Annotated in this window: 44 protein-coding genes and 3 pseudogenes (1 of these 47 only partly in view); 14 read left to right on the top strand and 33 right to left on the bottom strand. The window is 62.1% G+C overall.

What is annotated here, in order from left to right:
• Positions 1-102 precede the first annotated feature (102 nt).
• Positions 103-210, top strand: a pseudogene (locus LB536_RS23470) (IS481 family transposase); the annotation flags it as partial.
• A gap of 306 nt (positions 211-516) precedes the next feature.
• Here the strand turns inward: LB536_RS23470 and LB536_RS23465 are convergent.
• From LB536_RS23465 to iolE, 13 genes are all read right to left on the bottom strand, one after another.
• A complete protein-coding gene (locus tag LB536_RS23465; RefSeq protein WP_411966574.1) occupies positions 517-1,830 on the bottom strand; it encodes an ABC transporter substrate-binding protein in 1,314 nt (437 codons plus the stop codon).
• Between the two features lie 101 nt (positions 1,831-1,931).
• Positions 1,932-2,777 carry a carbohydrate ABC transporter permease gene (locus tag LB536_RS23460; RefSeq protein WP_224596759.1) on the bottom strand — a complete coding sequence of 282 codons (846 nt, stop codon included), beginning with the start codon at positions 2,775-2,777 and terminating at the stop codon, positions 1,932-1,934.
• Entirely contained in the window at positions 2,774-3,691 is a 918-nt protein-coding gene (locus LB536_RS23455) for a carbohydrate ABC transporter permease (RefSeq protein ID WP_224596770.1), read from the bottom strand. Before LB536_RS23455 ends, LB536_RS23460 begins: the two co-directional genes overlap by 4 nt.
• A gap of 19 nt (positions 3,692-3,710) precedes the next feature.
• The gene (locus LB536_RS23450; RefSeq protein ID WP_224596758.1) at positions 3,711-4,802 is read right to left on the bottom strand and encodes an ABC transporter ATP-binding protein; all 1,092 of its coding nucleotides are present in this window, start codon (positions 4,800-4,802) and stop codon (positions 3,711-3,713) included.
• Positions 4,803-4,850: 48 nt separating this feature from the next.
• Entirely contained in the window at positions 4,851-6,362 is a 1,512-nt protein-coding gene (locus tag LB536_RS23445; RefSeq protein WP_224596757.1) for an alpha-N-arabinofuranosidase, read from the bottom strand.
• A gap of 183 nt (positions 6,363-6,545) precedes the next feature.
• Positions 6,546-7,472: an ArsR/SmtB family transcription factor gene (locus tag LB536_RS23440; protein WP_140764438.1), complete on the bottom strand. Its 927-nt coding sequence runs from the start codon at positions 7,470-7,472 to the stop codon at positions 6,546-6,548.
• A gap of 252 nt (positions 7,473-7,724) precedes the next feature.
• The gene (locus tag LB536_RS23435) at positions 7,725-8,663 is read right to left on the bottom strand and encodes a sugar phosphate isomerase/epimerase family protein (protein WP_140764435.1); all 939 of its coding nucleotides are present in this window, start codon (positions 8,661-8,663) and stop codon (positions 7,725-7,727) included.
• 25 nt (positions 8,664-8,688) lie between these two features.
• Positions 8,689-9,681: an inositol 2-dehydrogenase gene (gene iolG, locus LB536_RS23430; protein ID WP_224596756.1), complete on the bottom strand. Its 993-nt coding sequence runs from the start codon at positions 9,679-9,681 to the stop codon at positions 8,689-8,691.
• 94 nt (positions 9,682-9,775) lie between these two features.
• A complete protein-coding gene (locus tag LB536_RS23425) occupies positions 9,776-10,594 on the bottom strand; it encodes a carbohydrate ABC transporter permease (RefSeq protein ID WP_224596755.1) in 819 nt (272 codons plus the stop codon).
• On the bottom strand, positions 10,591-11,499 hold the full coding sequence (locus tag LB536_RS23420; RefSeq protein WP_224596754.1) for a carbohydrate ABC transporter permease: 909 nt from the start codon (positions 11,497-11,499) through the stop codon (positions 10,591-10,593). Before LB536_RS23420 ends, LB536_RS23425 begins: the two co-directional genes overlap by 4 nt.
• Positions 11,499-12,758 (bottom strand): extracellular solute-binding protein, encoded by a 1,260-nt coding sequence (locus LB536_RS23415; protein ID WP_224596751.1) that lies wholly within the window; start codon positions 12,756-12,758, stop codon positions 11,499-11,501. Before LB536_RS23415 ends, LB536_RS23420 begins: the two co-directional genes overlap by 1 nt.
• A 61-nt stretch (positions 12,759-12,819) precedes the next feature.
• Positions 12,820-13,911, bottom strand: coding sequence for an ABC transporter ATP-binding protein (locus LB536_RS23410; protein ID WP_140812979.1), 1,092 nt, complete (start codon positions 13,909-13,911; stop codon positions 12,820-12,822).
• A gap of 28 nt (positions 13,912-13,939) precedes the next feature.
• Complete coding sequence (iolE, locus tag LB536_RS23405) at positions 13,940-14,848, bottom strand: myo-inosose-2 dehydratase (protein ID WP_140812978.1); 909 nt, start codon at positions 14,846-14,848, stop codon at positions 13,940-13,942.
• A gap of 274 nt (positions 14,849-15,122) precedes the next feature.
• Between iolE and LB536_RS23400 the strand changes: the two genes are divergently transcribed.
• From LB536_RS23400 to LB536_RS23385, 4 genes are all read left to right on the top strand, one after another.
• Positions 15,123-16,565 (top strand): PLP-dependent aminotransferase family protein, encoded by a 1,443-nt coding sequence (locus tag LB536_RS23400; protein ID WP_224596749.1) that lies wholly within the window; start codon positions 15,123-15,125, stop codon positions 16,563-16,565.
• Positions 16,562-17,263 (top strand): C45 family autoproteolytic acyltransferase/hydolase, encoded by a 702-nt coding sequence (locus LB536_RS23395; RefSeq protein ID WP_224596747.1) that lies wholly within the window; start codon positions 16,562-16,564, stop codon positions 17,261-17,263. The genes LB536_RS23400 and LB536_RS23395 overlap by 4 nt, the downstream gene beginning before the upstream one ends.
• A gap of 228 nt (positions 17,264-17,491) precedes the next feature.
• Positions 17,492-17,857: a hypothetical protein gene (locus LB536_RS23390; RefSeq protein WP_224596743.1), complete on the top strand. Its 366-nt coding sequence runs from the start codon at positions 17,492-17,494 to the stop codon at positions 17,855-17,857.
• A 48-nt stretch (positions 17,858-17,905) separates the two neighbouring features.
• Positions 17,906-18,352, top strand: a complete 447-nt coding sequence (locus LB536_RS23385) for a MurR/RpiR family transcriptional regulator (protein WP_224596740.1) — start codon at positions 17,906-17,908, stop codon at positions 18,350-18,352.
• 326 nt (positions 18,353-18,678) lie between these two features.
• Here LB536_RS23385 and LB536_RS23380 read toward each other — a convergent pair whose 3' ends face one another.
• Both LB536_RS23380 and LB536_RS23375 read right to left on the bottom strand, forming a co-directional pair.
• Entirely contained in the window at positions 18,679-19,938 is a 1,260-nt protein-coding gene (locus LB536_RS23380; protein ID WP_224596737.1) for an NAD(P)/FAD-dependent oxidoreductase, read from the bottom strand.
• A gap of 3 nt (positions 19,939-19,941) precedes the next feature.
• Positions 19,942-21,330: a PLP-dependent aminotransferase family protein gene (locus LB536_RS23375; protein ID WP_140812974.1), complete on the bottom strand. Its 1,389-nt coding sequence runs from the start codon at positions 21,328-21,330 to the stop codon at positions 19,942-19,944.
• A 298-nt stretch (positions 21,331-21,628) separates the two neighbouring features.
• Between LB536_RS23375 and LB536_RS23370 the strand changes: the two genes are divergently transcribed.
• The 6 genes and pseudogenes from LB536_RS23370 to LB536_RS23345 form a co-directional block, all read left to right on the top strand.
• The gene (locus LB536_RS23370; protein ID WP_411966573.1) at positions 21,629-22,813 is read left to right on the top strand and encodes an ABC transporter ATP-binding protein; all 1,185 of its coding nucleotides are present in this window, start codon (positions 21,629-21,631) and stop codon (positions 22,811-22,813) included.
• Positions 22,810-23,862 carry an ABC transporter substrate-binding protein gene (locus LB536_RS23365; RefSeq protein WP_224596733.1) on the top strand — a complete coding sequence of 351 codons (1,053 nt, stop codon included), beginning with the start codon at positions 22,810-22,812 and terminating at the stop codon, positions 23,860-23,862. The genes LB536_RS23370 and LB536_RS23365 overlap by 4 nt, the downstream gene beginning before the upstream one ends.
• A gap of 9 nt (positions 23,863-23,871) precedes the next feature.
• Positions 23,872-25,152, top strand: coding sequence for an ABC transporter permease (locus LB536_RS23360; protein ID WP_224596731.1), 1,281 nt, complete (start codon positions 23,872-23,874; stop codon positions 25,150-25,152).
• A gap of 2 nt (positions 25,153-25,154) precedes the next feature.
• The gene (locus LB536_RS23355) at positions 25,155-25,976 is read left to right on the top strand and encodes an ABC transporter permease (protein ID WP_224596729.1); all 822 of its coding nucleotides are present in this window, start codon (positions 25,155-25,157) and stop codon (positions 25,974-25,976) included.
• Positions 25,977-26,346: 370 nt separating this feature from the next.
• Positions 26,347-26,757, top strand: a complete 411-nt coding sequence (locus LB536_RS23350; protein ID WP_224596765.1) for a bifunctional hydroxymethylpyrimidine kinase/phosphomethylpyrimidine kinase — start codon at positions 26,347-26,349, stop codon at positions 26,755-26,757.
• A 276-nt stretch (positions 26,758-27,033) separates the two neighbouring features.
• Positions 27,034-27,183 (top strand): annotated as a pseudogene (locus LB536_RS23345) (transposase); the annotation flags it as partial.
• 109 nt (positions 27,184-27,292) lie between these two features.
• Here the strand turns inward: LB536_RS23345 and LB536_RS23340 are convergent.
• The 10 genes from LB536_RS23340 to LB536_RS23295 all read right to left on the bottom strand — a co-directional run bounded on the left by LB536_RS23340 (position 27,293) and on the right by LB536_RS23295 (position 36,641).
• Entirely contained in the window at positions 27,293-28,048 is a 756-nt protein-coding gene (locus LB536_RS23340) for an SDR family NAD(P)-dependent oxidoreductase (protein WP_140812970.1), read from the bottom strand.
• Between the two features lie 28 nt (positions 28,049-28,076).
• The gene (locus LB536_RS23335; RefSeq protein WP_140812969.1) at positions 28,077-28,844 is read right to left on the bottom strand and encodes an SDR family NAD(P)-dependent oxidoreductase; all 768 of its coding nucleotides are present in this window, start codon (positions 28,842-28,844) and stop codon (positions 28,077-28,079) included.
• 11 nt (positions 28,845-28,855) lie between these two features.
• Positions 28,856-29,908 carry a proline racemase family protein gene (locus LB536_RS23330; RefSeq protein ID WP_224596727.1) on the bottom strand — a complete coding sequence of 351 codons (1,053 nt, stop codon included), beginning with the start codon at positions 29,906-29,908 and terminating at the stop codon, positions 28,856-28,858.
• The gene (locus tag LB536_RS23325; protein ID WP_224596725.1) at positions 29,905-31,380 is read right to left on the bottom strand and encodes an aldehyde dehydrogenase family protein; all 1,476 of its coding nucleotides are present in this window, start codon (positions 31,378-31,380) and stop codon (positions 29,905-29,907) included. The genes LB536_RS23330 and LB536_RS23325 overlap by 4 nt, the downstream gene beginning before the upstream one ends.
• 48 nt (positions 31,381-31,428) lie before the next feature.
• Positions 31,429-32,682: an NAD(P)/FAD-dependent oxidoreductase gene (locus tag LB536_RS23320; protein ID WP_224596722.1), complete on the bottom strand. Its 1,254-nt coding sequence runs from the start codon at positions 32,680-32,682 to the stop codon at positions 31,429-31,431.
• 4 nt (positions 32,683-32,686) lie between these two features.
• Positions 32,687-33,562 carry a dihydrodipicolinate synthase family protein gene (locus LB536_RS23315; RefSeq protein WP_140764382.1) on the bottom strand — a complete coding sequence of 292 codons (876 nt, stop codon included), beginning with the start codon at positions 33,560-33,562 and terminating at the stop codon, positions 32,687-32,689.
• 37 nt (positions 33,563-33,599) lie between these two features.
• Positions 33,600-34,265, bottom strand: coding sequence for an amino acid ABC transporter permease (locus LB536_RS23310; protein WP_224596719.1), 666 nt, complete (start codon positions 34,263-34,265; stop codon positions 33,600-33,602).
• A 10-nt stretch (positions 34,266-34,275) separates the two neighbouring features.
• Positions 34,276-34,944 carry an amino acid ABC transporter permease gene (locus tag LB536_RS23305; protein ID WP_224596716.1) on the bottom strand — a complete coding sequence of 223 codons (669 nt, stop codon included), beginning with the start codon at positions 34,942-34,944 and terminating at the stop codon, positions 34,276-34,278.
• Positions 34,945-34,953: 9 nt separating this feature from the next.
• On the bottom strand, positions 34,954-35,733 hold the full coding sequence (locus tag LB536_RS23300) for an amino acid ABC transporter ATP-binding protein (RefSeq protein WP_224596763.1): 780 nt from the start codon (positions 35,731-35,733) through the stop codon (positions 34,954-34,956).
• A gap of 74 nt (positions 35,734-35,807) precedes the next feature.
• Positions 35,808-36,641 (bottom strand): substrate-binding periplasmic protein, encoded by an 834-nt coding sequence (locus LB536_RS23295; protein WP_140764373.1) that lies wholly within the window; start codon positions 36,639-36,641, stop codon positions 35,808-35,810.
• A gap of 202 nt (positions 36,642-36,843) precedes the next feature.
• Between LB536_RS23295 and LB536_RS23290 the strand changes: the two genes are divergently transcribed.
• Positions 36,844-37,563 (top strand): GntR family transcriptional regulator, encoded by a 720-nt coding sequence (locus LB536_RS23290; RefSeq protein ID WP_181183058.1) that lies wholly within the window; start codon positions 36,844-36,846, stop codon positions 37,561-37,563.
• Positions 37,564-37,623: 60 nt separating this feature from the next.
• Here LB536_RS23290 and LB536_RS31360 read toward each other — a convergent pair.
• Together LB536_RS31360 and LB536_RS23280 are read right to left on the bottom strand one after the other, a co-directional pair.
• Positions 37,624-37,704: pseudogene (locus LB536_RS31360) on the bottom strand (VOC family protein); the annotation flags it as partial.
• A gap of 291 nt (positions 37,705-37,995) precedes the next feature.
• On the bottom strand, positions 37,996-38,436 hold the full coding sequence (locus tag LB536_RS23280) for an Lrp/AsnC family transcriptional regulator (RefSeq protein ID WP_140765945.1): 441 nt from the start codon (positions 38,434-38,436) through the stop codon (positions 37,996-37,998).
• A gap of 132 nt (positions 38,437-38,568) precedes the next feature.
• Here LB536_RS23280 and rocF point away from each other — a divergent pair, with 132 nt between their 5' ends.
• Both rocF and LB536_RS23270 read left to right on the top strand, forming a co-directional pair.
• Positions 38,569-39,501 (top strand): arginase, encoded by a 933-nt coding sequence (rocF, locus tag LB536_RS23275; protein WP_224596714.1) that lies wholly within the window; start codon positions 38,569-38,571, stop codon positions 39,499-39,501.
• A 2-nt stretch (positions 39,502-39,503) separates the two neighbouring features.
• Complete coding sequence (locus LB536_RS23270) at positions 39,504-40,562, top strand: ornithine cyclodeaminase (RefSeq protein ID WP_224596709.1); 1,059 nt, start codon at positions 39,504-39,506, stop codon at positions 40,560-40,562.
• 241 nt (positions 40,563-40,803) lie between these two features.
• Here LB536_RS23270 and LB536_RS23265 read toward each other — a convergent pair whose 3' ends face one another.
• From LB536_RS23265 to LB536_RS23240, 6 genes are all read right to left on the bottom strand, one after another.
• A complete protein-coding gene (locus LB536_RS23265) occupies positions 40,804-41,136 on the bottom strand; it encodes a hypothetical protein (protein WP_140758965.1) in 333 nt (110 codons plus the stop codon).
• A 106-nt stretch (positions 41,137-41,242) separates the two neighbouring features.
• Positions 41,243-42,358, bottom strand: a complete 1,116-nt coding sequence (locus LB536_RS23260; protein ID WP_224596706.1) for a substrate-binding domain-containing protein — start codon at positions 42,356-42,358, stop codon at positions 41,243-41,245.
• A gap of 71 nt (positions 42,359-42,429) precedes the next feature.
• The gene (locus LB536_RS23255; protein ID WP_224596704.1) at positions 42,430-43,365 is read right to left on the bottom strand and encodes an SMP-30/gluconolactonase/LRE family protein; all 936 of its coding nucleotides are present in this window, start codon (positions 43,363-43,365) and stop codon (positions 42,430-42,432) included.
• Between the two features lie 49 nt (positions 43,366-43,414).
• Complete coding sequence (locus LB536_RS23250) at positions 43,415-44,470, bottom strand: ABC transporter permease (RefSeq protein ID WP_140758962.1); 1,056 nt, start codon at positions 44,468-44,470, stop codon at positions 43,415-43,417.
• Between the two features lie 20 nt (positions 44,471-44,490).
• Positions 44,491-45,987, bottom strand: a complete 1,497-nt coding sequence (locus tag LB536_RS23245; RefSeq protein ID WP_140758961.1) for a sugar ABC transporter ATP-binding protein — start codon at positions 45,985-45,987, stop codon at positions 44,491-44,493.
• 80 nt (positions 45,988-46,067) lie between these two features.
• Positions 46,068-46,523 carry the 3' portion of an NAD(P)-dependent oxidoreductase gene (locus tag LB536_RS23240; RefSeq protein ID WP_224596700.1) on the bottom strand. 429 nt of this gene lie beyond the right edge of the window, so only the last 456 of its 885 coding nucleotides appear in the window; the start codon falls outside the window, past its right edge; the stop codon is at positions 46,068-46,070.

The raw sequence follows: 46,523 nt of genomic DNA, 5'->3' as shown, positions 1-46,523 counted from the left end.
ATCGCCACCCCGCAGATGTCCTCACTGTCAGAAGCTGACCGCACACGCCCTCAAACCTAAACTGCCAAAGTAGTGCTTATCTCCCGAATCAAAGGAGGCAGCCTGGCTCAGGTTCTCCATGGGAGCGGCACGACGACAGAGGCGGTCCGTCGAGCGATACAACATAGTCAAGAGAGCTTGAGGGCGCTGGCCAAGCGCTACGCATACAACTTCGCCCGGAGGCTCAAAACCCTCAAGGGCCTCACGCCTATGAATTCATCTGCAGGGCGTGGACTACATGACCCGAACGTTTCGGATTCAATCCGCTCCAGCAAATGCCGGGACTGAACATCCAGGGTACTCCGCGTCATTTCCATTCGGATCCGACAGGCTCAACGTCATCCGTGGTTGCGTCAAAGCGCGATATCCCATGTACCTTACAGGGTCGACGGTCTCACTTCGTCATCTGACAGAAAAAGCCCCCGCGACTGTTTCCAGCCGCGGGGGCGTCGGGACAACTCCCCGGGAAACCTGTGGTCAGATGTTGGCAAGCAATTCGTTGACGCGGCTTTCCATGTCCGCAAGCGCGGCGTCGACGTCTTTCTGGCCGGTGATTGCAGCGCTCATCTCTTCGCCGACAATGTCCTGGATCGCAAACTGACGCTGCACCGCTGACGGCAACGGCCTGCCGAGATCGGAGATGGCGGCAATCGTGTTGCGATGCGGCAGTGCCTTGAAGGCGTCCGAGGTGATGATGGCCTTGTATGCTGGCAGGTGCCCGGTGCGCGACCATTCGAAGTCGTTGTCGGCGAAGAACTTCAGGAACTTGCCGATGGCCGCGGTCTGTTCAGGCGTGCGGTCCTTCTGCGAGACTGCCCAGGTGTGGCCATCGGCATATTGCGCATGGGCGCCGCCAAACAGCTGCGGGTACGGGTAGACCGCGTAGCCGCCCTTGTTGAGCGCCGTGCCCTTGGTTTCGGACTGGGCATTGTTGTCGCCGACGACCCACGTGCCGTTGAGCTGAACGCCACCGTCACCGGCAAGGAAGGCGTTGATAGCGCCGCCGTAGTCGAGGTCCTTGGTAGTGTAGCCCTTGTCGAAGATCGCCTTGTACATCTCTACGACCTTCTTGGCTTCCGGCGTATTGAGCTTCACATGCTTCGGATCGGCAAAAAAGTCGGAATCCTGCTGGAAGAGATAGGTGTAGAGATTGCGCGTGTAGAGTGCCGTCTCATTGGCCAGGTTTTGAACGAAGTAGGGCTTGCCGGTTTTCTGTTTGAACTGTTCGGCCTGGGCGAGCAGTTCCTCAGGCGATGTCGGAAGCATCGGAGTGCCGTCGGCATTGACGAGACCAGCCTGTTTGAAGAGATCCATATTGATGTGATAGAGCATCGTCCAGCTGTCGATCGGCAAGCCGTAGATCTTGCCGTCTTTGGTGGCGCCGTTGCGCGCTGCGTCCGTGAAGGCTTCAGGTGTGACGCCGATGGACTTCAAGAGATCGTCGAGCGGCATCAACAGGCCCTTGGACTGATAGTCCGACAGCGCGGATTCGTGGATCGTGACGATGTCTGGAGCATCGCCCGAAGCGAATTGTGCGGTCAGCTGGTCATAGCCCGGCCATTCCACGGTGGTGACGTTGATGTGCACGTCGGGATTGTCGGCGTTGAACTTGTTGATCAGCGACGTGATGATGCCGCATTCGCCAACAGCCTTGCCGACATCGGTGTTTGTGCCGAAATTGGCATCGCAGGCACCGAAGAAGCGCTGCACGGTCAGTTCCGTCGCTGCAAGGCTCGGGCTGGCGAGCAGCATTACGCCCGCGGAGACCGCGGCAAACAGTATTTTCTGCATTTTCATATCAGTTCCTCCTACTGAGTTTCCGCCTCTCCACCCTGGATTGGCTTCATGCTTTCCGTCGCCGCAGCGCACTCCCCTGCCGTCGGGCAATTTCGTTATCGGACCGCGGCGCCTGAGACGGCCGTAACGATGTATTTCTGGAAAAAGAGGTAGACGATGAGGATCGGCGCGCCAGCGAACACCGCCTGCGCCATCAGGAAGCCGATACCTTCAGACTGGGCGAAATTGGTCTGTGTCGAAGCCATGCCGACGGTCAGCGTGTACATGTCCTTCTTGGTTGCCGAGATCAGCGGCCACAAATAGTCGTTCCATGCGCCAAGGAAGGTGAAGATGCCGAGGGTTGCCTGTGCAGGCACCGTGAGTGGCAAAAGCACCTTCCAGAAAATCCTGAACCGGCTGGCATTGTCCAACATGGCGGCTTCGTCCAGCTCCTTCGGGATGGCCTTGAAATATTGGGTCATCAGGAAGACGCCGAACGAAGCCGACAGGCCGGGGAGAATGAGCCCGTGATAGGTGTTGTGGAACTTCAGTATGCTGAAGATCTGATGGCGGGCGACAAGCACGGCCTGTTCCGGAACCGCCAGACCGAAGAGCACGATCACGAACAGGATGTTTCGGCCGGGGAAGTTCAGCCGTGCAAAACCATAGCCGGCGAGCGATGACAAAACCAGCGTGCCGAGTGTCAATCCGCCCGAGACGATGATGCTGTTGCCCACCCAGAGGAATACCGACGAGGTACCAATGGTGTTGAGGTAGTTCTTGAGGGTGTAGGGCGCGTGAAACACCGAATTCGGATCGGCCATCAGCTCGGCATTTTCCTTGAGCGACAGGCCGATGACCCACAGAACCGGGGCGATCATGACGATCGAAAGCAGGATGACGAGGGCCAACAACACGCGGTCGCCAAATGCCCGTCCCTTGATGGAGGCTGGAGCACTCATGCCTGGTGTGCCTTGTTGCGTGTGATGAGGTACTGGGCCATGGCTGCGATCAGGATGAGGATGAACAGGATTTCCGATGCCGCGGCACCCATGCCCAGGTCCCAGCGGCGGAATGCGGTGTCATAGATGTAGAGCACGATCGGCTTGGTCAGGTTGTTGGGACCGCCGCGCGTCATCAGCCAGGCCTGGCCGAACAGCTGGAATTGCAGCACTATCTGGATGATGATCACCAGGACGAAAGTGCGTTTGATCGACGGCAGCGTGATCGAGCGTAAGGTCTGCCAGCGATTGGCATTGTCGAGGGCCGCCGCTTCGTAGATATCCTGCGGTATCTGCTGCAAAGCCGAGAGAAAGAGCATCATCGGCAGACCGATGCACCACCAGACGGTGGCAACGGCGATACCGATCATCGCAAGGCTTGGATCGGAAATGAAAGCTGGGGCGGTGGCACCAAACCATCCGTAGATCGTCGACAGCAGGCCGACATTCGGAATGAACACGATGCGCCAGATCAGTGTGACGATGGTGACCGACAGCACCGAGGAGGAAAAGAACAGGGTCCGCAGCACAGCGGCAGTGCGCGTGCGGCGGTTGAGGCAAAGCGCGAGGAAAAGGCCGATCAGCGCCAGCGTCGGCACCGTCAGGAGCACGAAGTAGAAGGTGTTCCAGACCGATTGCAGGAACACCTTGTCGTGAAACAGCCTGATATAGTTGCCAAGACCGACAAAATTTCCGGACGAGAAAGTGTCGGCCTTGTGGAAGCTCAGCCACATCCCCCAGAGGAGCGGGAAGATGAGCAGCGTCGTGAAGAAGAACAGGAATGGCGCGACGAAAATGAAATTTCGCCATTGCGGCGCGTAGATATCGACGCTCGGGGCCCTGACGCTGGCAGCCGGCGTTGCGGTCCGCGGCATCGTCCACCCATCGGCCACGTCAGGCCTCCCTCGTGTGCCAGGCGCGCCCTGTCTCATTGAACAGATGCGATTTCTGGCCATCGAAGGCTAGCCCGACCTTGTGGCCGACAGCGACACGACTGTTGCCGACATCGGAGCCGACGATCTGCTGGCCATCGCCCAGCCGTGCGTAGATCAAGGTGCGTTCGCCGAGCCGCTCGAGCACATCGACCACCCCGTCGGTATTGCCCTGCCCTGCAGGAACGATGCGGACATCTTCCGAACGGATGCCGAAGCTGTGCTTGCGATCGGTCAACTGGCTGGACGCGATCTCGGTCTGAACCGACGTCCCGTCCGCCAACCTGACTGAGGCGTTCGCACCCGATCTGTCGAGCGTCGCCTCGACAAAATTCATCGCCGGCGCGCCGACGAAGCCTGCAACGAATTTGGTCGCGGGGCGCTCGTAGATCTCCATGGGAGAGCCGATTTGCTCGATCCTGCGATTGTTCATGACGACGATGCGGTCGGCGAGCGTCATCGCCTCGACCTGGTCGTGGGTGACGAAGATCATTGTCGATTGCAAGCGCTGGTGAAGCTGGGCAAGTTCGATGCGTGTGCGGGTCCGCAAAGCCGCATCGAGATTGGAGAGCGGCTCGTCGAACAGGAACGCCTTCGGCTCCTTTACGATCGCACGGCCGATGGCGACGCGCTGGCGCTGGCCGCCCGAGAGCTGACCCGGTTTGCGCTCGAGCAAGTGCGCCATTTCGAGGATGCGGGTGGCTTCGTTGATCCGCGCGTCAATGACTTCGCGCGACATGCCGATATTCTCAAGCCCGAAGGCCATGTTGTCGCGCACGCTCATATGCGGATAAAGCGCATAGGACTGGAACACCATGGCAATACCGCGCTTGCCCGGCGGCAGATGATCGATACGCTCGTTGTTGATGGCGATCTCGCCGCCATCAACAGTTTCGAGGCCTGCGATCATTCGCAGAAGCGTCGATTTCCCGCATCCGGACGGCCCGAGAAACACGATGAATTCGCGTGCCTTGATGGAGAGCGACAGATCCTCCAGCACCGTCATGGCACCGAAATGCTTGCTCACATTCCTGATTTCGATCTCGGCCGTCACGTCGACGCTCCTCCTCAGCGCATGCACTTTTCGATGGTTCGCCCGAGGTCAGAGTTTCAGGCGGATCATCTGGTAGGAATAGGCCGGCAGCGATAGGCTCAGACTGCCGCCAGCCACTGAGGCGCCCTCCCCCTTCCTGGGGCCGACGTTGCCGGGATTCCCGGCCGAATTGACGGCTTTCAAATCCACGTGCGTTATCACCTGGTGATCAACGATGTCTGCCGCGCCGAAACCGGTGATGTCGATCACGGTTTCGATCGCCTCGCTCGAATGCCGGTTGACGGCGAAGAAGGTGACATGGCCGGTTTTGGTGTCATGCACGCCGGCCACGTCGACGCAGGAAACCTCGCCCGCGACGGTGGACTTGTAGGTCGGGCTGTCCAGCTTGAGATCCAGCGCATTGCCACGTCCGTAGATCGAGGCATAGAGATAGGGATAGAATATCGTCTGGCGCCATGCTGGGCCATCCGGAACGGTCATGATCGGCGCGATCACGTTCACCAGCTGCGCCAGGCAGGCGATCTTGACCACATTGGAACGACGGATGAAGGTGTTGAGGATCAGGCCGACCTGCAGCACGTCCTCGAAATTGTAGATGTCTTCGAGTAATGGTGGAGCGAAGGGCCAACCGTCATTGCCGCTGAGGATCTTCTTGTCTTGCTCTTTGGAATGGTACCAGACGTTCCATTCGTCGAACGAGATGTAGACCTGCTTGCTGGAGCGCTTCTTGGCCTTGATATAGTCGATGACACCGGCGACCGAGACGATGTAGGCGTCGAGCTTCTCGCTCATCGCGAGATAATTCGGTGCGTCATTGGCTTCGTTGTCGAAATACATGTGCAGCGAGATGTAGTCGACCTCGTTGTAGGTATGGTCGAGGACGGTGGCCTCCCATTCGGGATAGGTTGGCATCTTGGCATTCGAAGAGCCGCAGACCACCAGTTCGAGCGACTTGGAAAAAGCGCGCATGGCCTTGGCGGTCTCATGGGCTAGACGGCCATACTCATCGGCGGTCTTGTGGCCGATCTGCCAGGGGCCGTCCATTTCGTTGCCGAGGCACCACAGCTTGACGTCGAAGGGCTCCTTGCGGCCGTTGGCGATACGCTTGTCGCTCCACTCACTTCCGCCTGGATGATTGGTGTATTCAAGAAAATTGCGGGCTTCATCGAGGCCACGCGAGCCGAGATTGACGGCAAGCATCATCTCGGTGTTGGCGGACGCGCACCAGTTCGCAAATTCATGCAGGCCGACTTCGTTGCTTTCCGACGTGTGCCAGGCGAGGTCGAGGCGCACCGGGCGTTCTTCCTTGGGGCCGACACCGTCCTCCCAATTGTAAGCGGACACGAAATTGCCGCCGGGATAGCGGACGATCGGAACGTTGAGTTCCCTGACAAGATCGATGACGTCTTGACGCATGCCATTGGTATCTGCCGTTGGATGGCCGGGCTCATAGATGCCGGTGTAGACCGCCCGCCCCAGATGCTCGATAAAGGATCCGTAGAGCCTCGGATCGATTTCCGAGACAACATAGTGCGGATGCGCCGTAATGGCTGCCTTCATGCATTCCTCCCTCAATATCACAAATGATGATTTACATCACCTTATCCGATATCAAAGGGAAGCAGGACCCATTCGTCAAGCGAAAAACCACCAAAAGTCTGACAATTGACTGACAATCTCGGTCGTAAATGGAATCAATATATTGAAATCACTGCGCTATTTTTGAGACCCGATTTGATGATATCAACCGGTTTTGATCCTGAGCAGGATGTCCTGATCGTAATTTCCAAATCCCTTGCCGAAAATATTGATGCCGCCGGGACGCTTGGCATCGTCCTTGACGCCAATACGGACCCGGATTGAATGATGACCCTTGAGGTCGAGGACGGCAAGGCTGGTTTCTGAAATCCTGACACCGTCGACATAGGTGCCGTCGGTGGAAATTCGCCAGTTCTTCAGCTTGCCATATTGCGAGCCCTTGAGCTTCCACCAAGAGGGCGTGAAGACGCCGCGCTTGTCGCCGAAATCGCCAGGTGACGTCCACGTTCCGACATCTACGCCATTGATCGTCAGCGTAATGTCGGAGGGCCAGTCGGCGCTGGTGCCAGGCACTTCCGAGGACAGTTCCGTCACCAGTTCGAGTTCGGTAATCTCGGCATTGGCGAGCTTGGCATTGTTGGGAAACTGGTATTCGACAAAGCCGCGCGTGAACCACAACAGACCAGCCTTCATACGGTCTGGGTCGAGGAAAGTGTTGGGCACATCGAGGAGACCAATAATCCCATCCGCCGAGCAGAGACCGCAGGGCGCGGTGACCTCGAATCCAGTGTATAGCCCAATCGGCATCGACACTTCGATCGCGTCGTTCTTGAGCGAACGATACTCGCTCTTGAAGACCACTAGCACTTCCTCAGCGGTCGGATAGCAGATCTTTTGGCTGCCCTTCTTCGCCTTCTGGTTCTCGGTGCGGATCAGGCCAGCATCCTCGAGCACCTGTATATTGGTCGAGACCGTCGACTGCGGCAGCGACAGCAGGGCGGCGATGTCATTGACATTCATCGGCCCTTTCTCATGCAGCAGTTTCAGCATCGAGATGCGCGCCGAAGAGGCCAGCCCCTTGAGGACGGCCATGCCTTCCTCAGGTTCGATCACCAGAAAATTGCGACTCATCGATTGGCCAGTCTAAATGAAATCCATATCCGAAATTGTCGTGTATATCTTGGAATCTGATTTAATCAATGCGCTGACCGACTCCAAGTCACTTTAATTGATCGCAACCGCGCAGTGTTGGGCGCGCGGGCCACGCCGGAGGATCAGGTTCGGCACGGGCACTTCGGACGCCGTCAAAGCTCGGCTCGTCGGAGATCGCAAGTTCATCGTCGGGCGATGCTCTCTCAGCCCGAACCTCGGCAAGTCCCCGCTTTATTTAAGGTTGATTGCGACGTTGCGCAGGAGCGCAACGGATTTTCGCATACCTTCCATCGGGGTCAGCATCACGTCCTCGTGCTCGATGGACAAGACATCGTCGTAGCCAACCTGCTTGAGCGCGGTACAGAACTGCCGCCACCAGGTCTCACCGTGACCGTATCCGAGCGTGATGTAATTCCAGGCTCGTTCGGCATAGAGGTTCGGTGGGCGCGAATCGAGCGTGCCGTCGATGGCCGCGGTGATTGGCTCAATCCGGGTATCCTTGGCGTGGACATAGTAGATGGCCGAGCCGAGCGTGCGAATGGCGGCAATCGGGTCCGCCCCCATCCACAGCGGATGACTAGGGTCATAGTTGGCGCCAACCGTTTCTCCGACAGCGTCCCGGAGCTTGAACAATGTCTGGACATTGTACACGGCCTGATGGCCATGCAGTTCCAGGCATAGTTTATGAATGCCGAGGTTGTTTGAAAACGCCACGAGGTCGCGCCAGTAGGGAATTATCCGCTCTTCCCACTGATAGCGCTGGATCTTGAGGCATTCCGGCGGCCAATCGGTGATGATCCAGTTCGGGTTTGCATCACCTGGTCCGCCCGGCAGGCCCGACATCATGACTACACGATCGATCTCCATCAGGCCGGCCAGCCGAATGGTATCCTGTGTCACGTTATGGTGGACCTTCCCCTCCGGCCCCGGGTGCAGTGGATTGCCCGAGCAATTGAGCGCTGCGATGGTCAGTCCGTGACCCCGGATCTTGGCAACGAATTCCCTGCGCGTGGCGGCGCTTGCCAGCATGGCCTGCAGGTCGATATGGGGCGCCGACGACCAATTGCCGCAGGCGAACTCCAATGTCTGAAGTCCAAGCTCGGCCGAGGCGCGCAGCATCTCGTCGAATGAGAGGTCGCCGAGGCTGTCCGTAATCATCCCGATCTTCATCTGGAAGCTCCTCGTTTCGATTGCACTAAAATCTAACGGTCTCGAACCTGCCCGACTTGGCGGAGGCAAGCGCCGCCTCGCACAGGATCATCGCTTTGCGGGCGTCGCTTGCTGTGACGTCGGGCCGTCGCCCTGTTTCGACGCAGATAATGAAATGATCGATCTCGGCGGCGTAGGACTCGGCATAGCGCTCAACGAAGAAGTAATAGGGCTTGTCGCGCGATATCGCCTTTGCGCCTGATATTTCGACCGATGTCGGCATCCTGTTGCCGGCCCGCAGCATCCCATCCGCGCCATGCACCTCGATGCGCTGGTCGTAGCCGTAGGAGGCCCTGACGCTGTTGTTGATATGACATTGCCGGCCGGACGCCGTGCGCAGCACGAACATCGCGGTATCGTAGTCCCCCAGCTTGGCATATTGCGGCGCGACAAGTGACGACCCGGTCGCGAAGAGCTCCACCGGCTCCTCGCCCAATAGGTTTCGTGCCATGTCGAAGTCGTGGATGGTCATCTCCCGGAAGACGCCCCCTCCTCCGGCCAGCGCTTCCTCGGTTTCCGGTTCCGGATCCCGGCTGGTGATGATGACCTGTTCAACGGCGCCGATCTCACCTCGCCCAAGGCGCGTCTTCAGCGCCCGAAAACTCGGGTCGAACCGACGGTTGAATCCGATCTGAAAGGGCACACCTGCCTTCTCGACAGCCGCCAGACATTGATCCGTGCGCTTGAGATCAAGATCGATCGGCTTTTCACAGAAGATCGCCTTGCCTCTGGCGGCCGCGGCCATGGCCAGGTCCGCATGCGTTCTCGTTGCCGAAGCAATGAACACCATGCGGATCGATCGATCATTCATCACGGTCTGGGTGTCGGCGATCTCGGCCCCTGTCAGGGCAGAGACCTTCGAGGCCGCCTCGGTGTTCGGATCGACGATGTAGCGCAGGCGCACGCGGGGATGGCGCGCCAGATTGCCTGCGTGCACCTGGCCGATGAGGCCCGCTCCAAATAGACAGACATCGATCATGCGTTTGATTTCCCTGAAAGGCCGCGCGGTGCCGGGCTGCCATGTGCGTGGCCGAGGCGACTTGATTGAGGTGGGTGGCTGCCGGGCCGCGTCGTCATTTCACGGCTCCCATGGTCAGCCCGCGAACCAGATGGCGCTGCACCAGCAGCGCGAAGAAGACGATCGGCAACGCGCCGATGACGCCGGCCGCCGACATCGAGGCCCAGTCGGTGTCGATGCGGCCGATCAGCGTGGCGGTGCCGCGCGGCATCGTCATCGCCCGGGGCGTGGCCGTCAGCGCCAGCGCGAACAGGAATTCGTTGAAGGTGACCAGCACGGCAAAGATGGCGGTCGCCGCGAGGCCGGGTGCCGCCAGCGGCAGTGTGATGCGCCGGAACGCACCGAAACGGGAATCGCCATCGACCATGGCGGCTTCCTCCAGATCCACGGGGATCTCCCGAAAGAAGCTCTCCATCATCCAGACGCAGAAGGTGATGTTGAAGGCGGTGTAGGTGGCGATCAGACCCAGCCAGCTGTCGAGCAGGCCGAGCTTGAGCATCAGCAGGTAGACCGGAATAAGGATGACGACCGGCGGCACGATGCGCAGCGTCAGCAGGAACAATCCGACCTTGCGCTCCATCGCGAAAGGCAGACGAAAGCGCGCGATCGCATAGGCGCCCATCGCGCCGGCCACCAGGGCGATCGCAACGGAGAAGAACGTCACCACCAGCGAGTTGGTCAGATAGGCGCCAAACTGCTTCTCCGTGAACAGCCTGATGTAATTGTCCAGTGTCGGGACATGCGGATAGAGCGTGCCCTCCTGGGTGATCTCGCGATTGGACTTCAGCGATGTCGAGACGAGCCAGTAGATAGGCAAGAGCACGATGGCCAGCACCGCGCTCATCACCCCGATCCGGGCCGGACGACTGTTCATGACGCGTCGACCCTGCGCAAAAGCCGCACAGCGCTGAAGGCCAGCGCAAGCACGACGAGACCGATGGTGACGAAAAGTGCTGCCGCATAGCCCGTCTGTTGGAACTTGAAGGCAGTGTCGTAGCCATAGATCGAGACCAGCCGCGTCGCCTCGCCCGGTCCGCCCCGGGTGAGCACGAACACCTGGTCGAACGTGCCGAAGGCGTCGATCGTTCGAAGCACGATGGCGATCGCCAGCACGGGCCGCATCATCGGAAAGGTCAGGTCGGCAAACACCCGCCAGTTGCCGGCGCCGTCGACGCGGGCGGCCTCGAAGGGTTCGTGCGGCAGCGACTGCAGGCCGGCCAGCAGGATCAGGAACATCAGCGGCGTCCATTCCCAGACATCGAGAACGACAAGGCCGAAGAAGGCCTTGACGGGGCTGCCGAGGATCTGCACCTGGCCGCCGCCCATCCACTCGGAAATCGCCGTCAGCATACCGGCGTCGCTGGCATAGATCAGCCGGAAGACGATGGCGACGACGACGGGCGTTATCACCATCGGGATGATCAGGATCGTCCTGAGCAAGCGGATGCCGCGAAACTCCCGCAGGCAGAACAATGCCAGCGCAAAGCCCAGGATTGCCTCGAAGGTGACCGACAGGGCGACGAATTCGACCGTCACCCGGAGCGAGTTCAGAAACTGCGGATCGCTCCACAGCTTGATGTAGTTCTGCATGCCGACATCGGCGACGACCGAGCCGTAGCGATAGACCTTGGTGCTGGCGCGCAGACCGTCCCACAAGGGATAGACGAGCACGCCAAGCACGACCAGCAGGCCTGGCGCCAGCATGAGATAAGGGAGGGCGAGGTCGAGTCCCGCCCCCTGCAGACGGTATTTGCGGCTCTGCGTCCCGCCATTTGCCATCAGTAGTAGCCGACCGAAGACAGGTAGTCCTTGACCTGCTTGGCTGCATTGTCCAACGCGGCGCCGCCGCCCGAGCCGGCCTGCAGCGCCTTGTTGAGTTCGATGCCGAGTAGTTCCTCGACCTTGGCCCAGTCGGGCGTGCGCGGCCGCGGCAGCGCGCCGGCGTCGAGCTGCTGCAGAGCGACCGGGATCAGCCGGTTGCCGGGCTTGGCGATGCCAAAGGCGCTGCGCTTGACCGGAATGGAACCTGCTTCCGAGAGCTTGGCCTGGATGTCGGCGCTGACATACCACTTCAGGAATTCGACCGAATTGGCCTTGTTGGGCGCCGATTTTGGAATGCCGGCGATGAAGATGCCCATCTGGGCGATCGCCGCGGTCTGCTTCGGCACGACGCCGAAATCGAGCTTGCCCGCCACTTTGGTCTGTGTCGGATCGTCGGCCTTCAGCGCATTGCCGGAATACTGGATGATCGCGCCGGCCTCGCCGCCCAGGATCGCCGCACCTTCCTGATCGGAGTCGAATTCGACGACGCCGCTCGGCGCGTTCTGCTTCATCGTGCCGACGAAGAATTCGGCGGAGGCCTTGCCTTCGGCGGAATTGAAAACCGGATTCCATTTGTCGTCGAAGAAGGAGCCGCCAAACGACAGGAAGACCGGATACCAGCTGGTCACGATCGGATTTCCGGAAACGCCGCGGAACACGACCGGATATTTGATCTTGCCGGCCGCAACGCCTTCCTTGCCCTTGGCGATGACCTCGTCCCAGGTCTTCGGCGCGCCGCTCGTGTAGACATCGTTGCGGTAGGTCAGGGTCTGCAGATCGCCGACGAACGGCACGCAGATCAGCGTCGGCGTGGCGGTTTCGAAGCCTTTCACGCGCGCGCCCTTCTGCGGCGGCCAGTAGCCCATGTCGATCATCGAGCCGATCCAGTCCTTGTCGCCGCCGTCGATACCGGCCGCGCCGAGATCCTCGAGCACATTGGCGGCGCCGAACTGCGGCACCCATGGATCGTCGAGAAGATAGAGGTCGTACTGGCCGGCGCTGTTCTTGGCGTCGGCGAACCACTTCTCGAGCGTTACGCCATATTCATCCTCGAGGAATTCGATGTCGAAGCCGGCATCCTTGGCCAGTGGGATGATCTTCTGCTTGAACGGCGTCAGGCCGCCATCGGCGAAGGCCCCAATGATCACCTTCTTGCCGGCCGCCCTGGCCGGGACAGGCAGGCCGATTGCGGTAAGGGCGGTGGTGGCAAGCGCCAAGCCAAGTCCTCCCTTGAGTACGGAGCGGCGAGTAAGTCTGCTTCTGCGGGACTGCGTCATTTCACTCTCCATCACTGTTGACCCTGTGGACGGCCGTCAGGCCGGCCGAATTGAAGAAGCATGCGTTCGACACATCAAAAGTGACCGCGATATTGGCGCCTACCGCGCCCCTGAAGTCGCGGCCCGCGCGGACCGAGACATTGCCGCCGCCAAGGCGCATGTTGACCAGCGTCTCGTTGCCCATCGGTTCGACGACATAGATCTCGCCGGGCAGTGCGTTGGGGGCGCCCGGTTCCGCAACGCTCATGTCTTCCGGCCGCAGGCCGATCTCGACTACTTGCGCCGCGCGGCACGCCGCCAGCCGGGCGGCGGGAATCGCAACCGGCGTTCCACCGATCGCGATGCCTTGGTCGGCCAGTGTGACTGGAAGGATGTTCATCGGCGGATTGCCGACGAAGGTGGCGACGAAACGGTTGGCCGGGCGGTCGTAGATGTCGGCCGGCGGAGCCATCTGCTGCAGCTCCCCGCCGTGCATCACCGCGACGAAGTCCGCCATGGTCAAGGCCTCGACCTGGTCGTGGGTGACATAGAGGGTGGTTGCGCCGAGCCGCTGGCAAAGCCGCTTGATCTCGCCGCGCATGGTCAGGCGCAACCTTGCGTCCAGGTTCGACAGCGGCTCGTCCATGAGGAAGGCCGCCGGATCGCGAACAATGGCGCGTGCAAGCGCCACGCGCTGCCTCTGGCCACCGGAGAGCTGGCGCGGTCGGCGATCAAGCAGGTGGCCGATCTCGAGAACCGCTGCGACCTCGTCGATCTTGGCGCGACGCTCGGCATCCGGCATGCCGCGGATCCACAAGGGATAGCCGATGTTCTCGCCGACCGTCATCTGCGGATAGAGCGCGTAACTCTGGAAGACCATGGCGATGTCGCGGTCGCGCGGCTGCAGCCGGGTGACCTCACGCTCGCCGATGAAGAGCTTGCCGGCGCTTGGCATGTCGAGGCCGGCCAGGATGCGCAGCGCCGTCGTCTTGCCGCAACCCGAAGGACCGAGCAGGGCCAGGAACATGTGGTCGGGGACGGCAAGGTCAAGCGACCGCAAGACGTTCAGCGCGCCGTAGTTCTTGACCACACTTTGGTACAGGACAGAACTCATTGCCGCTCCCCGGCGCCCCCGAAGGGTATCAGTTCTTCCGTTCCTTGACCTCGAAACCGGCTTTGAGAGCCAGATCGCGCAGGTTGCGATAGCCCATCGTCGCATAGGTGAGCGGGTGGGCCTTGGCCGGATCCTGTTCGGCCTCGACCACCAGCCAGCCAGCATAGCCATTGTCGGCCAGCACCCGCAAAAGCGTCAAATAGTCAATGGACCCATCTCCCGGCACGGTGAAGATGCCTTCCATCACCGCGCCCATGAAGCTCATATCCAGGGCGCGAGCGCGCTTCAGCACATCCGGTCGCACATCCTTGCAATGCACGTGGACGACGCGGCCGACATGCCGCCGCAGCAGCGCCTCGGGATCGCCGCCGGAAAACAGGCAATGGCCGGTGTCATAGAGGAGGCCAACGGCTTGCCCTGAACCGGCCATCAGCCTGCCGATCTCGTGATCCGTCTCGACGATGGTTCCCATGTGATGGTGAAAGGCCATGCCGACGCCGAAATCGGCGAACCGTTCGGCCAGTCGCGTTATCTTGTTGCCGTAGGACTTCCACTCGCCGTCGGCAAGCTTGGGACGCTGCGAGATAGGATCGTGAATGGCGCCATGGCGGCCGCGCGACGTATCGGCGTAGACGACGTGCTTGGCGCCGAGGTCGCGCAGCAGCGTCAGATGCGGCAGGATGGCCTCGAATTCCTCCTCGACCTCCTTTTCGCAGATCCGGCCATCGTACCAGCCGGAGACGAGTTTAAGGCCATGGGTCGCGAGAACCGCAGCCAGCACCTTGCTGGCACGTGGGAACTTGCCGCCGAGCTCCGTTCCCGCATAGCCGGCTTCTGCAGTTTCGGAAAGGCAGACTTCGAGTGGCGTATCCCCGCCCAGCTCGGGCACGTCGTCGTTGCTCCATGTGATCGGATTTATGCCTATGCGGACAGCCATCATCGCTCCTCATCGGACAGGCCGTGCCATTGCTGGCGGCGCCTCATCCGAACCAATCAGGTCGGTGAAGGCGTTCCGCTTGTGGTCTGTCTGGCCCGTCGTTCCCTCTTTTCTTTTCATCTAAGCGCCGATCTGTCTCCATCGCGAGAGCCAGTTTGATGGGAAGTGAAGGTGCCAGTTTCAATCGGCGCGGCGCTCGCCTAAGCTCGATCCGCTCTCATGCCGCGAGGCTTTTCCGATGCAGATATCAAGGCGAAGGCGCCAAGCCTTTCCGATGGACGCGCTGATCATCGATCGAACAATCGATGAACCGATCCATCGCCAGCTCTATCGGCAGATTGCCGCGATGATCCGTGGGCGTCGTCTGGCACCGGGATCGGAATTGCCGTCGACGCGCGCGCTGGCCGAGGATCTGGGCCTCGCCCGTAACACTATCGTCGGTGCGTATGACCAGTTGGCGACGGAAGGCTATCTTGCAAGCCGGCAGGGCGCGCGCCCTGTGGTCATCGACCTGCCCGTGAACTCTACCGATCAAGGCAGCAAACCCGTGGCCACGGCAATCCATCGCCCGCTTTCCAGGCGCGGCCAGAGCCTGATGCAGCAACCCTTTCATCACGGATCGCCGGGACGCTTTGCCTTTCATCCGGGCATGCCGGACCCGCAAAACTTCCCGTTTGGCGTCTGGGGCAGGCTGCTCGCGCACCGGGCAACGTATGGCGCCGACATGTTGTTCGGCACCTATCATGTGACCGGCCTGCCGGCGCTCAAGGAGGCAATTGCCGGCTACCTGATCTCGGCCAGGGGGGTGCGGTGTTCTCCCGAACAGATCGTCGTGACGACGGGAGCGCAGGCGGCGTTCGATCTGCTGGCGCGTCTGCTGCTCGATCCGGGCGACACGGTCTGGCTGGAGGAACCGGGCTATTACGCGGCCAAGGCGACTTTCACCGTCGCTGGCGCCAATATTCTGCCGCTTGTCGTCGACCGCGACGGCTGGCAGATGAGCCAGCCCGAGGTTTCACCGCGCCTGATCTATGTGACGCCCGCCTGCCAGCATCCCTTGGGGATCACAATGCGCATGGACCAGCGGCTGCGGCTGTTCGAAATCGCCGAGCGCAACAATTCCTGGATCATCGAGGATGATTTCGACGGCGAGTACAGATTTCAGGGAAGGCCGGTCCCCGCCATACAGAGCATGGATTACGCTGACCGGGTCATCTATGTCGGCACTTTTGCCAAGTTGCTGTTTCCGGCGCTCCGGCTGGGGTTCATGGTCTTGCCCGTCGCCTTGTGCGAGGGCATTCCGCATGCCCTGAGCACCACCGGGCAGTTCGCACCCCTGGTGCTTCAGGCGGCGTTGGCTGATTTCATCGATGAAGGCCACATGAGCCGCCACCTCAAGCGCATGCGTCGCATTTACGCCGAGCGACGCAAGTTTTTCTACGAATTGTGCGAGACCGAACTGGCCGATCACATGACCCTTTCGGCGGCGGAAGCCGGAATCCAGGTCGTTGCCTCGCTTCACGAAAGTTGCGACGATCGGGCGGTCGTGCATTGCGCAGACAAACTCGGCGTCAACGCATCGCCGCTGTCGAAATATTACTGGTCATCCTCCGGTAATGGCCTGGTGCTTGGCTATGCCGCCTGCAACAAGGCCGAGAGTGAAGCGGGAATCCGACGTCTGCGCCAGGCCATCGAGCACGTGCGGACTTTGTCGTGAGCCAGTCTGCCCGCGACGAACCAGTGGTTGGCCCTCGATTTGAACAGTTTCCGCGATACTGGGCCGAACTGCAGGGCCTGGCCAGCGGACTCGAATTGAGGTTCGATGATGTCTTCCTGTGGAACTGCCGCGGCGACATATGGGCGATGGCTCCGGATGGCTGCACGACCGTGCAATTGCCCGGTTCACCGCATGTCATCGGCCACAATGAAGATGGCGACCCGGATTTTGCCGGCCATTGCGCACTGGCCCATGTCGCTTCCGAAGGCGGCAATGCATTCACCGCCTTCGTCTATCCCGGCTCGCTGCCCGGCCATACATTCGCGGTCACGTCGAGAGGGCTTGTGCAGACGGTCAACAACATCCGGCCGCTAGCCGGCGGCGCGGGAACGCCGCGCATGGTGCTCGCCCGAGCTATGCTCGACGCACCCGGTCTCGACGCGGCGCTGGCGCTGCTCAGATCGGCACCGCGCGCTGGCGCCTTTCACCTCACCTTGGCGCAAGCTGGAGACGAGCGGCTTCTCAGCGTGGAGTTCACCGCTCAAGCCCTGTCGGCCGATCGTGTCGAAGCGGCGCGTGTCCATTCGAACCATCTGATCCATGCCGACACCGGACGCATGTCGCAGATCGTCACCGGTTCGTCGGGCGTGCGCCAGCGGCGGGGCGAAGCGGCTGCTGGATCAGGCGCCTCAGTCTGAGCCGCAAAGCCGCGCGCTCGGCATATTGTGGGACGCGGCGGACCAAGAGCTGCCGATCTATCGCACCGATCCGGCCGACAGCGATGTCGAGAATACACTCGCAAGCGCCGTCTTCCGCGTCGGGGCTGACAAGGTCGAGTGGGCTGTCTACGATGCAACACACGAAGCAGCGCGCTTCGAAATGCGGGATAGGCTGGTGCCTGTCGCGACGTGAACAGGAACGGGGCAATGCCAGACGAAGTCGTCGCTGAGTCGCCGCGCACCATCGAGGATCTGAGAGCGCTGGCGCTCTCGGTCGGCCGCGACGAAGCAGGTTTTTCCCTCGGGTCCAAGGCGCATGATGTCTTCGCCAAGCTGGTCGACGCGCCCGAACAGTCCGCGGTCCGCTCGATCTCGGAACTTGCCAGTCAGTTCGGCATCAATCCGTCGACGCTGACCAGGCTGGCCAAGCGTCTCGACTTCGAAGGCTTCAGCGATTTCCAGGCCGTCTTCCGCAAGGCCATCGCCAACGATCAGCAATATTTCTACAGCCGCCAGGCAGGAAGGCTGATGACCACGCCGTCGGCAGGCGGCGCCGAAGTCGGGGTCTTCTAGCGGCTGGCGCGGGAAACGGCGGCGAATGTCGACGGCTTCCTCGGCCAGTTGGACGGTGCCTCGCTGAAGGGCGCGACCGCGCGGCTGGCCAGCGCGCGGCGCGTGCGCGTGCACGGTGTCCGCCAGTTCCATTCGCTGGCGAGCTTCCTCACCTATTGCCTTGGGATGGTACGCTCCGACGTGGCGCTCCTGGACGAGCCGCGGTTGCGCGTCGCCGAAGCGCTGTCACAGCTAGAGCCGGGCGATGTGGTCATCGTCGCAAGCTGCGCGCCCTATACACGCAGCGTCGCCGAGGTCGGCCGGGTTGCAACTGCGAACGGCCAGAGCGTGATCGCGATCACGGATTCCCGATCCTCGCCGCTCGTTCCTCCGGCCGAGCATGCCTTCTTCATCCCGCACGCCAGCAGTTTTACTCGAACAGCATGGGCGCATATATTGTCTTTTGCGAAGCGCTGCTCAACCTCGTCGCCCGCGAACTGGGCGATAAGGCGCTAAACTCACTGGCCGGGCGCGAGAGGCTCATTGCGGAGATGAACATAGAGGTTGGCTGATCGCGGCAGCCGCTCTGCTTTCAGCAAAGCCAAGTTCCGTCTGGATGATCGCGTCGACATCCTCGGCTTCTGACCGCGATGCCAGCTTTCCGGTGCGTTCAAAGCAAAGCTGGCCGGCCGAGATGCAAGACTACATTCGCCCTGTGGAACATGTCGTCTTAGTCGGTGGGCGATCCATGCTGAGTTGTGGCTCGTTACAACGACGCACCCTGTACTGTTCGAGGCTCGCGGTGATCGCCAACTCCAAAAGCGTTAGGGTTGGAGGCGCAGTCAAAACCGATCCGAAGCAAATGCCGCCAAGCGCGCCGTATCTCCCCGCCCAGCGATCACGTCGGCGACCAGGCAGGCAGTGATTGGCGCCAAGGTGAGCCCGAGATGACCGTGGCCGAAGGCGTGGATGACGCCGGGAGTATTGCGCGACGGCCCGATGACCGGACGCGAATCGGGCAGCGACGGACGGAAACCCAGCCATTCGGATGACGGCCGGCCGAGTTCGGGAAAAATTTGCCGCACACCCCGATCGAGCAGCGTCAGCCGTCGCGGATTTAGAGGCGCCGCAAGCCCGCCGAGTTCGACTGTGCCAGCAACTCGCAGCCTGCCCTCCATCGGCGTCATGTAGAAGCCGAGATCAACCGGGCATACCGGCCGGTTGAGCAAAGGCGCGGCGGTCGGAAATTCCAGATGATAGCCGCGCTCGGTGTCCAGCGGGATTCTATCGCCCGCCTGCGTGGCGAGTGCCCGCGACCAGGCGCCGGCCGCGATCACTGCAGTCCGCGCGACGGTGGCAAGGCCCGGGCCGCTCAGCCGGACGCCGCCGGCCTCCGACATCAGACCGGTGACCTTCGCCCGCACCAATTGGACCCCGAGGTCCGCAGCAGCCGCCGCCAGCCGCTGCATGACCGTCTTGGGATCGCAGACATTGATCGAATCCGGGAAAAAGAGGCCCTGCGCCTGAAACTCAGCCAGTCGCGGTTCCAGCGCGGCCACCTGCTCGGCGGTCAGAACTTCCTGGTGGACGCCAAGCTTGGCGCGCATGGCCCGTCCGCCAGCCGCGGCGACGAAATCGCTCTCGCTACGGTAGATGTAAAGGCAGCCGTTGCGGCGCAGTAGGTCGGCGACGCCAGCCTCGGCCGCCATCTCCTCCCAGGCCGGCAAGGACTCGGCAAGCAGTCCGGCGAGCGCCAGCGCATTGGCGTGGGTGGCCGCCGGAAGCGACTGCCGGACGAAGCGGAGCAGCCACGGTGCGAGCTGGAAAAGTGCCGCCCAGCGCAACGCGAAGGGGCTGTCGCGATCGAAAAGCAGCTTCGGCAGCGCGCGCAGCACTCCCGGGTTGCCGACCGGCATGCAGGCGTACTCGGCGACCGTTCCGGCATTGCCGAACGAAGCGCCCGAGCCCGGCTCGTTGGGATCGATAAGCAGCACCTCGCGGCCTTCGCCGGCAAGCCGCAATGCTGTCGCTAGACCGACGACGCCGGCGCCGACAATGGCGATCTCGACGGTTTTCGGTGCCGCGGCGGGTATGGAGATCATGATCTAGACGAAGCCAGGCAGTTGCAGATGGCCGGCCGCGAGCAGCTCGGCCATTGTGGTGAGTGCTGAACGCAAATCATCCTGGGAACGCGCGGCGCCGACATTGATGCGCACGCCATGCTGCACCGGCTCGCGCCCGACCGCGAAGGCATCGCCCGGCAGCACGGCCACGCCGCGTTCCAGGCAGGTGCGAGCAAAGCCGGCGCCGCGCCAGGGCTCGGGCAGGCGCAACCAGGCATGGGTCGATGTCGGATGCGCCTGGATGTCGAAGCGGCCGAGGATCTCGCTCAGGATCGCCTGGCGCTGGCGCAGCTCCTGTTTCTGGATCTCGATGATGCGGGCCGCCGCCCCCTCCTCGATCAGCCTCGCGCCGATCAGCGCCGTCAATGGGCTGATGCTCCAGCAGTTGATGCGCAGCGCCGCCGCGATCTGACCGGCGATCGGGCGCGGGGCGATGACGAAGCCGAGCCGCAGGCCCGGCGCCAGGCATTTCGACAGCGCGCCGAGATGGATCGTCAATTCGGGCTCAAGACTGGCGAATGACGGCGGCGGATCATCGGCCAGCGGCCGGTAGACGTCGTCCTCGATGATCAGCACGTTGTGGCGCCGGGCGACCGCGGCAAGCTGGTGCCGGCGCTCCTCGCTCAGCGTGATCGTCGTCGGATTGTGCAACGTCGGCACCAGGAACACCGCGCGCGGACGCAATTGCACGCAGGCGGCGTCGAAGGCATCGGGGCGCATGCCGCCGCGATCCATGGCGACGCCCCGCAAGTCGAGCCCGTGCACGCGGCAGAGCGCGTTGATACCCTGGTAAGTCACCTCGTCGGCGAGCACGACCTCCCCTTGCCTGGTGACGGCACCGAGAACGCAGTCCAGGCCGTGCTGGGCGCCGGCGGCCAGAACGACGCGGCCCGGGTCGCCATCGCCGGCGACGGATTTCAGCCAGTCGGCTATGGGCGCGCGTCCCCAGAGCGGTCCTTCCGGCGGATGGTAATCCTGCAGCGCGGCATAGTGCCGGTCCTTGGAAAGGCGCGGCAGCAACGCTGCGACCGCATCGAGATAGGCGGAAGTGGGCGGCCGGTTCACGGAAAGGTCTATGATGCCGGTCTGGTCGCTCGGCGCCGATACGAAGCCGGGCCGCTCGACGACGTCACGGGCGGCGACGGTCGTGCCGCGTCCAGGGCGCGCCTCGAGCAGGCCCTGCTCCTGCAGGGTCGAGAGCGCACGCGTTACCGTGGTGACGTTGATGCCCAGCGCCCGCGCGATCTCGCGCTGCGGCGGCAGCCGGTCGCCGACCGCGAGCGTCCCGGCGGCGATGCGTTCCGCGATCGCGTCGGCAAGACGGCGGTAGACCGGACTTTCATCCTCCGCGAGGCGAAGATCTTGAAGCATGCGGGATTCGAACCAAGGCTGACGGACGTGTCACGGTGGGCATCTAACATAAGACATCGCCCCGTACAATAGAGCTTGTCTGACATATGTTCGCAAGATAGCCGATCAAAATAATCATACAACTTTGCAAAAACTCCCTTGACGGACAAAGTTGTCCGCATCTATGGTCGACTTCAGCTTAATTGTGTGACCATACAAGTCGGACGACCTGCCTAGTGGCAGGCTGGTTCCCGGGAGGACGAGGCATGGATCGCAAACCGCATCTCGAATCGATCGGCCGCGTCCAGGATTGCAGACAATGAGCACCGGCGAGGCCGCTATGCCGGCCACCCCGGCCATGGTCTCGCTTGCCGCTCCGGCCACCAGTGCAGCCGGCCGGGGATTTGTCGAGTTCACCGACGTCGAGAAATCCTATGACGGCCGCACCTTCGCGGTGACGCGGATGAACCTCACCGTAGCACGCGGCGAATTCCTGACGCTGCTAGGCCCTTCCGGCTCTGGCAAGACGACGACGCTCAACATGCTCGCTGGCTTCGAGCGGCCGACGCGTGGCACGATCACGCTGGAAGGCCGGCCTGTCGACCGCCTGCCTCCTTATCAGCGCAACATCGGCATGGTGTTCCAGAACTATGCTCTGTTCCCGCACATGACGGTCGAGGAGAATGTCGCCTTCCCCCTCTCCGTCCGCCAGGTGAGCAAGGCTGATATCGCAGCCCGCGTGGCGCGCGCGCTCGACATGGTGCGGCTCAGGCAGTTCGGCGATCGCCGGCCGTCGCAGCTTTCCGGCGGCCAGCAGCAGCGCGTGGCGCTTGCCCGCGCGCTGGTTTTCCAGCCGAGCCTGGTGCTGATGGACGAGCCGCTGGGCGCGCTCGACAAGAAATTGCGCGAGCACATGCAGCTCGAGATCAAGCAGTTGCACACCATGCTCGGCGTCACCGTCGTCTATGTCACGCACGACCAGAGCGAGGCGCTGACGATGTCAGACCGCGTCGCCGTCTTCAACCAGGGCGGCATCGCTCAGCTCGGCTCACCCGACGACCTATACAACACACCGCAAACCTCGTTCGTGGCGAGCTTCATCGGCGAGAACAACACGCTGGAAGGAGTCATCGACCGCGTTTCAGGCAAAGAGTGCCGCGTCAGGCTGAATGGCGGCGGAGAACTCACCGCTTTGGCTGTCGGGGTGACGCAAGGCGCTGCCTGTCACGTCGCCATCCGGCCGGAGCGGCTCACCCTCGCGGCGGCACCCGCCGTCGGCAACGCGCTCTCAGCAACCGTCGACGGGCGCATCTATCTTGGCGACCACCTGCGCCTCCTAGCCAGACTCGCCAACGACCAGGTGCTGACCGTGAAGGTCGGTCCCGAAGCGACGATGGCAAACGGCGAGGCCGTGACGGTCTCCTGCGCGCCCTATGATTGCCGTGCCTTTCCGGTCGATGCCGGAAGGGGGGGCGCCATTCCAAAACAGGGGAAGACGACATGAAATATGTGAGGAAATATCTCATCGCGCTCGCGACCGCCACGGCGGTCATGACGATCGGCCACGCCGCCCTCGCCGAGGAGCTCTCCATCATGGCGAGCGGCGGCGCCTGGCAGGACGCGCAGCGCAAGGCCTGGTTCGAGCCGTTCAGCAAGGAGACCGGCGCCAAGATCCTCGAGCAGGAATATCTCGGCGATCTCGGCAAGGTCAAAGCCATGGTCGAGACCGGCAACGTGCCCATCGATCTTGTGACGGTGGAGACCGCGACCGTGCTCCAGGGTTGTGACGCCGGCATCCTTGAGCGGCTCGATTGTTCCAAGATCGCGCCGCGCGACAAATTCATCCAAGGCTCGGCGCTCGATTGTGGTGTCGGGCTCGACGCTTACGGCGACATCCTCGCCTATGATCCGACGGTGCTCAAGGAGGCGCCGACCTCGGTCCTCGACCTCTTCGACATCAAAAAATTCCCAGGCAAGCGGGCCATGCGCAAATTCCCGGCGCAGAACCTCGAATGGGCGCTGATGGCCGACGGCGTGGCGCCTGCCGATGTCTACAAGGTGCTGGCAACGCCAGAAGGCGTCGACCGCGCCTTCAAGAAGCTCGACACCATCAAGAAGGACATCGTCTGGTGGGATGCCGGCGCGCAGCCGGCGCAGCTTCTCGCCTCCAAGGAAGTAGTGATGACCACGGCCTGGAACGGCCGCATCCAGAACGCCATCGACACCGATAAGAAGCCGTTCAAGATCGTCTGGAACGACCAGATCCTCGAATACGACATGATCAGCATTCCGAAGGGCGCGCGCAATCCGGAGCTTGCCTACAAGTACCTCGCCTATATTAGCAAGCCCGAGAACAACGCCAAGCTCGCCAGCTACATCACCTACGGACCGGTGCGCACCGACGCCGCGTCCTTCGTGGCGGCGGACGCGCTGCCGAAACTGCCCAACGCTCCGGACCATCTCAAGGGCGCCTATCTTGTCGCCGACACCGAGTTCTGGGGCGACTATGGTGAGGATCTCGTCAAGCGCTTCAACGCCTGGCTTGCCCAGTAGGGGGCAAGGATGTCGGCGCTCCAGCCCAGCGAACTCGACCGGCCGACGCTGGCCCGCGACCGGTCTGCCGCCGACGCGGATCTCAAATCCGTGTCGGCGGCGCTCCGCCGCGCCGAATTCGGCGACCGGCTGCGCTCGCTGGCGCTGGCGGCGCCGCTGCTTGTGCTTCTGGCACTGAGCTTCGGCATCCCGATCGTGCTGCTATTGTCGCGCGCGGTCTACGATCCGACCATTGCAGATGCTTTGCCCAAGACGACCACGGCCCTGGCCGGCTGGAACGGCCAGGGCCTGCCGGGCGACGATACCTTTGCAGCGCTCGCGACGGACCTCAAGGACACCAAGGCCAAGGGCACGGCCTACGAACTGGCCAAGAGCCTGAACGCCCGCCTGCCGGGCGCGCGCAGCCAGGTGCTGAAGACGGTGCGCAAGCTCGAAAGCGCCGACGGCCAGGCCGCGCTCGATGCCCTGAAGTCGGTGCCGTTTTGGTCGGCGCCGGCGACCTGGCCGGCGATCCAGAGCGGCACGCACAGCTTGACCTCCTTCTACCTGCTCAGCGCGCTGGATTTGCGCTGGAACGCCGATGGCGGCATCGAACGCGTACCACCGGAGCAGGCGATCTTTATCCAGGTGTTCCTGCGCACCTTCTTCGTCGCGGCATCTGTGACGCTGGCAACGTTGATCCTCGGATTCCCGCTCGCTTATCTCATAGCCAACGTGCCGAAGGGCTTGGCGGCGATCCTGATCGTCGCGGTGCTGCTGCCGTTCTGGACCTCTATCCTGGTGCGCACCGCCGCCTGGACGGTGCTGCTGCAGAAGTTCGGGCTGGTCAACGACTTCCTGTTGTTTATCGGCATCGTCAGCGACCGGCTCGACCTGATGTACAGCCGCATAGGGCTCATCATCGCCATGACGCATATCCAGCTCCCGTTCACATTGCTGCCGATCTACAGCGTCATGCGCACCATTCCGCCCTCGCAGATGAAAGCCGCCTATTCGCTCGGCGCCAGGCCGTTCACCGCTTTCCGCCGCATTTACATTCCGCAGGTCTTCCCGGGCGTGATGGCCGGCTGCCTGCTGACCTTTATCCTCTGCCTCGGCTACTACATCACGCCGGCATTGATCGGCGGCGCGAGCGACCAGCTGATCAGCAACTTCATCGCCAACTATGTCAACGTCGAGTTGAACTGGGAGATGGCGGCGGCGCTGAGCTTCATATTGCTGGTGTTCACGCTGGCGCTGTTCGGCATCTTCGCCCGCATCCTGGGCCTTGATCGCCTGAAGCTGGTATAGCCATGCTGCTCTCCCCCTACCCCACCACCGGCGAACGCATCCGCATCACCCTGCTCTGGCTGTGGTGCGGGCTGGTGATGCTGTTCCTTCTGGTGCCGATCCTCATCCCGGTGCCGCTCTCGTTCAACAGCGGCGCTTTCTTCATCTTCCCGCTCGAAGGCCTCTCGACGCGCTGGTACGAGGTGGTGCTCGGCACGCAGCGCTGGCAGTCGGCGATCGGCAACAGCCTGATCGTCGCATTCGGCACGACGCTGATCGCAACGACGCTCGGCACGCTGACGGCGATCGCGCTTTCCGACGAGAAATTCCCGGGGCGCCGCATCATCATGCCGCTGCTTTTGTCGCCGCTGATCGTGCCGGTGGTGATCACCGCCGTCGGCTCGTATCTGTTTTACGCCCGCGTCGGTCTGGCCAGCACCTATGCCGGCATCATCCTGGCGCATACCGCGCTTGCCAGCCCCTTCGTGGTGGTGACGGTGGGCGCGAGCCTCACCGGCTTCGACCGCAACCTGATGCGTGCCGCCGCGATTTCCGGGGCCAGACCGCTGACATCGTTCTTCCGGGTGATGCTGCCGCTGATCCTGCCCGGCGTGCTTTCGGGGGCGGCCTTTGCCTTCGTCACGTCCTTCGATGAGGTGGTCGTCGTGCAGTTCCTGGCCAGCGCCAGCCAGCGCACCATGCCGCTCGAAATGTTCATCGGGCTGCGCGAAAAGCTGAGCCCCGCGATCACCGCCGCCGCGACGCTGATGATGGCGCTGTCGATCATACTCTTGGTGGTCGCCAACCTGTTGGCGCGGCGCGGCAGAAAGGCATTTAACCGCTGAACGGGATTCGCTGCCGCTGGTGCGTCGAGGCGTCAAAGGATCTAGCTCAAGTCATATTCGAAACGGCCAACCACCACCTTCATCGCAGGCAACGTCCCCTTTCGGAGAGCGGAAAACCGGATCACTATGGCCGACATTGACGCGCAAAGCTTCCGTCGCGTCGTGGAAAACCTAGGGTTCCAAATGTAGGAAACACGGTAACGCTTTAGCGATTCGACCCCTCGGACAACCTAATATCGGCTCGGGCGGCTCTGAGATCGCGAGGAAAATCGCTGGGGGGTTAGTTTTGGTCGGAGGGAGGGGTTCGAGTCCACATTGTGGGGCCCTCTCAAAAGAATGCAGCAAATCAATTACTTAGATCGGTCTTTTGGTGGACCTGGAGGGCCGCCGTCTTTTCAACAAAAACAATCAGTTAGTGGGTCGTTCGCCCAGCCATACCCTTCGTATCATCGAACTGGCGCTGCTTGTGGGCGCAGAGCGCGCTGCCGACGAGGGCGGCGCGGTCAGGCAGGGCGAGGAATTGCTGGGCGCGGGTGCACGGGCCGTGCTGATCAAGGGCGGTCATGCATCGGGACCCCGATCGACCGACATCCTATTGCGCTCCAATCAAGAACCGATCCGCTTCGATACGCCGCGCCTTGCCGCATCGATGCGCGGGACGGGCTGCATGCTGGCCAGCGCCATTGCGGCGCACCTGGCGAAGGCGTACCCGCTTGAAGACAGCGCGCGTAAAGGCAAGCTTTTTGTATTCGAGAGACTGGAGAAGCATGCAGCCTTGTGACGGCGGCTTTATGCGCAAGTTGATCTGCCCACATGAGCGGGCGCCGTCTTGCGAGGCCTTGGCCTTTGAACGGCTGTCATGGCGCGAAGCAGACCCCGCCGATTTGCACGCCATAGTACGCCATAGCTCTCTCTGAAACTGAGCAGGATTTACTTCCGACGCAACGACGTGTCAGATCCGCTAAACGGTCAGGAGGCATCCGGCGTGCACCGAAATGGCCTGCTGCCGGTTTTTCGGACACCGAGATAAGGTGTTTAACGGAACTGGAGAGTTGGAATGCAAAGAAGGAAGTTCAGCCGCGTGTTCAAGATTGAGGCGGTGAGATTGATCAAGGATCGGGGCGTTGCGGTGGCCCAGGCTGCCCGCGACCTCGATCTCCACGAGAATGTGCTGCGCGAATGGGTGCGCGAGCTGTCGATAGAGGCTGATCGAAAAGTCAAAGTTGCGGATGTTGCGCGTGACATGCACGGCGTAAATCCAGGAGCGGAATGCCGGCAATCTTTTTATGCTGGTCGCCATCCACCAGCATCAGGGTTCAAGCCACGGCCTGTGCACCAGTAATCTCGACAAGCGATCCGCACATGAACTGGGCTTCGTCCGACGCGAGGAAGGCAACGAGTGCTGCGACTTCCTCTGGCTTTCCAATCCGGCCGAATGGGACAAGCCTGTCGAGGTCGGCAATCGTTCTGCCGGAGCGCTTCACGCCAGCCTCCAGCATCGGCGTGTGGATCTCGCCCGGACACACGGCGTTGACGCGGATCTTGTGCGGCGCGTAATCGCGGGCGAGGTTCTGCGTGAAGGACGCAACCGCGGCTTTCGTCACATTGTATGCGATATGGTTGGGCGCGGGATGCAGCCCCCATTGTGATGCGGTGTTGACGATCGCACCACCGCCACGCTCGATCATGTGCGGCAGCACGGCCCGGCAGAGGTAGAACATCGAGTGCAGATTGACGTCAAAGCAGGCGTGCCAGTCGCCTTCGGTTAGAGTGAGCAGGTTGCCGCGCCGGTTGATGCCGGCGTTGTTAGCAAGAATATCGATGCGTCCGTTGATGCGCAGGACATCCGCAACCAGATCGGCGCAGGCAACCGCGTTGGAAATATCGGCACAGATTGCGCGCGCCTTGCCGCCTTTCGCGGAGATGTCGGAGGCCACGGAACCAGCCGAGCTCAGGTCCATGTCGATAACCGCGACAAAGGCGCCTTCATCGGCGAGGCGATGTGAAATCGCCGATCCGATCCCGCCACCGCCACCCGTGACGATGGCGACCTTTTGTTCGAACCGCTTCATTTCAAACCTCTTGGATCCTGAAGGCATTTCATCTGATGTAGCTGGCGCCGTTGACGTCGAGCGTTGCGCCGCTGAGCGAGCGTTGCGAGGGGCGCAGCGCAAAGCTCACCAGCTCGGCGATTTCGGATGGCTCCGCCATCCTACCGATTGGAATGTCGGCGACCGCCGCCGCTTCGCCAAAGCGCGACACGAATTCCCTAGCCATTTGCGTCCGCACCCAGCCTGGCGCGATCGCTATCGCCACAATGCCGTCGGCGCCGAAACTGCGGGCGATCGATCTGGTGAGATTGATGAGCGCCGCCTTGGCCGCGCCATAGGGCATCGCTTCGGCACTGTAGCCGCGCTGGCCGGCGCGGCTCGCCATGTTGATGATGCGGCCGCCGCCATGCGCTCGAAAGTGAAGGATCGCAGCCTTGCAAAGGTCGGTAACGGCGAAAAAGTCGAGCTGAAACTCCCGGCGCCAGGCCGCTTGCCAGTCGTCGAGATCAGCCTCGACGGAAATCTCGGTGCGCACGCCCGCATTGTTCACAATGGCGTCGACACGGCCGGCAAGCCCGACGGCCTGGTTCCACAACCCTATTGGCCCCTCAGCGGAGGCCAAGTCTGCCTGAACCGTCCATCCGGCCCCGCCAATCTGGTTGAGGAGGATGTCCGCGCCGTGCTGGTCCCGGCCATAGTGAATGATCGGGCGGGCACCTTCCTGCACGAGCTCTTGGACAATCGCGCTGCCGATGGCGCCGGAAGCACCAGTCACAAGAACGGTCTGGCCGCTCAGAGGTTTGCTGTGGGACGACATTGAATCTCCAATCAACCGAGTTCGTCGACCTGCGGTCCCCAGCTATCGGAGAGCGCAAATCCAAAGGCGAACGGGTCATCGTCGTCCAGGCGCAATTGTTCCCGGCCATAGATCCATGCCTGACCGGTGATCCTGGGTAGCACCGCAGCCCTGTCACCGACCATGGTCAGGCCGATCGCCTCTGCGAGAAACTCGCCACCGATGATGGATCGCGACTTGCGCACATCGCCGATCTGGAGCTCGCCCCTTGCGTGCAGCACCGCCAGATTGGCAGAGCTGCCGGTGCCGCATGGCGAGCGGTCGACACGGCCGGGTTTCAGCGTGCTGCAGGTGCGCACCGCGCCGTCGTCGTCGCGTCCGCGAAACATCACATAGGCGATCTCGTCGATGTTGGGCAATTCGGGATGCTGCACCGAGATTTGCTCCGCCAGCAACGCCTTCAATTCGATGCCGGCTTCGGCAAGGGCGCGAGCGTGGCGTGGCGCGATTTCAAGCCCGACCTGTTCGACATCGACGATGGCATAGTAGACGCCGCCGTAGGCGATATCGGCCTTGAGACGCCCCCAGCGCGGCGTTTCGATTGTCTGGTCGAGGGCCTCGACGAAGGCCGGCACATTGTCGAGGCTGACGGAAAGACAGCGGCCGTTCGAACAGCGAGCGTGGGCGACGATCAAGCCGGCTGGTGTGTCCAGCCGGACGACGGTTTCCGGCTCCTGAATAGTCACGCGGCCGGATTCCAGCAGCGCGGTCACGACGCAGATGCAGTTACTTCCCGACATCGGATGCGCCCGGTCGGCCTGCAGCACGATGAAGCCGGCGTCCGTGTCCGGCCGGCAGGGGGCGACAAGCAGGTTCACCGACATGGCGACGCTGGCCCTGGGCTCAAAGGTCACGAAGCGGCGCAGGCTGTCGTCGACGCTGTTGATGTAGTTCATCTTGTCGAGCATTGTCGCGCCGGGAATCTCTGGCGCGCCGCCGACGATCACCTTGCCGATCTCGCCCTGGCAGTGCACCTGCAGCAGTTCGATGGACCGTTGCCAATTGGGGGCCGAAAGAGAATTCATTTGATGTACCAGCCCCATGGGTCCTTGCCAGTCATCCGGGTGATCTGCTTGGTCTCAAGATAGTTTTCCAGGCCCCACCGCCCCAGTTCGCGGCCGATGCCCGATTGCTTGTAGCCACCCCAGGGCGCTTCTGTGAAAGTCGGCTGCGAACAGTTTATCCAGACGATGCCGGCGCGAAGCGCCGCCGCCACGCGCTCGGTGCGCTCGTCGTCGGCCGACATGACAGCGGCGGCCAGCCCAAAGCGGCTGTCATTGGCCAGCGCGACGGCTTCGGCTTCGGTCGAGAAGGAGCGTACGCAGACGACCGGACCAAAAATCTCTTGGCGCCAGGCGTCGCTGTCGAGCGGTGCGTTGATGATGATCGTCGGCTCGAAAAAGTAGCCCTTGTTGAACCCCGGCGCCCGTTGGCCGCCGGCCGCTATCGTGGCGCCGGCGCTACGCGCTTTGTCGATCGCGCTGAGCACCTGATCGTATTGACGCTTGGACACAAGCGGTCCGAGCAACGTTCCAGGAGCCAGCCCGTCGCCGATCTTGATCTTCCGGGTTTCCTCGACGAGCCGCCGCAGAAGCCTGTCATATATGCCGTCCTGGACGAGCACGCGCGAGGTCGCGGAGCAGACCTGGCCCTGGTTCCAGAAGATGCCGAACAGAATCCATTCAACGGCCTTTTCGACATCGGAATCGTCGAAGATCAGGAACGGCGATTTGCCGCCAAGTTCGAGACTGACTTTCTTGATGTCACGCGCTGCCGCCGCAATGACCCTCGAGCCGGTCGGCACCGAGCCGGTAAAGGCCAGCTTGTCGACATCCTTGTGGTCGATCAGGGGCTGGCCGGCATCCATTCCAAAGCCGGTCACAATGTTGAGCACGCCAGCGGGCAGCCCAACATCATCGGCGATGGCGCCGACCTCAAGCGCCGTCAGCGGCGTCAGTTCGGACGGCTTGAGCACCATGGTGCAGCCGGCTGCCAGAGCCGGTGCGACCTTCCAGGAGGCCATAAGCAACGGGTAGTTCCACGGGATAATGGCGCCGGCGACGCCGATCGGCTCCTTCACCGCCCTGGACGCGAAGCGGGCATCCGCAAGCGCGATCGGCTCGGCGCCGTTAGCATCCAGCCCCTCGGCCAAACCGGCATAGAAATCGAAGCAGCCGGCGGCGTCCGCCACATCCCAGTCGGCCTCGGGCAAGGGCTTGCCATTGTCAATGACTTCGAGCTGCGCCAGTTCGGCCTGGCGAGTCCGAATTCCATCGGCGATGGCACGAAGATACCTGGCGCGTTCGCCGCCCGACAGCCGCGGCCAAGGGCCTTCATCAAAGGCCCTGCGGGCGGCCGTCACTGCCGCGTCGATGTCTTCGGCCGTGCCGGCGGGCGCATGATGGATGATCTCCTCGGTGGCAGGATTGATGACCGCGAAGGTGCCGCCCTTGATGGGCTTGCACCATTGTCCGTCGATATAGAGGTCAGTCCGCATCTGATTGTCTCTTGATGGTTGGGCGTAGCGTACTCATGCTTGGCTCCGCTAGAACCGGTCGACGCGATAGGGGCGAAGGTCGATCGGCGGTTTTTTGCCCGTGGCGAGATCGGCTATGAGGCGGGCCGTGGTGGCGGCATAGGTCAGACCGAGATGGCCATGGCCGGTGGCGTAGTAGACCCCGCCTGTCTTCGCTGATGGGCCGATGATCGGCACCGTATCGGGCAGCGCCGGCCGGTGGCCCATCCACTCGGTCGTTGTGTTTGCCTGCAGGTCGGGCAGCGCTTCCAATCCGCGCTTCACCAGCACCTTGGCGCGCCTGTAGTCGGGCGGCGCATCGAGACCGGCCATCTCCACCGTGCCGCCGACCCGGATGCCGCCGGCCGTTGGCGTCACCATGAAGGCGCGCGCGGGCCAGATGATGGAGTGCCGCATGGAGATCCCGGGTGCCATGATCTGCGTGTGGTAGCCGCGTTCGGTTTCGAGCGGAATATGTTCGGCCAGAAGCCTGGACAGACGTCCGGTATGGGCACCGGCGCACAGCACAGCCGACGGGATCGCAATGCGGCGCCCGTCTTTGAGGCGGATGGCTTCCAGCTTGTCACCCGAACGGTCGAAGCCGGCAACCTCGCCGGTTTCCATTCGGCCGCCGAGTGCAAGAAAACGCTCAGCCAGCGACACGACAAGTCTGTAGGGGTCGCGCACCGAGCGGTTTTGCGGAAACAGCACCGCGCGGCCGATCTTCGTCGTGATCGCCGGCTCAAGAGCGCGGAGCGCATTAGCGCCGAGCACCTCGTGCGGAAAGCCGAAACGTTCGAGGACCTCAATGTGTTCACGGTCGGCCTTGAACTCGGCCTCGTCGGTATAGAGGCTGAGGCAGCCTTCGTCCGTCAGCATATCGGAAAGCCCTGCCGCATCGAGCATCGGCAGGAGGTCGTCGTAGACCCGCTTGCACAGCGCGGCACCCGCCGCCTCGAGTTCGCGGACGCGCGACGGACGGCTGGCTTCGAGAAAGCGCAGGAACCATGGCGTGAGCCTCGGCAGATAGGAGGGCCGCACTCGCACCGGCCCCTCGAGGTCGAGAAGCCATTTGGGCATCTGAGCCCACACCGAAGGCCGCGACGCCGGCATGAATTCGGTGACGGCGATGCTCGCCATGTTGCCGAAGGATGCGCCGAGGCCGGGCTTGTCGCGGTCGATCAGCGTCACGTTCTTGCCGCGGCGCTGCAACTCGTAGGCAATAGCCACGCCGATGATGCCGGCGCCGACAACCGCGATTTGCTCTGTGCCCGCGCCAGACATCGTTTTACCCGATCACAGGTTCTATGGCCTTGCGGAAAGCGGATTTTTCCTCGTCCGTCAGCGCCAGCAGCGGCTTACGGCCCAGGCCGACAGGCGTGCCGGCCAGTTCGCAGCCATATTTGACCTTCTGGACGAACTTCCCCGTTTCGAGACTGGACATCGCGCCGTAGATGACCTGCATCATGTCGCGCGCGCCTAGCCAGTCGCCGCCTTCGATCGTGTTCACCAGATCGACGCAGGCCTTGGCCATGCAATTGGCTGGGCCGCAGATCCACGACGTCGCGCCCCAGAGATAGAAGTCGAGCGTCTGGTCGTCGGAGCCATTGGTCACCTGGTAGCGGCTGCCATAGCGCGAGCGGATGTCTATGGCGCGCAGCAGGTTGCCACTGGACTCCTTGATGCCGAGAATGCGCGGCTCGTCAACGAAGGCATCGAGCACGTCGAGCCCGACCTCGACTCCGACTTTCGGCGGGTAGTTGTAGACGACGATGTCAACGTCGACGGCGTCGAGGACGGAACGATAATGGCCGATCAGTTCGTTCGGAGCAGGCGTAGCATAGAACGGCGCCGACAGTAGAACCGTGTCGTAGCCGAGGTCTCGGGCGCGCCTGGTGTGCTCGATGACCTCCCAGGTCGATCCTGCATTTGTGCCGGCGATCAGCAGTTCGTCCTTGTTGGCGAAATCAGCCACGAATTTCAGTACGGACGCCCGTTCATCCGAAGTCATGGCGTTGTATTCGCCGGTCGAGCCGCACGGCACCCAACCCTTGACGCCATCATTGCGAAGCTTGTTCAGCAGCTTCTCGTACTGCTTGAAGTCGATCTTGCCGTCGTCGCCAAACGGGGTGACGAGTGCTGGCATTACACCTCTAAGTTTCATCATTGTCTCCTGGTAGGAAGCGCCTTTTCCGGACGCGTCAGATGGCGAGTTTGGTCAGAATGCGGCGCTCGATGAGCGTCACGGCGCGGGTCAGCGGGAAGGCGATGACGAAGTAGATCAGGGCGACTACAGTCAAAACCTCGACGGGATGCGCGGTATTGTTCGAAATGTTCTGGCCGACGAACATCAGGTCGGCCATGCCTACCGCCGAGACCAGCGCGCTTTCCTTGAAGAGGCTGATGCAGTTTGACAACAGGGTTGGGATGGCCCGCAGCACCGCTTGGGGCAGAACAACGCTGGTGATCTGGGTCCAGCGCGGCAGCCCCAGTGCCACGCAGGCGTCGATCTGCTCCTTGCCGACCGATTTCAGGGACGCGCGAAACGTCTCGCTCGTGATCGCGCCCATATAGAGCGAGAGCGCGATGACTCCTGAAACAAAGTTGGAGAGCTCAATGCCTAGCAGCAGCGGCAGGCAGAAGAAAATCCAGAACAGCTGGATGAGAACCGGCGTGCCACGAAAAAACTCGACATAGACGCTGGATACCGCGCGCAGCAGGCGGCTGGGGGATGTCCTGGACAGGCCGAGCAGAAAGCCCAGTGCACAGCCCAGAGCGACGCAAACCAGCGTCAGGTTGAGCGTCGTCCACAGGCCAAGCAAGAGCGCATATTCGAACCGCACCAGAACGTGAAAATCGAGGTTCATGGCCCGGCCCTCAGCTTGCCGTCGCTTCGCGTCGACGCTCGAGATAGCCGACGATCTGCGTGACCGGAAACGAGACGGCGAAATAGATCAGCGCCACGACGGTAAAAGTCTCGATCGGCCGATATGTTTCGGTCGCGAGCGTCTTGCCCTGATACATGAGGTCTTGAACCGCGACGATCGCCACCAGCGCGCTTTGCTGGAAAATGACGATGCCGTTGGTCAGCAGTACGGGCACCGATGCCCGGAATGCAGTTGGCAGCACGATGTAGAGGATGCGCTGCCAGGGATTGAGACCGAGCGCGATGCCGGCGTCAATCTGCTCGCGAGGAACTGCCTGGATCGAGGCTCTGTAAGCCTCGGCGTTGAACGCGGTCAGGTTAAAACCGAGGGCCAAAATTCCCATGGTCATCGAGCCGAGAAACACGTTGAACAGCATCGGCACGCAATAGAAAAACCAGACTATCTGAACGATTGCCGGCGTGCAGCGGAAGAATTCGACAAACAGTGTCGCTGGGAGCCGGATCACTGCCCAGCGGCTCATAATCAGCAAGGCAACCACGAAGCCGAGCGTCAGCCCGATGAGATTTGCAGCTATCGTCAGCTGGAGCGTCACAACCAACCCGTCGAAAAGGGGGGGCAGGTTGCGTGTGACAGCCTGCAGATCGAAGGAATAATTCACGGCCCCCTCCTACTGCCTGATGTGGAAAACGCGGTCGATGAAGTCCTTGGTGCGCTCTTCCTTGGGAGAGCCGAGTACTTGTTCGGGTGGACCGTCCTCGACGATGACGCCGCCGGCGCAGAAGAGCACGCGCGAAGCGATGTTCTTGGCGAACCACATGTCGTGGGTCACGATCATCATCGGCATGTTCTGCCTGGCGAGCTGCAGGATCACTTGTTCTACCTCGCCGACCAGTTCCGGGTCGAGCGCCGATGTCACTTCGTCAAACAGCATCAGCTTGGGGTCAAGCATCAGGGCTCGGGCGATGGCCACGCGCTGTTTCTGGCCACCGGAAAGCTGCGCTGGGTAGGCCGCGATCTTCGGCTCCAGGCCAAAACGCGTCAAAAGTGCGGTCGCTCGCTCCGTGGCCACAGCCTTGGTCTCACCGCGGACCTTGCAGGGTGCAAGAATGAGGTTTTGCAGAACGTTGAGGTGGGGAAACAGCGTATAGTGCTGAAATACCATACCGATCGATCGACGAACCTTGTGGTCGATTGCTGTCTTGTGCGCCGGCGCCGACGAGGTGATGTAAGACTTGCCGCCGAAGGTGATCGAGCCGCTGTCGATACGTTCCAATCCCATCAGCACGCGCAGTAATGTACTTTTTCCACCACCGCTCGGACCGATGACGACAAGGCGCTCGCCCGCCTTCATTTCGATATTCAGGCCTTTGAGGACCTGCAGATTCGGGCCATAGCCCTTGTGCAGGTCACTGACCCTCACGAGAGCCGCATTCTCGGTTTCAGGCATGGCAATATCCCATCGAGGTCGGACAAACCGGGGATCGTGGGGCTGCTCGTATTGCAAAGCAGCCCCGCGCATTGTCAGTTCCCGGCCTTCAGGACCTCATCGACGGCCTTGTGGATGAGCGCATCGACCTCACCCGTGGCGACTTTCTCCTCCAGGAAGATGTTGACGACTTCGACGTCGGAGAACGACAGATCGTGCGGCAAGCCGAACGCCACGCCTTGCTTGGCAAGGGCCGGCGTGGGGTTGTAGGCCACGGCCCAACTCGGATTGGACTGGGTGAACAGCTGGTTGGTATCGGAAGCGTCGACCAGGATGTCCGCGCGCTTCGAGGTAACAGCAAGACGGGTTTCATCATTGCCCGGCAGGCGCAGGATCTGCGCCTTCTTCACCGCGGCAGAAATGGCCTTGTCCTGGGCAGTTCCCGACATCACGGCTAGCGTGACATCTGGCTTGTCGATATCGGCGATCGAAGCGGGATTTGCAGGGATCTTGCTGTTGTCTTTGTTGTAGGCCAGCGAGATCTGGTACTCCATCGCCGGAATCGAGAAGTTCACCGCCATTGCCCTGGCCGGCGTGCGGTTTAGGGCCAGCGACATATCCCATTTGCCTGCCTGCAGCCCGGCGACGATGTTGTCCCAGGTGGTGTCGACGAATTCTGGCTTGACCTTCAGCGCGTCGGCGAATTCACGGCACAGGTCGGCAAAAAATCCGGAATATTCCCCGCTCGCCGGATCGCGCATGATGTAGGGAGGGGCGACCGCAGCGCCACATCGCAAGACGCCGGCCTGCTGCACCTTTTGCCAATAGCCTTCGGTAGCCTGGGCATGCGCGGCGCCTGTCGAAATACCAGTCATGAGTGCCAAGGCAGGCAGCGCCCGCAGTGCGGACGAGAGCATTTTCATGAGCATCGTTGTTCCCTTTGCGTAGAGCGCACGCGGTGCGCGGTTCCGGATGTCGGCTCGGGCCGATCTTGACTTTGCCTGTTGTCGTCATAGTGTCGACAGGATCAGATATGTCGACAGACAGTCGACAAAGTCAAGTGGAAAAAACAACGTGTCGACAACGCATGATCTTGCGAGTAGCGTCCAGGTTGCGAAAAAGGAGATTCCGTTGACCGCAGAAGTCGAAACGAAGCGTGCCAAGGGCGCCGGCTGGAAAGAGGTCTACGACACGCTGCGGACCGAAATCCTGTCGCTGACCATGGCCCCGGGTCACCTGCTCGATGAAACGACGCTGTCGGAGCGATTTGGTCTATCGCGCTCACCAGTGCGCGAAGCGCTGATCAGGCTCTCAGGCGAGGAATTGGTGGTCACGCTGCCCAACCGCAGCACGATAGTCGCGCCGATCGAGATCGCCACGTTCCCCAAATATGTCGAGGCCCTCGATATCGCTCAACGCATGAATACGCGGCTGGCCGCCGAACTGCGGACAGAGGCCGATCTGAAGGCAATTGCGCGGCGCCAGCGGGAATTCGAGGCCGCCGTGAAATCCGGCGATCATCTCGTCATGTCGGAAACCAACAAGCAATTCCACATGGCAATCGCTCGTGCCGGCCGCAATCCCTATTTGGCCTCGTTCTATGAGCGGCTTCTGGATCAGGGTCGGCGGATGCTCCACATGCATTTTGAGTTTCTGGAGAGAACCCATGAAGGCTATCTCCTCACCGATGAGCACCATCTGATGCTGGCGTCGATCAAAGCCAGGGATGTCGATCGCGCCGACAGCCTCGCGCATGCGCACACGCGCCAGTTCAGGGACAACTTCATCAACTTCATGAAGGAGAACTACACGACCGAAGTGTCTCTGGGGCACTACCGGGAAACGGCATAAAATCTCGCGGCGCCGCCACTGCGGATGACATGCGCCTCTGAACACCACATGGCGCATGCCAAGTACGCGCTGGTAGAAATCGATGGTCTCCGTCATATCCCTGACGGTGAGTACCACATGATCCAGGCCGGTTATCTTCATTAGTGCCACCTTTTGCTCCTAAAGCCGCGCACCTGCTTCGAATTCCGAGAAATGTCATGCATGCGCATTGCTTGAAACTGCCTTGCTTCCCTACGGCAGTCGAGAAACCATTATGCAATCCGACTTTGCGAAAATGGAAAGTCATGGCATTTTCTCCTCCATAAGGCACGGAACCTGTCGAACGTCATTTGCGCCGATGCCCGTGCATGGCTGGAGGAGCCAGTGCGGTGTGCAGCCAATTTGGTGGGTGAAATGTCACTGGATAAGACCAAATCCGAATAGACGCCGCAGCTAAGTGAGTCGCGCCCTCGTCGTCCTGGGCGTGGCCAGGAGAAGGCTGGTTTCGCTGCCGGTAATGCCGGGGATCAGCCTGATGCGGCGCAGCACCGCATCGAAATCGGTCAGCGAGGCGGTGCCGAGTTCGACCACAAGGTCCCAGCGGCCGTTGGTGGTGTGAACGGTGGAGACCTCGGGAAAGCCGCCGAGCGCCCTGATGACGCGATCCGCGGCATGGCCCTCGATCTCGATCATCATGACGCCGCGCATCCGCTGGTCAACCGCATCGGCGCGCAGCACTACCGTATAGCCGATGATCTCGCCCGATCTTTCGAGCCGCTCCATGCGCGCCCGCACCGTCGCGCGCGAGACGCCCAGATCGACCGCGAGATCGGAAATGCTGCGCCGCGCATCATGCCGCAGCAGCGTCACCAGCCGTTCGTCCAACGCATCCATGATTGTCCATTTCGATCAAGTCATATGCGCAATACGGTAGATTGCTCTTGCCGAAATGCCAATTCTTCCTGTTCAAACCGCCAGGCAGCGGTGGTTCAATTGTCCAATCAATCGCGAGGGCGGAAAGAAATCATGCGCTGCAGGATCGTTGGCGCGCCGGTACAGGACGGTGCGGGCAGGATGGGATGCGAGATGGGGCCGAGCGCGCTGCGCACGGCGGGGCTGGTCTCAGTGCTGGCCGATCTTGGCCATGAGGTCGAGGACTGGGGCGCGGTCGAGAAGGCCGTGGCCCGCCCGGTGACCCATGGTAACCTCGCGCTGAAGGCGCTGTCCGAGATTTCCGCCTGGACGGCGGCGATCGCCGAGACCGCCTATGCGGCTTCGCGCGACGCCATGCCGATCTTCCTTGGCGGCGACCACTCGATCTCCGCCGGCACCGTCTCCGGCGTGGCGCGCCGCGCCGCCGAGCGCCGCCGGCCGCTCTTCGTGCTGTGGCTCGACGCCCATCCCGATTTCCACACGCTCGACACCACCACCAGCGGCAATCTGCATGGCGTGCCACTCGCCTATGCGAGCGGGCAGGCGGGCTTCAAGGGCTATTTCCCGGATCTGCCTGAAGTCGTCGACCCGGCCCGCATCTGCGCCATCGGCCTGCGCAGCGTCGATCCGGCCGAGCGCCGCGCGATCACTGAAGCCGGCGTCACCGTGCACGACATGCGCGCCATCGACGAGTACGGCATCGCGCCGCTGCTGCGCGCCTTCCTGGCCCGCGTCGAGAATGAGAACGGCCTCCTGCATCTCAGCCTCGATGTCGATTTCCTCGACCCTTCGATCGCGCCGGCCGTCGGCACCACCGTTCCCGGCGGCGCCACTTTCCGCGAGGCGCATCTGGTGATGGAGATGCTGTCCGACAGCGGCCTGGTCTCCAGCCTCGACCTGGTCGAATTGAACCCGTTCCTCGACGAGCGCGGCCGCACCGCGACCCTGATGGTCGACCTCACCGCCAGCCTGATGGGCCGCCGCATTATGGACCGCCCGACCCGCAGCCATTCCGGGAGCCTCTGACCATGAGCCAGCCTTCGCGCCTTGCTATCGTCCCTTTCGTCAGCGTCGACCGCATGATGAAGCTGGTGCACGCCATCGGCGTCGAGCGCTTCCTCACCGAGCTCGCCGCCTATATCGAGGAGGATTTCCGCCGCTGGGAGCTGTTCGACAAGACGCCGCGCATCGCCTCGCACAGCCATGACGGCGTCATCGAGCTGATGCCGACCAGCGACGGCCGGCTCTACGGCTTCAAATATGTCAACGGCCATCCGAAGAACATGCGCGAGGGCCGCCAGACGGTCACCGCCTTCGGCGTGCTCGCCGATGTCGGCTCCGGATATCCGATGCTGCTCACTGAAATGACGATCCTGACGGCGCTGCGCACCGCGGCCACCTCTGCCCTCGCGGCCAAATATCTGGCGCCTAAGGGATCGCGCGTCATGGCCATCATCGGCAACGGTGCCCAGTCCGAATTCCAAGCCATCGCCTTCAAGGCGCTCACCGGCATCGACCGGCTGCGGCTTTACGACATCGACCGCCGGGCTTCGGAAAAATGCGCCCGCAACCTGGCCGGCAAGGGTTTCGACATCATCATCTGTTCGACCGGCCAGGATGCGGTGGAAGGCGTCGACATCATCACCACGGTGACGGCCGACAAGCAGTACGCCACCATTCTCACCGACAACATGGTCGGCACCGGCGTCCACATCAACGCGGTCGGCGGCGACTGCCCCGGCAAGACCGAATTGCATCGCGACATCCTGCTGCGCTCCGACATCTTCGTCGAGTTCCCGCCGCAGACGCGCGTCGAGGGCGAGATCCAACAGCTCGACGCCGACCATCCGGTGACCGAGCTGTGGCAGGTGATGACCGGCCAGGCTGAGGGCCGCAAGGCGCCCGAACAGATCACGCTGTTCGATTCCGTCGGCTTCGCCACCGAGGATTTTTCGGCGCTGCGCTATGTCCGCGACCAGCTCCAGGCGACCGGCCTCTACGAGGAGCTCGACCTGCTCGCCGACCCCGACGAGCCGCGCGACCTGTTCGGCATGCTGGAGAGGGCGGCAATGCAGCCGGCGGGTTGAGGGGGGCCTCCAGGGGCAGCAGCGAATTCCGCTGCCTTATGCGCGAAGTTCGGCGGCTGGAACTATTATTGCGTGATAGCGACTGACCGGAAGCGAGAGCGGATGGTCGCTGGTTCGGGAGACCACTGCCGTGAGGTGTGAACCAAGCGTAAAATGACTCAAATTCGCCCCGATTGGCCCAAGGCAAGGGCCAAAGCCGCGTCGGCTTGGCGTGTCCGAACTCCCCACCACCGACGCCGCGCTAGGCAATGGCGTATTCATTGGCCTCGAAAACATGGTGATGGACGCGGCCGGTGAACATCTTGAGAAGTTCGCTGGTCAGGTCGCGGCTCTGAAATCTCACGCTGGACTGAAGCGCCTTGTTACAAGTATCCATGTCGGGATAGCGGATGGCGAGCGCCATGGCATAGCCCGGCGCGCCGTCGTCACGAGCCGTGCCGTCCAGCACGCGCACTTCCTCGGCGCCCGGAAACTGCGTCCACAGGGGCACCAACCGCTCCCTGACGAAATGTCGGAACTCACTCTCGCGTCCGGCGTGGATCTCACCTTCAAAGAGTGCGTAGCGGATGATCATCGCGATGGTTCCTGATTTGCTTGCATTTGCACACCAAAGCCTTTGCGAGCGGATGCCGGCGGGAAGGCTTGCGGGCGCATCGCCTGAAGCGCCCGCGTTGACGATGCTATTTGCCCCAGATTTTCTTGTACTCGTCGCGGTAGCCGTTACCGGGATCAAACGAATTGTTGGGGCCGCCGTCGAACTCGACATTGTCGGCCGTCACCACATGCAGCGGCGACAGATAGCCGGACCATTTTTCGCCGGCCATGGCGCGGTTCAGTTCGTCGACCAACTGCCAGCCCTGCAGGTTGAGCGGCTCGGCCACCGTCACCTTCTGAAACTGGCCGGCGCGGATGCGCTGATAGGCTGATTCCGAGCCGTCGCCGGCGGCGACATTGATCGGCGCATCGGTGCCGGCCTTGCCGGCAGCCGCGAGCGAAGGACCCATGAAATCGAAATAGAGGTCGTTGATGGCCAACGAATGCGTCCAGGCATCGCCGTATTTCTGCAGCAGTGAGGTCGTCAGCTGTGGCATGCGCTGCGAAGTCTCGGCGATCGGCGTGTCGACATATTCGAGCACCTTACCGCCAAGCCGCTCGATCTCGGCCTTCATCTTGTCGGCCTTGGCGATGGCAATCGCATAGGTCGAGTCGGTGAAGATGACGACGCCGGGCTTGCCCTTGGCGTCGGCATAGGCCCAGTCGGCGGCGGCGGTGGAGACCTGCATGGCGTCGGTCGACACGTTGGCGAAGACGCCGGCTTTTTCGTCAGGTCCGATCACCGGGCCGGCATGCCAGGACACCAGCGGAATGCCGGCGGCCTTGGCCTGCTCCAGTGCCGGCGCCTGCTCGACGGCGTCGAAACCGTTGATGACAATGCCGTTGGGCTTCAGCGCCATCGCCTGGCCGAAAGCGGCGGTGCGGCCGCCAATCGAGCCGGCGCCGTCGATGACCTTGACCTCCCAGCCGATCGCTTTGGCGGCTTCCTCAACACCGGTGGTGACGCCGAGAATGCCGCCGTTTTTGAGGTCGCCGGCCAAAATGACGATGGTCTTGCCGGGCTGCGCCTTCGGCCCAGTGGTCGGACCGTCCCAGGCCGTGACCTTCTGGGCATACTTCTGCACCACCGCCATGGCATCAGCCATCGCGTCCGCCCTCGCCTGACCGGAGAACAGAACCGGAGTGGCAATGGCCATCGCCATCCAGGCGACGGAAGCGTTTAAAAATGTCCTGCGTTGCATGTTGGTACCTCCCTTAGCTTTCAAGAATTTGCGTGCGATTTGGAACGTTGCGGTGGAACGTCGGCGCCCCCTCACCGACTGATATCTCCGGCAACCGGGCCAACCCCGGCCGGATGGGCGTCGACGTAGATGGCGTAGAGCGATGTCTGCGCAGTGATGTAGAGGCGGTTGCGCTTGGGGCCGCCGAAACAGAGATTGGAGACCAGTTCAGGAACCAGCACCCGGCCGATCAGTGTCCCGTCCGGCGCGTAAACCCGCACCGAGTCGGCGCTGGACGACCAGATGTTTCCGTCGCGATCGACGCGGAACCCATCGAACATGCCGGCTCGACATTCTGCAAAAATGTCACTTGCCCGAACCGAGCGGCCGTTGTCAGCGAGTCCATACGCGTGGATGGCGCGCGGCAGGCCCGGCACATGGCTGGCGCCGGTGTCCGAGACATAGAGTATCTTCTCGTCGGGTGAGAAGGCGAGACCGTTCGGCTGCACCCTATCGGTGATGACAGTGGTCAGTTCGCCCGCGGCCTCGTCAAACCGGTAGACGTGAGAGCCACCGATCTCTGGATTGGCGATCTTGCCCTCATAGTGGCTGTCGATGCCGTAGACGGGGTCGGTGAACCAGATCGTTCCGTCGGATTTGACCACCACATCGTTGGGCGAATTGAACCGCTTGCCATCGACGCTTTCGATCAGGGCCTGCCAGCGGCCGTCATGCTCGAGCCGGGAGACCCGGCGCCCGCGATGCTCGCAGCCGACGACGCGGCCTTCGCGATCAAGTGTGTGGCCGTTCTGGTTGTTGCATGGCGTCTCGAAGACACTGACGGAGCCGTCGGTTTCGTCGTAGCGCAGCAGCCGGTCGTTGGGGACGTCAGACCACAGCAAATGCTTTGCCGATGGCACATAGACAGGACCTTCTGCCCAGCGGCTGCCGGTCCACAACCGTTCGAGCTTGGCATGGCCGATGATCAGCTTGCCGAAACGGTCGTCCAGAATCTCGTAGTCGCTCATACTGTCGTTCCGAATAGGTTCCGGCACCGGGAGTGCGGCCGCGGGCCGATTACTCCGCGGGTGGCTGGGCGTTCCTGATCCTGACGTGCTGGGCGGCACCGCGCTTACGTTGGGCGTAGCCGGCGATGCCGATGGCGACGAGCAGTGTCACCCCGTTGAACAGCGGCTCGACGAAAAAGGAGCCGCCAAACTGCTGGATGCCGGAAATGCCGACGGCCAGGATGATGACGCCGGTCATCGTGCCCCAGACATTGACGCGCCCAGGCTTGATGGTGGTCGAGCCGAGAAAGGCGCCGACAAGCGCCGGCAGCAGATATTCCAAACCAACGCTCGCTTGGCCGATGCGCAGTTTGGAGGCAAGCAGCACGCCGGTCAGCGCCGTCAGGAAACCCGAGGAGACGAAGGCGCCGATGACGAAGCGGCGCACAGGAATGCCATTCAGCGCCGCAGCCTTTGGATTGGCGCCGATGGCGTAAACGTAACGGCCGATCGGCAGGTATTCGAGGATGATCCACAGCGCGACGGCGATGGCCAAGACATAGAGGCCGGTGATTGGCAGCCCGAACACCATGGTGCCGTTAAGCGCATAAAAACCGTTGGGCAAAACGCCAACGACTTGCCTGCCGCCCGTGTGCCAGAGCGCCAGTGCATAGAGCACGGTGCCGGTGCCGAGCGTGGCGATGAAGGAATCGATGCGGGCGACTTCGACCAGCAGGCCGTTGAGGAAGCCGGTCGCGGCTCCGAGCAGCAACACAATCAGCACCGCTAGCGGCCATGGGAAGCCGAACATTGTCTGCAGGCTGATGGCGAGGATGTGCCACAAGACGATGCCATAGCCGACTGTCAGGTCGATGCGACCCGACGCCATCGGTATCATCGCAGCCAGTGACAACAGCGCAATGATCGCCTTGTCGGAAATGATCGAACGCAGATTGAGCAGCGTCGGAAAGGTGTTCGGCAGCAGGATCGAGAACAGCAGGATCAACAGCACGGTCAAGATCACCAGCCCGTAGACAGGCAAAAGCCGGGCGATCTTCTGCCTCATGGATAGGCTGGCCATCTCACCGCGGGTCGGCTCAAGCGCGCTGGATTCGATCGATTGCATGGGCTTTGCTCCCAAAAAAATCAGGCGGCTTCGGAAGCCGATGCCGCAGTGATCACGGCGGACGTGGTGAGGTCTTTTCCAGTCAGTTCGCGCACGATGCGGCCGCGCGAAAACACTAGGGCACGATGGCAGATATGAGCGATCTCCTCGAAGTCGGTCGACACGACGACGACCGCCAGGCCGGCTTCGAGCGCGTGCCCGATCAGCCGGTAGATCTCGGCCTTGGCGCCGACATCGACGCCGGCTGTCGGGTCCTCGGCGATCAGCAAGGTACGGCCGGTGTGCAGCCAGCGCCCAACCACAACTTTCTGCTGATTGCCACCGGACAATGCCTCGATCGGCAGGTTCGGATCATTGGGGCGCAAGCCCACCGAGGCGCCGATGGCTTGCGCAAGGGCTGCCTCTTTGTGGGGCGCCAAGAACGAGAACAGGCCACGCATCCCGGCGCCTGGATTAAGAAAGCTGTTTTCTCGGATCGACAGCGAGGCTGCGATCGATTCCTCAGTGCGGTCGCGCGCGATTAGCCCGACGCCGGACGCCATCGCGGCGATCGGGCTCGACAGATCCGGCGTGGCGCCGCGGATGGTCACCGTGCCGGCAAATGGCTGGCAGCCGAACAAAGCACGACCGACCAGTTCCTGCCCGGCCCCGCGCAGCCCGACCAGGCCAAGCAGCTCGCCCTTGCGCACCTCGAATGACACCGGGCCGGCGCCGACGCAAACCAGGTCGCGGACGGCACAGATGGTCTCACCGGCCTCGGTCTCTACCTTGGAGAAAACCTGGCTTACCGGACGGCCGACGATCATCTCGACCAGTTCTTCCGGCCTGGTGTCGGCGACCTGCTTCTGCCCGATCAGCCTGCCGTCACGCAGGACCGCTACCCTGTCGGCGATGCGGAAGATTTCATCAAGCCGGTGTGAGACATAGATCATGCCGACGCCGCGCTGCTTGAGCGGGCGTATCGCGTCGAACAGACGCTCGACCTCGTCGGCCGGGAGGCTGGCGGTCGGTTCGTCGAGCACGAGCACATCGGCCTCGGTGGCTAGCGCGCGGGCAATGGCGACCAGTGATTTTTCGGTCCGGGTCAGATCCTGGACGCGCGTCGTCGGATCGAAGTCGCAACCGACCAGCTTCAGCGCTTCACGTGCCCGCTCCTCGGTGGCGCGCCAATCGATGAGGCCGGAGCGCAGTGAAAACCCTTGGGCGAGGCCGACGTTCTCGCCGACCGTCATCCATTCGATCAGGCCGAGATCCTGATGGATGAAGGCCACGGGCTGGCGCTGGTTGGGACGTGGCGGGTGATGGTGATAGGGCTCGCCACAAAACAGTATCTGGCCGCCATCAGGCCGGTAGATCCCGGCAAGCGTCTTGATCAGCGTCGACTTACCGGCGCCGTTCTCGCCGAGCAGCGCCAGGATCTCGCCCTTGCCGACATCGAGTGTCACGTCGGAGAGAGCGCGGGTGCCGCCAAACTCCTTCGTAATCGACTTGAACTCGATCAGTTTTTCGTGGGCCACAATCGCGTTCCTTCCGAGATCGCCAAATTATGTTATCGATAACATTTCAGGGCGTCAAGCATCAAATTCGGAGCGATCGATCAGGCGGACTTACCGTCGAGCAGGCGCATCATCTCCGCCGAGTCCTTCGGCCCCAAACCGGCAGCGCAAAGGAGGCGGTGGATCTCGACGACCTGCCCGGTCATCGGCAGCGGCGTCCTGGTCTTCAGCGCGAAGGATTGCAGAGAATCCAGATCCTTCAGCATGTTGTCGATGCGGCCGGTCGGCGAATAGTCGCGTGCGGCGAACTTCGTCATGAATTCCTGCATGATGCTGGAATCGGCGCGCCCGCCCTTGAGCGCCGCCGGGATCGTCCGGGGATCGACACCGCCGGCCTCGGCAAGCTTGACCGCTTCGGCAACCGCCTGGAACAGAACCGCGCAAAACAGCTGGTTGATGAGCTTTGTCGTCTGCCCTGCCCCGCTTGGACCCATCAACGTGTAATTGGCGCAAAGATGTTGCATCACGGCGCGGGCGCGTTCGAAGTCGGCCCGCTC

Source organism: Mesorhizobium sp. ES1-3 (assembly GCF_020164795.1).
In the GTDB taxonomy this organism is placed as follows: domain Bacteria; phylum Pseudomonadota; class Alphaproteobacteria; order Rhizobiales; family Rhizobiaceae; genus Mesorhizobium.
Note: the sequence above shows the minus strand (reverse complement) of the source record. Positions and strands in the feature narration are given on the sequence as shown.

Coding starts and splice junctions, on each gene's coding strand:
- LB536_RS23400 (WP_224596749.1), top strand. CDS start 15,123: ATGGACGCGCTGATCATCGATCGAACAATCGATGAACCGATCCATCGC.
- iolG (WP_224596756.1), bottom strand. CDS start 9,681: ATGATCGATGTCTGTCTATTTGGAGCGGGCCTCATCGGCCAGGTGCAC.
- LB536_RS23370 (WP_411966573.1), top strand. CDS start 21,629: ATGAGCACCGGCGAGGCCGCTATGCCGGCCACCCCGGCCATGGTCTCG.
- LB536_RS23425 (WP_224596755.1), bottom strand. CDS start 10,594: ATGAACAGTCGTCCGGCCCGGATCGGGGTGATGAGCGCGGTGCTGGCC.
- iolE (WP_140812978.1), bottom strand. CDS start 14,848: ATGGCTGTCCGCATAGGCATAAATCCGATCACATGGAGCAACGACGAC.
- LB536_RS23335 (WP_140812969.1), bottom strand. CDS start 28,844: ATGTCGTCCCACAGCAAACCTCTGAGCGGCCAGACCGTTCTTGTGACT.
- rocF (WP_224596714.1), top strand. CDS start 38,569: ATGCGCTGCAGGATCGTTGGCGCGCCGGTACAGGACGGTGCGGGCAGG.
- LB536_RS23355 (WP_224596729.1), top strand. CDS start 25,155: ATGCTGCTCTCCCCCTACCCCACCACCGGCGAACGCATCCGCATCACC.
- LB536_RS23360 (WP_224596731.1), top strand. CDS start 23,872: ATGTCGGCGCTCCAGCCCAGCGAACTCGACCGGCCGACGCTGGCCCGC.
- LB536_RS23340 (WP_140812970.1), bottom strand. CDS start 28,048: ATGAAGCGGTTCGAACAAAAGGTCGCCATCGTCACGGGTGGCGGTGGC.
- LB536_RS23410 (WP_140812979.1), bottom strand. CDS start 13,911: ATGAGTTCTGTCCTGTACCAAAGTGTGGTCAAGAACTACGGCGCGCTG.
- LB536_RS23390 (WP_224596743.1), top strand. CDS start 17,492: ATGCCAGACGAAGTCGTCGCTGAGTCGCCGCGCACCATCGAGGATCTG.
- LB536_RS23315 (WP_140764382.1), bottom strand. CDS start 33,562: ATGAAACTTAGAGGTGTAATGCCAGCACTCGTCACCCCGTTTGGCGAC.
- LB536_RS23300 (WP_224596763.1), bottom strand. CDS start 35,733: ATGCCTGAAACCGAGAATGCGGCTCTCGTGAGGGTCAGTGACCTGCAC.
- LB536_RS23460 (WP_224596759.1), bottom strand. CDS start 2,777: ATGAGTGCTCCAGCCTCCATCAAGGGACGGGCATTTGGCGACCGCGTG.
- LB536_RS23320 (WP_224596722.1), bottom strand. CDS start 32,682: ATGTCTGGCGCGGGCACAGAGCAAATCGCGGTTGTCGGCGCCGGCATC.
- LB536_RS23435 (WP_140764435.1), bottom strand. CDS start 8,663: ATGAAGATCGGGATGATTACGGACAGCCTCGGCGACCTCTCATTCGAC.
- LB536_RS23250 (WP_140758962.1), bottom strand. CDS start 44,470: ATGCAATCGATCGAATCCAGCGCGCTTGAGCCGACCCGCGGTGAGATG.
- LB536_RS23330 (WP_224596727.1), bottom strand. CDS start 29,908: ATGAATTCTCTTTCGGCCCCCAATTGGCAACGGTCCATCGAACTGCTG.
- LB536_RS23255 (WP_224596704.1), bottom strand. CDS start 43,365: ATGAGCGACTACGAGATTCTGGACGACCGTTTCGGCAAGCTGATCATC.
- LB536_RS23445 (WP_224596757.1), bottom strand. CDS start 6,362: ATGAAGGCAGCCATTACGGCGCATCCGCACTATGTTGTCTCGGAAATC.
- LB536_RS23420 (WP_224596754.1), bottom strand. CDS start 11,499: ATGGCAAATGGCGGGACGCAGAGCCGCAAATACCGTCTGCAGGGGGCG.
- LB536_RS23365 (WP_224596733.1), top strand. CDS start 22,810: ATGAAATATGTGAGGAAATATCTCATCGCGCTCGCGACCGCCACGGCG.
- LB536_RS23380 (WP_224596737.1), bottom strand. CDS start 19,938: ATGATCTCCATACCCGCCGCGGCACCGAAAACCGTCGAGATCGCCATT.
- LB536_RS23465 (WP_411966574.1), bottom strand. CDS start 1,830: ATGCAGAAAATACTGTTTGCCGCGGTCTCCGCGGGCGTAATGCTGCTC.
- LB536_RS23455 (WP_224596770.1), bottom strand. CDS start 3,691: ATGCCGCGGACCGCAACGCCGGCTGCCAGCGTCAGGGCCCCGAGCGTC.
- LB536_RS23325 (WP_224596725.1), bottom strand. CDS start 31,380: ATGCGGACTGACCTCTATATCGACGGACAATGGTGCAAGCCCATCAAG.
- LB536_RS23265 (WP_140758965.1), bottom strand. CDS start 41,136: ATGATCATCCGCTACGCACTCTTTGAAGGTGAGATCCACGCCGGACGC.
- LB536_RS23260 (WP_224596706.1), bottom strand. CDS start 42,358: ATGCAACGCAGGACATTTTTAAACGCTTCCGTCGCCTGGATGGCGATG.
- LB536_RS23440 (WP_140764438.1), bottom strand. CDS start 7,472: ATGAGTCGCAATTTTCTGGTGATCGAACCTGAGGAAGGCATGGCCGTC.
- LB536_RS23280 (WP_140765945.1), bottom strand. CDS start 38,436: ATGGATGCGTTGGACGAACGGCTGGTGACGCTGCTGCGGCATGATGCG.
- LB536_RS23310 (WP_224596719.1), bottom strand. CDS start 34,265: ATGAACCTCGATTTTCACGTTCTGGTGCGGTTCGAATATGCGCTCTTG.
- LB536_RS23270 (WP_224596709.1), top strand. CDS start 39,504: ATGAGCCAGCCTTCGCGCCTTGCTATCGTCCCTTTCGTCAGCGTCGAC.
- LB536_RS23375 (WP_140812974.1), bottom strand. CDS start 21,330: ATGCTTCAAGATCTTCGCCTCGCGGAGGATGAAAGTCCGGTCTACCGC.
- LB536_RS23295 (WP_140764373.1), bottom strand. CDS start 36,641: ATGCTCATGAAAATGCTCTCGTCCGCACTGCGGGCGCTGCCTGCCTTG.